At 65.2% G+C, this 56,636-nt stretch carries 51 protein-coding genes and 1 pseudogene (1 of these 52 running past the window's edge); 22 read left to right on the top strand and 30 right to left on the bottom strand.

Annotated elements, in window-relative coordinates; all coding sequences use genetic code 11:
• Positions 1–974: pseudogene (gene hmpA, locus V6M87_RS21285) on the top strand (NO-inducible flavohemoprotein) (it extends 210 nt beyond the left edge of the window).
• A gap of 8 nt (positions 975–982) precedes the next feature.
• Here hmpA and V6M87_RS21280 read toward each other — a convergent pair.
• Together V6M87_RS21280 and hpaR are read right to left on the bottom strand one after the other, a co-directional pair.
• Positions 983–1,441 (bottom strand): RrF2 family transcriptional regulator, encoded by a 459-nt coding sequence (locus tag V6M87_RS21280; protein ID WP_332878670.1) that lies wholly within the window; start codon positions 1,439–1,441, stop codon positions 983–985.
• 117 nt (positions 1,442–1,558) lie between these two features.
• Positions 1,559–2,023 (bottom strand): homoprotocatechuate degradation operon regulator HpaR, encoded by a 465-nt coding sequence (gene hpaR / locus V6M87_RS21275; protein ID WP_332878669.1) that lies wholly within the window; start codon positions 2,021–2,023, stop codon positions 1,559–1,561.
• Positions 2,024–2,173: 150 nt separating this feature from the next.
• On the opposite strand from hpaR, the gene V6M87_RS21270 reads away from it, so the two are divergent.
• Complete coding sequence (locus tag V6M87_RS21270; protein WP_332878668.1) at positions 2,174–3,115, top strand: bestrophin family protein; 942 nt, start codon at positions 2,174–2,176, stop codon at positions 3,113–3,115.
• A 41-nt stretch (positions 3,116–3,156) separates the two neighbouring features.
• A complete protein-coding gene (locus tag V6M87_RS21265; protein ID WP_332878667.1) occupies positions 3,157–4,689 on the top strand; it encodes a succinate CoA transferase in 1,533 nt (510 codons plus the stop codon).
• 32 nt (positions 4,690–4,721) lie between these two features.
• Here the strand turns inward: V6M87_RS21265 and V6M87_RS21260 are convergent, their stop codons facing one another.
• From V6M87_RS21260 to V6M87_RS21225, 8 genes are all read right to left on the bottom strand, one after another.
• Entirely contained in the window at positions 4,722–6,383 is a 1,662-nt protein-coding gene (locus V6M87_RS21260) for a methyl-accepting chemotaxis protein (RefSeq protein WP_332878666.1), read from the bottom strand.
• A gap of 408 nt (positions 6,384–6,791) precedes the next feature.
• Entirely contained in the window at positions 6,792–7,046 is a 255-nt protein-coding gene (locus V6M87_RS21255; RefSeq protein ID WP_332878665.1) for a hypothetical protein, read from the bottom strand.
• Between the two features lie 610 nt (positions 7,047–7,656).
• Positions 7,657–8,094: a Fur family transcriptional regulator gene (locus tag V6M87_RS21250; RefSeq protein WP_332878664.1), complete on the bottom strand. Its 438-nt coding sequence runs from the start codon at positions 8,092–8,094 to the stop codon at positions 7,657–7,659.
• A 74-nt stretch (positions 8,095–8,168) separates the two neighbouring features.
• Complete coding sequence (locus V6M87_RS21245) at positions 8,169–8,783, bottom strand: DUF3299 domain-containing protein (protein WP_332878663.1); 615 nt, start codon at positions 8,781–8,783, stop codon at positions 8,169–8,171.
• A 2-nt stretch (positions 8,784–8,785) separates the two neighbouring features.
• Positions 8,786–9,655: an ABC transporter permease gene (locus tag V6M87_RS21240; RefSeq protein WP_332878662.1), complete on the bottom strand. Its 870-nt coding sequence runs from the start codon at positions 9,653–9,655 to the stop codon at positions 8,786–8,788.
• Positions 9,656–9,658: 3 nt separating this feature from the next.
• Positions 9,659–10,048 (bottom strand): hypothetical protein, encoded by a 390-nt coding sequence (locus V6M87_RS21235; RefSeq protein ID WP_332878661.1) that lies wholly within the window; start codon positions 10,046–10,048, stop codon positions 9,659–9,661.
• On the bottom strand, positions 10,045–10,755 hold the full coding sequence (locus V6M87_RS21230) for an ABC transporter ATP-binding protein (protein ID WP_332878660.1): 711 nt from the start codon (positions 10,753–10,755) through the stop codon (positions 10,045–10,047). Before V6M87_RS21230 ends, V6M87_RS21235 begins: the two co-directional genes overlap by 4 nt.
• Before the next feature lie 17 nt (positions 10,756–10,772).
• Entirely contained in the window at positions 10,773–12,461 is a 1,689-nt protein-coding gene (locus tag V6M87_RS21225) for a TonB-dependent receptor (RefSeq protein ID WP_332878659.1), read from the bottom strand.
• A gap of 21 nt (positions 12,462–12,482) precedes the next feature.
• Here V6M87_RS21225 and V6M87_RS21220 point away from each other — a divergent pair, with 21 nt between their 5' ends.
• The 6 genes from V6M87_RS21220 to V6M87_RS21195 all read left to right on the top strand — a co-directional run bounded on the left by V6M87_RS21220 (position 12,483) and on the right by V6M87_RS21195 (position 17,885).
• Positions 12,483–12,824: a hypothetical protein gene (locus V6M87_RS21220; protein ID WP_332878658.1), complete on the top strand. Its 342-nt coding sequence runs from the start codon at positions 12,483–12,485 to the stop codon at positions 12,822–12,824.
• Positions 12,814–13,545, top strand: a complete 732-nt coding sequence (locus tag V6M87_RS21215) for an ABC transporter ATP-binding protein (RefSeq protein WP_332878657.1) — start codon at positions 12,814–12,816, stop codon at positions 13,543–13,545. Before V6M87_RS21220 ends, V6M87_RS21215 begins: the two co-directional genes overlap by 11 nt.
• Complete coding sequence (locus tag V6M87_RS21210) at positions 13,542–14,981, top strand: ABC transporter permease (protein ID WP_332878656.1); 1,440 nt, start codon at positions 13,542–13,544, stop codon at positions 14,979–14,981. Before V6M87_RS21215 ends, V6M87_RS21210 begins: the two co-directional genes overlap by 4 nt.
• Entirely contained in the window at positions 14,978–16,339 is a 1,362-nt protein-coding gene (locus tag V6M87_RS21205; protein WP_332878655.1) for a DUF3526 domain-containing protein, read from the top strand. The genes V6M87_RS21210 and V6M87_RS21205 overlap by 4 nt, the downstream gene beginning before the upstream one ends.
• 64 nt (positions 16,340–16,403) lie before the next feature.
• The gene (locus V6M87_RS21200; RefSeq protein ID WP_332878654.1) at positions 16,404–17,639 is read left to right on the top strand and encodes a GTP-binding protein; all 1,236 of its coding nucleotides are present in this window, start codon (positions 16,404–16,406) and stop codon (positions 17,637–17,639) included.
• A 57-nt stretch (positions 17,640–17,696) separates the two neighbouring features.
• Positions 17,697–17,885 carry a hypothetical protein gene (locus V6M87_RS21195; RefSeq protein WP_332878653.1) on the top strand — a complete coding sequence of 63 codons (189 nt, stop codon included), beginning with the start codon at positions 17,697–17,699 and terminating at the stop codon, positions 17,883–17,885.
• A 23-nt stretch (positions 17,886–17,908) separates the two neighbouring features.
• On the opposite strand, the gene V6M87_RS21190 is transcribed toward V6M87_RS21195, so the two are convergent.
• Positions 17,909–18,916 carry a CobW family GTP-binding protein gene (locus V6M87_RS21190; protein WP_332878652.1) on the bottom strand — a complete coding sequence of 336 codons (1,008 nt, stop codon included), beginning with the start codon at positions 18,914–18,916 and terminating at the stop codon, positions 17,909–17,911.
• Positions 18,913–19,731 (bottom strand): HoxN/HupN/NixA family nickel/cobalt transporter, encoded by an 819-nt coding sequence (locus tag V6M87_RS21185; RefSeq protein WP_332878651.1) that lies wholly within the window; start codon positions 19,729–19,731, stop codon positions 18,913–18,915. The genes V6M87_RS21190 and V6M87_RS21185 overlap by 4 nt, the downstream gene beginning before the upstream one ends.
• A gap of 347 nt (positions 19,732–20,078) precedes the next feature.
• Here V6M87_RS21185 and V6M87_RS21180 point away from each other — a divergent pair, with 347 nt between their 5' ends.
• From V6M87_RS21180 to V6M87_RS21160, 5 genes are read left to right on the top strand one after another with little or no spacing between them, the layout of a single operon-like run.
• Positions 20,079–20,633 (top strand): carboxymuconolactone decarboxylase family protein, encoded by a 555-nt coding sequence (locus V6M87_RS21180; protein ID WP_332878650.1) that lies wholly within the window; start codon positions 20,079–20,081, stop codon positions 20,631–20,633.
• Positions 20,633–21,709, top strand: a complete 1,077-nt coding sequence (locus V6M87_RS21175) for an acyl-CoA dehydrogenase family protein (protein WP_332878649.1) — start codon at positions 20,633–20,635, stop codon at positions 21,707–21,709. Before V6M87_RS21180 ends, V6M87_RS21175 begins: the two co-directional genes overlap by 1 nt.
• A complete protein-coding gene (locus tag V6M87_RS21170) occupies positions 21,706–22,482 on the top strand; it encodes an ABC transporter ATP-binding protein (RefSeq protein ID WP_332878648.1) in 777 nt (258 codons plus the stop codon). The genes V6M87_RS21175 and V6M87_RS21170 overlap by 4 nt, the downstream gene beginning before the upstream one ends.
• A gap of 20 nt (positions 22,483–22,502) precedes the next feature.
• Positions 22,503–23,729 (top strand): ABC transporter substrate-binding protein, encoded by a 1,227-nt coding sequence (locus V6M87_RS21165; protein WP_332878647.1) that lies wholly within the window; start codon positions 22,503–22,505, stop codon positions 23,727–23,729.
• Complete coding sequence (locus tag V6M87_RS21160; RefSeq protein WP_332878646.1) at positions 23,729–24,502, top strand: ABC transporter permease; 774 nt, start codon at positions 23,729–23,731, stop codon at positions 24,500–24,502. The genes V6M87_RS21165 and V6M87_RS21160 overlap by 1 nt, the downstream gene beginning before the upstream one ends.
• On the opposite strand, the gene V6M87_RS21155 is transcribed toward V6M87_RS21160, so the two are convergent.
• The 6 genes from V6M87_RS21155 to V6M87_RS21130 all read right to left on the bottom strand — a co-directional run bounded on the left by V6M87_RS21155 (position 24,499) and on the right by V6M87_RS21130 (position 27,800).
• Positions 24,499–24,990, bottom strand: a complete 492-nt coding sequence (locus tag V6M87_RS21155) for a GNAT family N-acetyltransferase (protein ID WP_332878645.1) — start codon at positions 24,988–24,990, stop codon at positions 24,499–24,501. The two genes, V6M87_RS21160 and V6M87_RS21155, sit on opposite strands and share 4 nt — an antisense overlap.
• A gap of 121 nt (positions 24,991–25,111) precedes the next feature.
• Entirely contained in the window at positions 25,112–25,546 is a 435-nt protein-coding gene (locus V6M87_RS21150) for a YeeE/YedE family protein (protein WP_332878644.1), read from the bottom strand.
• Positions 25,547–25,555: 9 nt separating this feature from the next.
• A complete protein-coding gene (locus V6M87_RS21145; RefSeq protein WP_332878643.1) occupies positions 25,556–25,987 on the bottom strand; it encodes a YeeE/YedE family protein in 432 nt (143 codons plus the stop codon).
• Complete coding sequence (locus tag V6M87_RS21140; RefSeq protein ID WP_332878642.1) at positions 25,984–26,319, bottom strand: ArsR/SmtB family transcription factor; 336 nt, start codon at positions 26,317–26,319, stop codon at positions 25,984–25,986. Before V6M87_RS21140 ends, V6M87_RS21145 begins: the two co-directional genes overlap by 4 nt.
• A 127-nt stretch (positions 26,320–26,446) precedes the next feature.
• Positions 26,447–27,259: a TlpA disulfide reductase family protein gene (locus tag V6M87_RS21135; RefSeq protein WP_332878641.1), complete on the bottom strand. Its 813-nt coding sequence runs from the start codon at positions 27,257–27,259 to the stop codon at positions 26,447–26,449.
• A 52-nt stretch (positions 27,260–27,311) separates the two neighbouring features.
• A complete protein-coding gene (locus tag V6M87_RS21130) occupies positions 27,312–27,800 on the bottom strand; it encodes a DUF6328 family protein (protein ID WP_332878640.1) in 489 nt (162 codons plus the stop codon).
• Between the two features lie 367 nt (positions 27,801–28,167).
• On the opposite strand from V6M87_RS21130, the gene V6M87_RS21125 reads away from it, so the two are divergent.
• The 3 genes from V6M87_RS21125 to V6M87_RS21115 are packed head-to-tail and all read left to right on the top strand — an operon-like array spanning position 28,168 to position 33,009.
• Entirely contained in the window at positions 28,168–30,432 is a 2,265-nt protein-coding gene (locus tag V6M87_RS21125) for an alpha,alpha-trehalose-phosphate synthase (UDP-forming) (protein WP_332878639.1), read from the top strand.
• Entirely contained in the window at positions 30,429–31,178 is a 750-nt protein-coding gene (otsB, locus tag V6M87_RS21120) for a trehalose-phosphatase (RefSeq protein WP_332878638.1), read from the top strand. The genes V6M87_RS21125 and otsB overlap by 4 nt, the downstream gene beginning before the upstream one ends.
• Positions 31,179–31,194: 16 nt before the next feature.
• Positions 31,195–33,009: a glycoside hydrolase family 15 protein gene (locus V6M87_RS21115; protein WP_332878637.1), complete on the top strand. Its 1,815-nt coding sequence runs from the start codon at positions 31,195–31,197 to the stop codon at positions 33,007–33,009.
• A gap of 15 nt (positions 33,010–33,024) precedes the next feature.
• Here V6M87_RS21115 and V6M87_RS21110 read toward each other — a convergent pair whose 3' ends face one another.
• The 5 genes from V6M87_RS21110 to V6M87_RS21090 form a co-directional block, all read right to left on the bottom strand.
• Complete coding sequence (locus V6M87_RS21110; RefSeq protein WP_332878636.1) at positions 33,025–33,897, bottom strand: ADP-polyphosphate phosphotransferase; 873 nt, start codon at positions 33,895–33,897, stop codon at positions 33,025–33,027.
• 163 nt (positions 33,898–34,060) lie between these two features.
• Positions 34,061–34,300 carry a hypothetical protein gene (locus V6M87_RS21105; protein WP_332878635.1) on the bottom strand — a complete coding sequence of 80 codons (240 nt, stop codon included), beginning with the start codon at positions 34,298–34,300 and terminating at the stop codon, positions 34,061–34,063.
• 137 nt (positions 34,301–34,437) lie between these two features.
• Positions 34,438–35,718: a hypothetical protein gene (locus V6M87_RS21100; RefSeq protein ID WP_332878634.1), complete on the bottom strand. Its 1,281-nt coding sequence runs from the start codon at positions 35,716–35,718 to the stop codon at positions 34,438–34,440.
• A gap of 113 nt (positions 35,719–35,831) precedes the next feature.
• Entirely contained in the window at positions 35,832–37,103 is a 1,272-nt protein-coding gene (locus tag V6M87_RS21095) for an MFS transporter (protein ID WP_332878633.1), read from the bottom strand.
• Positions 37,100–38,209: a LacI family DNA-binding transcriptional regulator gene (locus V6M87_RS21090; RefSeq protein ID WP_332878632.1), complete on the bottom strand. Its 1,110-nt coding sequence runs from the start codon at positions 38,207–38,209 to the stop codon at positions 37,100–37,102. The genes V6M87_RS21095 and V6M87_RS21090 overlap by 4 nt, the downstream gene beginning before the upstream one ends.
• 262 nt (positions 38,210–38,471) lie before the next feature.
• Between V6M87_RS21090 and V6M87_RS21085 the strand changes: the two genes are divergently transcribed.
• Positions 38,472–41,150 (top strand): TonB-dependent receptor, encoded by a 2,679-nt coding sequence (locus V6M87_RS21085; RefSeq protein WP_332878631.1) that lies wholly within the window; start codon positions 38,472–38,474, stop codon positions 41,148–41,150.
• An 89-nt stretch (positions 41,151–41,239) separates the two neighbouring features.
• The gene (locus tag V6M87_RS21080; protein ID WP_332878630.1) at positions 41,240–42,028 is read left to right on the top strand and encodes a DUF1868 domain-containing protein; all 789 of its coding nucleotides are present in this window, start codon (positions 41,240–41,242) and stop codon (positions 42,026–42,028) included.
• Between the two features lie 57 nt (positions 42,029–42,085).
• Here V6M87_RS21080 and V6M87_RS21075 read toward each other — a convergent pair whose 3' ends face one another.
• Both V6M87_RS21075 and V6M87_RS21070 read right to left on the bottom strand, forming a co-directional pair.
• On the bottom strand, positions 42,086–43,216 hold the full coding sequence (locus tag V6M87_RS21075) for an esterase-like activity of phytase family protein (protein ID WP_332878629.1): 1,131 nt from the start codon (positions 43,214–43,216) through the stop codon (positions 42,086–42,088).
• A complete protein-coding gene (locus V6M87_RS21070; protein WP_332878628.1) occupies positions 43,216–45,675 on the bottom strand; it encodes a TonB-dependent receptor domain-containing protein in 2,460 nt (819 codons plus the stop codon). Before V6M87_RS21070 ends, V6M87_RS21075 begins: the two co-directional genes overlap by 1 nt.
• Positions 45,676–45,965: 290 nt before the next feature.
• On the opposite strand from V6M87_RS21070, the gene V6M87_RS21065 reads away from it, so the two are divergent.
• On the top strand, positions 45,966–46,724 hold the full coding sequence (locus V6M87_RS21065) for a GntR family transcriptional regulator (RefSeq protein WP_332878627.1): 759 nt from the start codon (positions 45,966–45,968) through the stop codon (positions 46,722–46,724).
• Between the two features lie 6 nt (positions 46,725–46,730).
• Here the strand turns inward: V6M87_RS21065 and V6M87_RS21060 are convergent, their stop codons facing one another.
• Positions 46,731–48,098 (bottom strand): NCS2 family permease, encoded by a 1,368-nt coding sequence (locus tag V6M87_RS21060; protein ID WP_332878626.1) that lies wholly within the window; start codon positions 48,096–48,098, stop codon positions 46,731–46,733.
• The gene (locus V6M87_RS21055; RefSeq protein WP_332878625.1) at positions 48,091–49,026 is read right to left on the bottom strand and encodes a carbohydrate kinase family protein; all 936 of its coding nucleotides are present in this window, start codon (positions 49,024–49,026) and stop codon (positions 48,091–48,093) included. Before V6M87_RS21055 ends, V6M87_RS21060 begins: the two co-directional genes overlap by 8 nt.
• Positions 49,027–49,198: 172 nt before the next feature.
• Here V6M87_RS21055 and V6M87_RS21050 point away from each other — a divergent pair, with 172 nt between their 5' ends.
• Complete coding sequence (locus tag V6M87_RS21050; protein ID WP_332878624.1) at positions 49,199–49,852, top strand: hypothetical protein; 654 nt, start codon at positions 49,199–49,201, stop codon at positions 49,850–49,852.
• A 41-nt stretch (positions 49,853–49,893) separates the two neighbouring features.
• Positions 49,894–50,985, top strand: coding sequence for a nucleoside hydrolase (locus tag V6M87_RS21045; protein ID WP_332878709.1), 1,092 nt, complete (start codon positions 49,894–49,896; stop codon positions 50,983–50,985).
• Between the two features lie 46 nt (positions 50,986–51,031).
• Here V6M87_RS21045 and V6M87_RS21040 read toward each other — a convergent pair whose 3' ends face one another.
• The 3 genes from V6M87_RS21040 to V6M87_RS21030 form a co-directional block, all read right to left on the bottom strand.
• On the bottom strand, positions 51,032–54,322 hold the full coding sequence (locus V6M87_RS21040; protein ID WP_332878623.1) for a phage tail protein: 3,291 nt from the start codon (positions 54,320–54,322) through the stop codon (positions 51,032–51,034).
• Positions 54,323–54,326: 4 nt separating this feature from the next.
• Complete coding sequence (locus tag V6M87_RS21035) at positions 54,327–56,321, bottom strand: ATP-binding protein (protein ID WP_332878622.1); 1,995 nt, start codon at positions 56,319–56,321, stop codon at positions 54,327–54,329.
• Between the two features lie 10 nt (positions 56,322–56,331).
• Positions 56,332–56,636 (bottom strand): hypothetical protein (locus V6M87_RS21030; protein ID WP_332878621.1); only part of this gene is annotated, 305 nt, incomplete at its 5' end.

Raw genomic sequence — 56,636 nt, 5'->3', positions numbered from 1 at the left:
GCTGGAAGCGCTTGGTCCGCTGGTGACGACCATCATCAACAAGCACGTGTCGCTGCAGATTGAAGCGGCGCACTATCCCATGGTCGGGGCGTCGCTCCTGAAAGCCATTCGGGCCGTGCTGGGCGCGGAGATTGCCACCGACGAGGTCATCGCCGCGTGGGGTGCGGCCTATGGCCAGCTGGCCGATTTTCTGATGGGCGCCGAGCAGGCCATCTATGCGTCACAGATCGCTGCTGCGGGCGGCTGGAACGGTGCACGCCGCTTCGTCGTGCGCAGCAAAACGGCCGAGAGCGCCTAGATCACCTCGTTCGTGCTGGCGCCCGAGGACGGCGAGCCGGTGATGGCGCACATGCCGGGCCAGTACATCGGGCTGCATGTCATGGTCGACGGTGCGCCGGCGCGGCGCCAGTACTCGCTCTCGGCGGCCAGCAATGGCAGCACCTACCGCATCAGCGTCAAGCGTGAGACGTCGGGGCAGGTGTCGCGCTTCCCGCACGAGCGCGTGGCGGCAGGCGATGTCGTCGAACTGTTTGCGCCAGCCGGTGTGTTTGTGCTGTGCGAGGGCACGCGGCCGCTGGTCCTGATCAGTGGCGGGGTCGGCATTACGCCCACGCTGCCGATGCTCGATGCCGCGCTGGCGGCGGGGCGAGCGGTCCATTTCATCCACGCAGCGCGCAACAGCGCTGTGCATGCCTTCCGCAGCCATGTCGACGCGCTCGCAGACCAGCATCCGCAGCTGCGCCGCTTTTACTGCTACGGCGAGCCGGACGTGGCGGCGCCGGTTGCCGATGCGAGCGGCTATCTGAACACGGCGCTGCTTGCGCAATGGATGCCAGCGTCGCGCGACGTGGACGTGTATTTCCTCGGCCCGCTGCCGTTCATGCAATCGGTGAAACGCAGCCTGCAGGAACTGGGGGGGGCCGGAACAGCAGACGCACTGCGCGTTTTTCGGGCCGGCCAGCGCGCTGCAATAGCCGCCGCGCTAGTGCTCGATTTTCTGCGGCGGGGGATGAAACCGCCGCACCGCATGCGCCGGCACCGGCTCGGGCAACAGGTCCGCCAGCGTGGTCGCATCGAGCACGGCCAGGCAGGCGGCTGTCGCATCGATCGGGACGTGTTTCAGACCGCACGCGCCGTGCAGGCCGCACGGCACGCCGTCCGGATCGAAGCACGCAGCCATGTAGAAATCTGACTCCGTAAAGCGGACCACGGCGCCGATATTGATGGTGCCGGCAGGCTGCGCCAGACGCAGCCTGCCGCTGCGGCCCCGCACCGTTTCGACGACACCAAACATGCCCAGCTGATGGACCACCTTCATGATGTGATTTTTGGAGATGGCGTGCAGCGTGGCGATTTCTTCGACAGTCACCAGCCGGCCCTGGTTGGTGCCGACATGCAGCAGCGTGCGCAGGGCGTAGTCGGTATAGGTGGTCAGGCGCATGGGTCGATACAGGATACAGGCAATGCGCGAGCATACCGTAAAAGTCCGGCGCGCGCCGCCGTCACAGCCCGCTGGTCCCGGTCGTAACTGACGTGTAATTCGGTTGCGCGGTCGCGCTTATGGCAATGCTGGTAGTACCACGCGCCGCACCGGCTTGGCCTGGGCAACGATAAAGCCTTCGAGCGCAGCCGATAGCGTCTCCAGCGCCGCCTTGCCAAAGGCCTGCTCGAGATACTGGTACTGCAATTCGATCAGCGGCGCCATCTCATCGATGAGCGCGTCTCCCTGCGGCGCCAGGCGCACCAGCACGCGCCGCTGGTCGGACGCGACGCCGACGCGCTGTACCAGCCCGGTTTCTTCCATGCGCGCCAGGATCCCGGCCATGCTGCTGCTGAGAATTTGGCACTGCGCGCACAGTTCGCGCGGCTCGCGCTGGCCGTGTTCATCGAGCGCACGCAGGATGCGCCACTGCTGTTCACTGAGCGCGTAGTGATTGAGGATGGGCCGGAAATGCGCCATCAGCGCATCGCGCGCCTTGAGTAGCTGCTGTGGCAAGTTGCGATGTGTGAAGCGGTTGGGCACATGATCTCCAGATTGGTTTGGCGGTGGGCAAACGCCCTGTTGGCAGTGGACCTACGGCTTGACTTACTAGCATATGAGTGATTAAATCACTCGCATGCTAGTAAATTATACCCCTGTCTTGCGGCCCATTGGTCAACGGAACGACACACCATGATGGTACGCGAGCGGCCCTCCGGGCTCAAATTGTTCCTCGCCTTGCGCGGCTCGGTGTTGCCGCGCATTTTGCCGGCGTTGCTCGTCAATATCGGCATCGCCACCCTCGTGACCTGGTCGCACGGCGATCTGTTCGCACTGAAGATCACCTTGTCGACGATCCCGTTCACGCTGATCGGCTTGCCGTTGTCGATCTTCCTCGGGTTTCGCAATAACGCCGCCTACGACCGCTTCTGGGAAGGGCGCAAGCTGTGGGGTGAACTGGTGCTGCGCAGCCGCAATCTGGCGCGCCAGTGCCTCAGCCTGATTGACCATCCGGCGCCGGCCCAGGCCGCCGATGGCTTGACGGATGTGCGTGTGCGCATGATCTACCGGGCCATCGCCTTTAGCCATGCGCTGCGCGACCTGTTGCGCAGCCAGCCATCGCACGCCGGCATGCAGGCCTTGTTGCTGCCGGCCGAATGGGCGCAGATGCAGCAGGCGCTGCACAAGCCGGACTTCCTGATGCTCGCCATGGGCATGGATTTGCGCCTGTGCCTGCAACAGGGCCGCATCGACCCTTGCCTGGTCGTGGCGATCGACAGCACCCTGTCGGCGCTGACCGGCGCCGCCGCCGCTTGCGAACGGATCAGGAATACCCCGGTGCCGTTCTCCTACACGCTGTTATTGCACCGCACCGCCTACCTGTATTGTTTCCTGTTGCCGTTCGGACTGGTCGATTCGATCGGCTTCATGACGCCATTCGTGGTGGCCATCGTTGCCTATACCTTTTTCGGTCTCGATGCGCTTGGCGACGAGATCGAGGAGCCGTTCGGCCTCGAACCGAACGATTTGCCGCTCGACGCCATTTGCCGCGCGATCGAAATCGACCTGCGCTCGGCGTTGCGCGACCCGTACGTACCGGCGCCACTGGCGCCGGTGCACGATTGCCTGACTTAACTTTCCGCCGGGCCGTTTTTTTTCGTTCAAAAGGATACACAATGCATGACGAGTACCAGGATCGCATTCGCCACCCGTTGTTGCGCGCGCGCGTCACCAGCGCTGCCGCCGCCGCCGCCTTGATCGAGGATGGCATGACGATCGGCATGAGCGGTTTCACGCGCGCCGGCGATGCCAAGGCGGTGCCGCTGGCGCTGGCCGAGCGCGCGCGCCACACGCCACTGCAGGTCACCTTGATGACCGGCGCATCGCTGGGTGGCGACGTCGACAAAATCCTCACGCAAGCGGGCGTGCTGGCGCGTCGCATGCCGTTCCAGTCCGACCCCACGCTGCGCGCGGCGATCAATCGCGGCGAAGTGATGTTCATCGATCAGCACCTGTCGGAAACCGTTGAATTGCTGCGCACCGGACAGATCGCGCCGGTCGATGTCGCCATCATCGAAGCCATCGCCATCACCGACAGCGGCGCCATCATCCCGACCACCTCGGTGGGCAACAGCGCCAGTTTTGCGATTCTTGCGAAGAAGGTCATCGTCGAGATCAACCTGGCGCACTCGCTGGCGCTCGAAGGCCTGCACGATATCTTCATTCCCAAACATCGCCCGCAGCGCGAGCCGATTCCCTTGATGACGGCGAGCGACCGCATCGGCACCACCGCCATCATGATCGACCCGGAAAAAATCGCCGCCATCGTGATCACCGAGAAAGGCGACAGCTGCTCGACCAATCTGCCAGCCGACGCCGACACGGCGGCAATTGCGGCGCACCTGGTCGCCTTTTTCGAGCGCGAAGTGGCACTGGGGCGCCTGACCGAGCGCTTGATGCCGATCCAGGCGGGCATCGGCACGATTGCCAATGCCGTCATGGCCGGCTTCATCGACAGCCCGTTCGCGCACTTGACCATGTACTCGGAGGTGTTGCAGGATTCGACCTTCGACCTGTTCGACGCCGGCAAACTCGACTTCGCCTCCGGTTCATCGATTACGCTGTCGGCGCAGAAGGGCGCCCAGGTGTTCGGCGACATCGCCCGTTACAAGGACCGCCTGGTGCTGCGCCCGCAAGAGGTGAGCAACCACCCTGAGGTGGTACGCCGCCTGGGCATCATCGCGATCAACACGGCGCTCGAGGTCGATATTTACGGCAACGTCAATTCGACCCACGTGGGCGGCACGCACATCATGAACGGCATCGGCGGCTCGGGTGACTTTGCGCGCAATGCCTACCTGGCCGTGTTCGCCACCAAGTCGGTCGCCAAGGGCGGCCTGGTGTCGAGCATTGTGCCGATGGTGGCGCATGTCGACCACGATGAACACGACGTCGACATCATCGTGACCGAGATTGGCCTGGCCGACCTGCGCGCTCTGGCGCCGCGCGAGCGCGCTGCGGTGATCATCGAGAACTGCGTGGCGGAACCTTACCGCCAGATGCTGCGCGACTATGTGGCCGCGGCCAACCTGCGCGGCGGCCACACCCCGCATGTGCTGGAAGAGGCGCTGTCATGGCATGCCCGCTACGGCGCGACGGGCTCGATGTTGCCGCTATCGATCCCGGGAGAAATCGCAGCAGCGGCGTGAAGTTGCATGCCAGCGCCGTCAGTGACGGGCGGTTAGCGCTCGCTCTTGCGCCCGTTAGCCAGGCCCAGCTGTTTTACGTGCGCACCTGCACGCGCGGCAGAGGCGGGCGCTGGTGCATGGCGACCAGCCCCGGTTTCCTGGGCGCGCAGTTTGAACACGCCGACCACGTCGGCCAGCCCATGCGCCTGATTTTGCAGCGAATCGGCAGCCGCCGCCGCTTCTTCGACCAGCGCCGCATTTTGCTGGGTCACCTGGTCCATCTGGCTGATCGCCTGGTTGACCTGTTCGATACCATGGGTCTGCTCCTGACTGGCACTGGCGATTTCGCCGATGATGTCGGTCACCCGCTTGACGCTGGCGACCACTTCGCCCATCGTCGCGCCGGCCTGGTCGACCAGCCTGGTGCCGATGCCCACATTGCTGACCGAATCGTCGATCAAACCCTTGATTTCCCTGGCCGCGGCTGCCGAGCGTTGGGCCAGGTTGCGCACTTCGCTGGCAACCACGGCAAAACCGCGTCCCTGCTCACCGGCCCGGGCCGCTTCAACGGCGGCGTTCAACGCCAGGATATTGGTCTGGAACGCGATACCGTCGATGACGCTGATGATGTCGACGATCTTGCGTGACGACGCATTGATCGAACCCATCGTCGCAATCACCTCGGCCACCACCGAACCACCGCGGCTGGCAATCTCGGCTGCGGCGTGCGCCAGCTGGTTGGCCTGGCGCGCGTTGTCGGCGTTCTGTTTCACCGTCGACGTCAATTCTTCCATCGACGACGCGGTTTCTTCGAGCGAGCTGGCCTGCTGCTCGGTGCGGGACGACAAGTCCATATTGCCGGCCGCAATCTCGCTCGACGCCGTGGCAATGCTGTCCGTGCCGCTGCGGACCTGGGTGACGATGTTGACCAGGTTGTCGTTCATATCGCTCAGGGCATGCAGCAGTGCGCCGGTTTCATCCTGCGAGGACACATCGATGTTGAGTGTCAGGTCGCCGCCGGCCACTGTTTTGGCCGCCGCCAGCGCCTGGCGCAGCGGCCGGGTGATGCCCGTAGTCAGCAGCCACGAACAGAGTGCGCCAAACGCCAGCGCAAACCCGGTCAGCGCGATGATCAGGGTGACATCGTGGGTGGCGTCGGCATCGATGTCCTTGGCGGTGGCATCGATGCTTTCGCGCTGCAAGGTCACCAGGGCTTGCAGCAAATCCTGGTACACCTTGGCCGCCGGCGTAAATGCACTGTCGAGGATCCGGATGGCGCCTTCTTCATCGCCGGCTGCCTTGGCCTTGACGGCCCCGTCGCGCGAGGCGCTGTACACCTTGCGCTGCGCGAGAATTTTCTCGAACAGCACTTTTTCCTTGTCCCCGGCGATCAGTGGCTCGATCTGCTTGAGCAGTTCGGCAGCGCGCGCCACGGAGGCGGCTGCGTCCTCCTTGAAATACGGGCCAAGAGCAGGGTCGCTGCTCTTGACAATGGCGGCTGTGCGACGAATCGAGGCGAAATTGAGGCCATACCAGTCGGTGATCAGGCGTTCTTTGGTCAACGGCTCGGCCATCATGACACGGGTCGCGCTCGCCACGTTACTCAGGCGCGACGCGCCGACGATGGCGATCAGTACCGTCATGGCCAGGATCAACACAAAGCCGATACCCAGGCGCTTCCCGATCCGCATATTTGAAACAAAACTCTTCAACATTCTCATCTTCCAGTTTGGCGGGACCATCCCACGCATTAATTAGTTCTAAGATGCAATTATAAGTTTTATTGGGAAATTTTTTTTGGTTTGTGTGTGAATGCGACAGACAACAACCGGCGTGGCGAGCGCAAGCCTTGCAATCGTCGGGGAACTATGGCCGTCGCCGGCGGGCGCTGGTCCGATCGGCATTCTGGGCCAGACGTCGCGCAAACCAACGGCGCCTGACACGGGCGCACAGAATGTTCGGGGGGCTGACGGGCTTGATGCCGGCATCATCGCGAAGGTGGGCGCTCGATCTCACTGGCGCCGATAGCGCATTGACATGACGCGCAGCCTGGCTGCCAGGTCCTGTGCGTAGCGCCCGGATTCACCAGGCACAGCCCGGGAGGTCGCCCACGCGCAGACTTGTCAGCTACTCAGGATGCGTTTTTTTCCGCAGCAATACATGCCTTGGTCCAGCTTGGACGTTCTGTTGCAGACGACACAAACGTATGCCGTTATCTTGGTGGAACCGGGCTTGTAGGCCTTGGCCGGGTTCCCCGATGCGTCCCAGGTTGTGCCGACCAGCTCGAAGCCTGCTGCCTTGGCATCCGATTCAGAGATCGGTTTGTACGCAAGAAACAACATCGTGCCTTTTTCCCCCAAATCAGTCAGCTCCTTCATTCTCGACTGCCACAACTCGAAACTTTCCATCCTGCCTACCTGTCTTCATTGGATGTTCGTGCGGCGATTGTCGCCTCAAACGATCCGGTGTTTGCCTGCATTCGCAAGGGCGATCTGGTGCTGCGGGACGCACCTGTCAGCGTTGCCTGCACAGCGTGCCGATCGTTGTGACGAGGTTTCAAGCCATTCCACGCCGCCAGTGAGCCCGGCTGACTGCGCGTTCTCGCCGGAAAAGTCCAGTTGCTTTTATGATAAGGCCGCAAGGCGTCGCTTCTGGCTACCCTGGCACCACACTGTTTTAGTGTTAGCAATACATTATTGTAAACAAAAAATCGCCAGGAAAAATAGGTATTTCATTGTCGTAATGAAATCCCGGTGCCGATCTTTCCCCGGACTCGTCCGGACGGCCTGCGTCTCGGGGCGCTCGGTTGCGCCGGCATCGGGGTACTGTGCGCGGTGGCAGCAAATGACCGTTGCAAAGCTGAACCAACCGAATCTCGGCATTGCCAGCGACGCCGCAAGCTTGTTTTTAGCGGAAATACGTTCCCTGATGGCGCGTCTTTCGCCGCGTTGTCAGCATCGCAGCCCGAACGGTGGTCGCTTGCTGTGCTTATTGTTCGCCGCAGCGCGGGCAAATACCCTTGATGAGGAATTCGACTTCCTGGCTGGTGAACCCGTCTGGCATCTTTTGACGTTTTGGCAGCGGCATGTCGTTAAAGCACGTTACCGAATCGCAATTGGTGCACTGGAAATGCGCATGGTCATGGTTGTGGTCGCCTGGCCTGGCGCTGCTGCTGGCACTGAAATGCCAGACCTGGTCGGCGCCGGCAATGCGGTGGATCATGTTGTTGGCGGTCAGCCATTCGAGCACGCGATACAGCGTGACGGCGTCGATGACGTCGCCGGGCAGCTGTTCATGGATCTCGTGGTGGGTCAGGGGACGGGCTTGCTCGAGCAGGAAAATGAGCACGCGGCTGCGCGAGCGTGTCAGGCGGGCGCCGGTGGCCCTGATCAGTGTTTCCGCTTGTTGTGCCGCTGTGAATTGCATTGTTTATCCCTTGTAAGCACGATTTTAGCACGCAGGTCCCGGCGCCGCAGCGTCGCCTGCCTTGGGCGGCTGCCTCAATCCAGCTTGTACGGCGCCACTTTCTCGAGGTCCATCTCGTAGCCGATCGTGTCGATCAAACCGGCCGCGCTACCCGGCGTTTTGTCGCGTGCCACGCGCAGTGTGCCGCTCACATACACCGGGTGCATCATCGTCAGGTGCCGCAGCGGGCGGCGCGCGAACACGTGGATGACCTGGTTCGCCGGCGGGGGCGGCGCGTGGATGCAGGCGCCGAAATACGGCACCAGCAGGAATTCGGTGACGGCGCCATTGTCGGTGTCGAGCGGGATGACGAAGCCGCCGATCCGGATGCGTGCGCCGGCCATTGCCGGTTCGACCGGGGCATCGGCCCAGGCCGCGCGCAGTTTTTCCAGTGCGTCGATGGCGCGCGGGTCCTTGTCGCTCAAGCGCGCGATGTCTGCGCCGAAGGTCTTGCCGGGCTCCCAATCACGCGGCACCAGGGCGAACCAGTCGGTCTCTTCGAACGGCGCGTCCGGCACCAGGATCGGGGCGCGCGCCGGCGGCGCCGGTGCTGTGGGCGTCGCTGTCCGGGGCTGGTTGAGCCGCGCGAGCAACAGCGCGCCGGCCGCCAGTGCCGCCAATGCCAGGATGAGAAAGATCTTGCCACGCATCGTCATACTTTCGGGGACAGGCCGTCGGCCAGCGACAGGCGATAAGCGCGCCAGCCTGGTAGCAGGCTCACTGCCAGCCCGGCACCCATGATGGTGGCCAGCAGCAGCCATTCGTCAGGGCCGGGCGCCGCGATCTCGAGCACCAGTCCGAAGCGCGCCAGCAGCGCCGGCGCCAGGCCGGTTGCAGCGAGCTGCACAATGGCCCCGCCGGCCGCGCTGCCGGCCAGGCACAGGCCCAGGCCTTCGCACAGCATCAACATAAAAATGTGGCCGGGGCTGGCGCCGAGCGCGCGCAGGACCGCCATTTCACGGCGCCGCTCGTGCAGGCTGGTCAGCACGGCGGCGGCCAGGCCGGCCAGCGCCACCACCAGTACCAGCGCCGCGACGGCGCGCAGCGCGCTCTCGACGCCGGCGGTCAGGCGCCATAGCTGGTCGAGCGCGGCGCCGGGCATGACGGCGCTGACCGGTTCGGCCATCCTGGCCGGCAGCAGCCGCTGCATGCGCAGGACCGCCGCGCGCTGTTTCAGGCCCACCAGCACGGCGCTCACCTGGGTCGGGCGCAGGTCGAATTTGCGCAGGTCGGCCGGTTTGTTTGGCCCCCCGGGGATCTGGGCGCCGCCTTGCCAGTCGAGGTGCAGCGCCTGCATCGCTTCCAGGCCAATGTGCAGGGTGCGGTCGACCGGCGTACCGGTGGGCGCGAGGATGCCGGCCACAGTGAAGGGGCGATCGGCGTGCCCGGCGTGGCCGGTTTCTTCCAGGCCGTGCTCGAGGGTCAGGCGGTCGCCCACGCGGTAGCCCAGGCGGCTGGCCACTTCGGCCCCCAGCACCACATCGAACAGCTGGTTAAAGCGCGTGCCGGCGGCGAACTGCAACGGCTACCGGCTGCCATAGCGGAAATGCTCGAAATAGGCGATCGAGGTCGACAGCACCCGGAAGCCGTGGTGCGAGTCGCCCAGCGTCAGCGGAATCGTCCATGCCACGGCAGGGTCGGCGGCGATGCGTTCGACGCTGTCCCACGCCATGCCGGTGTCCACCGCGCCGATGTGGAACACGGCATGGAGCAACAACTGGACCGGATGGCTGCGCGGCCCGACGATCAGGTCGGTGCCCGATACCGATGCTGCAAAGCTGGCGTGGGCGCCGTGGCGCATCCGTTCCACCGCGACCAGCAGCGCCACCGACAGCGTGATCGACAGGAAGGTCAGGCTCAGTGCGAAGCGCCGGCTCCAGGCGCTTTTCCAGGCCAGCAGCAGGATGGTGGTCATGGCGCGACGGCGCCAGGTCGCGCCAGGTTCAGGTCCGCCAGCGCGACGCAGCGGTCGAACGGCGCCGCCAGGCGCAGGTCGTGGCTGACCATGATCAGGGCCGCCGGAAAGGTCGTTTCGGCCATGACCAGCTCGAGGAAACCCTGCTCGTTGGCGGCGTCCAGGGCGGCGCTGGGTTCGTCGGCAATCAGGATGTCGGGGCGCCCGATCAGGGCGCGCGCGGCAGCGACGCGCTGTTGCTGGCCGACGCTCAGTTGCGCGCTCGGGCGCAAGTACAGGTCCGGCGCGATGCCCAGGTTCGCCAGCAGGCGCTGCGCTTCGGCGCGCGCGCTGGCGCCGGACGCAGCCTCGGCGCGCAGGCGGCGGTGCAGGGAAAGGCGGCACGGCAGCAAAACATTGTCGAGCACCGACAGGTAGGGTAGCAGGTTCAATTGCTGGAACAGGAAGCCGACATGGTCGGCTCGGAACCGATCGCGCCGGCCGGCTGGCAGGGCCGCAATGTCGGTGGCGCCAATGCGCACGCTGCCGGCCTGCGGCACCAGCACGCCGGCCAGGATGGCCAGCAGCGTGCTCTTGCCACTGCCGCTGGGGCCATGGATGAACACGCGCTCGCCCTGCGCCACCGAAAAGTGCGGCAAGTCGAGGCAGGCGTCAGCCGGCCCGCGCCAGCCGAAGCGCACACCGTCGATGGCAATGGCAGCATTCATCGCAGATCCCGCCTTGCTCAGAAGAAGTGGCGCAGCGATGCGCCGGCCTGCGTGCGCGGCACGGTCGACACCAGCAGCCCGGCGGCGCTGCCGTAGGCGATGTCGCTGGCCGTTTCATGCGGCTGGAAGGTCGCGAACAGGGCCGCCTGCCAGGTGCCGACGTCGTAGGCTGCCTTCACGTCATAGCGCACGTAGGTCGGCATGGCGCGCTGCCGGGAGGGCGTGCCCATGTAGTACGGATTGGCGGCGGTGACGTACACGTCGCCATTGAGCGCCAGGTGGCCCGACCCGAGCGCGCGGCGCTGGCCGGCACCGGCTTTCCAGGTGTGGGCCGGGACCGAGAGCCGGGCGCCGGTGCCGGGCGTCGGATTGTCCAGTTGCGCACGCAGGATGCGGCCATAGCTGAGGTAAGCGTTGAAGTCGGGGCTGATCTGGTAGCGCAGGTCCAGTTCGACGCCACGGCGCGTGGTCTGTCCCGAGGCAAGGTAGACGTCCGGCGCGGTGTTGATGATCTCGTCGTCGTTCCTGATCGCATACACGGCGCCCGCGACAGTCCAGCCGGCGCCCGGGCGCGCCGTGATGCCGAGGTCGTGCGACGTCACCTTGCTTGGGGCGATGCCGGCATTGATCTTGCCGCCCGGCGCACCCAGCGGGCCGAGGCTGCCGCTGGCGCTGATCTGTTCCGCGGCAGGCGAACGGAAGCCCTGCGCGCTATTCAAAAACACTTCCAGGCCGGGCAGGGCTTGCCAGACGGCGCCGAACTTGGGCGTGAACGCCGACCCCTGGTAGCCGGTGGATGCGGCCGGCAGTTTGCGGTTGACCAGGTCGTAGTCGAAGCGGTCGTAGCGCGCGCCCAGGATGTTGCGCTTGTCGTAGCCATACGTGTGCTGGGTGGTGCTGGTGGTGATTGCCCGGCTGCGCTCGAAGTCTTCGGCGTAGGCAGTGGCGAACCAGCCGGCTTCCCCTTGCGCCGGGCGCCGGTTGAATACCAGCGTCTTGCGCGTGGCTTCGCCGAAGCCGGCCAGATTGTACTGGGTGGAACGGGGCGACAGGCCGGCGTCGATGGCCGGCAGCGACAGGTAGCCGGCCCCGGCGTAGTCCGCCGTGTAGTAACTGGCGCGCAGGCTATACAGGCCAGCGCCGAGCGTGGTCGACAGCTTCCAGAACGCGTTGCCGCGGTCCGTTTGCGCGCCGTTGCGAAAGCCGTCGAGGTGGAAGCGGTCGGCGACCAGCAGGGAGCGCACTGTGCCGTTGTCGCCGGACAGGGTCAGCGACGCGCGCCGTCCGCCGTAGCTTTCGAGCGTGACGGCAGCACTCGACGGTGTCGCGGCGCCGCCTTCGCGCGTGCTGATGGCGACCGAGCCGGCGCGGTTCTGGTCGCCGTACAGGGCCGATACGGGGCCCTTGACCACGTCGACCGTATCGATCATGTCGCCGGTCAGCCACTCGAGGAAGGCCGGGCCGTGGCCGGCGCCGCCCTGGCTGGACGGCATGTTCTGCGGCACGCCGTCGACATAAATGGCGGTGTCGGCGCCATGCGTGCCCTGTGTCGCGAAGCCACGCATGCGAAAACCGTTGCCGGTGTCGCCCTGGTCGATATTGTTGGCCACCACGCCCGGCACGCGCCGGAAGATAGTCGAGATGTCGCGGCCCACGTTCAGGGTGGCGATGTCTTGCGCGGTGATGCTCGTGACGCTACCCGGCAAGTCCCTGGCGGTGGCGCCGGGATGGATGCGCGCCTTGTCGGCCCTGGCGCCGGTGACCTCGACGACCTGCAGGGGGCGCTATCGGCCAATTCAGTGGCCAATTCAGTGGCCAGCGCGGCGCCGCTGGTCGAGCAGGCTAGCAACACGGCGCCGGCGACAGCGCGCAGGGGGAGGGGCAGGGCAGGACGGAATACGGAATGCAAAAGAGAGCTCCAGAGGTCAGGTTTAATGCAACAAGTTTGCAATAATAAAACGCTGCGTTTATTATTGCAAGTTGGTTGCATTTCAACTGGATTGCATTTTATCGGCGTGCCCATTCGCGGTAGCCATTCATCAATGAAGGAGAAGGCGTTTGACCATTGACACAAGCAGCACGGTGCTGGAAGCGAGCGGCGTCGTCGCCGGCTACGCCGGCAAGACCATCCTGCAGCAGCTCGACCTGCACGTTCGTGCCGGCGAGATTGTCGCCTTGCTGGGCGCGAACGGCGCCGGCAAGACCACGACACTGAATCTGTTCCTGGGCTTCCTGGCGCCCAGCGCCGGCCTGGTGCGCGTGGCCGGGATCGACCCGGCCCGCCAGAGCGATGCGGCGCGGCGCAAGCTGGCCTACATCCCGGAGAACGTGGCGCTGTACGAACACCTGAGCGCGCGCGAAAATGTCGCCTACCTGCTGCACCTGGCCGGGCAACCGGCCGCCGCCGGCGCGATCGACCAGGCCCTGGGCGCTGCCGGCCTGGCCGCGCCGGCGTTCGACCGCCGCGTGGCCGGTTTTTCGAAAGGGATGCGCCAGAAAGTGGCGATTGCCCTGGCGCTGGCGCGCAAGGTGCCGGCCTTGCTGCTCGACGAGCCGACCTCGGGCCTGGACCCGCAGGCCACCGCCGAATTCAATCGCCTGCTCGCTGCCCTGCGTGCGCAGGGCGTGGCAATATTGATGGTCACGCATGACCTGCTCAGCGCCGCCGATGTGGCTGACCGGATCGGCTTCCTGGACGCGGGACGCCTGCGCGAAGAAGTCGCCGCTGCCGGCGCCGAACGCTTCGACGTGCGCGCCCTGCATCGCCGCTATGGCGGGGTGGCCGCATGATGCATGTGCAAACGCTTGTGCGCCGGATCGCACGCGAGGAATGGCGCGCCCTGATGCGCGACCGCGCTGCCGTCTTCGGCCTGGGCCTGTTGACCGTGCTGATGCTGGTGGCGTCGTTGAACGCCTGGGAGCAGCAGCGCCATGCCAGCGCCGAACGCGCGCGCTATCAGGGCGCGGTCGATGCCCAGTTCAAGGCGCAACCGGACCGGCATCCCCATCGCGTGGTGCATTACGGGCAGTTCGTGTTCCGTCCCCTGAACCCGCTGGCGGCGTTCGATCCCGGCATCGACGGCTTCACGGGCAACACGCTGTTCCTGGAAGGTCACCGCCAGAACAGCGCCAACTTCGGCGACGTGCGCCAGACCTCGCTGCTGCTGCGCTTTGGCGCACTCACGCCGGCCTTCGTGCTGCAGGTGCTGGCGCCCTTGCTGCTGGTGTTCTTCGGCCACGCGGCGGTGGCGCGCGAGCGCGAATCGGGCACCTTGCGGGTGTTGCTGGCCCAGGGCGTGGCCAGCCGCCAGATTGTGCTGGGCAAACTGCTGGCGCTGTCCGGCTTCGCCGGGTTGATGCTGCTGCCGGCACTGGCCGGTCTGGCCCTGCTGGCCGCGCATGGCGAAGCGCGCTGGATCGGCGCCGCGATGCTGGCGGCAGGCTATTGCGGGTGGCTGCTGGCATGGTCGCTGGCGGTGGTGCTGGTGTCGCTCCTGTGCGCACGCGGGCGTGACGCGTTGCTGGTGCTGCTGGCGGTGTGGGCCGTCGTCGTGATCCTGCTGCCGCGCTGGGTGCCCGATCTTGCAAACAGTGCGGTCGAGGTGCCGACGCGGTTCGAAACGGCGATCGGGGTGCAGCGCGACTATCTGGCGCTGGGCGATGCGCACAATCCCGACGATCCGAAGTTCGTGGCGTTTCGCGCAGCGCTATTGAAGCAATACGGCGTGGCGCGGGTGGAAGACCTGCCGGTCAATTACAAGGGACTGGTCGGGATGGAGGGCGAGCGCGCCTCGACTGCCTTGTTCGGCCAGTATGCCGCTGACACGTTCGAGCGCCAGGCGCGCCAGAACGCCATCATCGACGGTTTTTCCTGGCTGGTTCCGACGCTGGCACTGCAGCGCCTGTCGATGGCGGCAAGCGGCACCGACCTGGGCAATTTCAGGCGCTTCACGGAGCAGGGCGAGCGCTATCGCTACAATCTGGTGCAGGGCTTGAACCGGCTGCAGGTGGACCAGGTGCGCTATACGGACGACACCACGCCCGGCAAGGAAAACCGCATTTCGCATGAACACTGGTCGACCTTTCCCGCGTTTCGGTTTGAGGAAGCACCATTGGCGGACACGGTGCGGCGGGTGGTGCCTGCCGGCGCCATCCTGCTGGCCTGGCTATGCAGCCTGGCGGCGCTGACCTGGCTGCTCGGTGCACGCCTCGGGAGAATCGCATGATGGAATCGATCATCCACGAACTGCGCCTGATACTGCGTGCCCGTGTGGCCAGTGGCGCGCTGGTGCTGTTGCTGTTACTGAGCGCGCTCGCGGTCTGGTCCGGGCTGCACGAGGCGGCGCGCCAGCGCCTGACCATCGACCGGCTCGCGCTGCTCAACGAGCGCGATGTCGCGGCGCTGGCAGCGCGTTCCGGGCCCAGTCCCGAAGGCGGGAGCCCGGCCTACTACACGTTCTTCCAGACCTGGGACGCGCCGTCCGATACGGCATTTCTCGCCCTCGGCCTGCGCGACGTGTCGCCCTGGGTGATGCGGATCCGGGCCCTGGGCTTGCACGCGCAGCTGTACGACGGCGAGAATTTCAATCCCGAGGTGGCATTGCCGGGGCGCTTCGATTTTGCCTTCGTCCTGATCTACCTTCTGCCCTTGTTTGCGATCGCGCTGCTGCACGACCTGGTGTCCGGCGAGCGTCAATCGGGCCGGCTGCACATGCTGGCGGCCATGCCGGGTGGCGCGAACATGTGGCGGCGCCGGGTGGCGCTGCGCTACGCCTTGCTGTTCGCATGCCTGGCCGTGCCGGTGCTGGCAGGGCTGGCGGCGGCCGGCAGCGGCGTCGGTGCCGCTTGCCTGGTCCTTGCCGTGAGCGCCGCCTATCTCGCGTTCTGGACCGGCGTGTGCCTGCTGGTCGGTACGCTGGGCTGGCGCACGGTCACCAACGCCACGGCGCTGATGGGGGCCTGGGCCGTGCTGACGCTGGTCGTGCCGGCGCTGGCGAACGTGGCCCTGAGCCGCGCCATTCCGGTGCACCAGGGCGTCGACCTGATGCTGGCGCAGCGCGAACTGGTCCATGGCGCCTGGGAAGTGCCACGGGCCGAGACCATGCGCAAATTCTATGCGGGCCATCCGGCATGGCAGGACAGCGCGCCGCTGCCGGCCACCTTCCACTGGAAATGGCTGTTTGCCTTCAACCAGCTGGGCGACGAAGGCGTGGCCGCCCAGGCGCGGGACTACCGGGCCGGCCTGGTGGCGCGCCAGGTCTGGACCGACCGCCTGGGCTGGCTGCTGCCCGGCGTCGGGGCGCAGGCCGTGCTGCACCGGCTGGCCAATACCGACCTGCTGGCCCAGTTGGCGTACCAGGATCGCACGACCGCGTTTCACCGCGAGATCCGCCATTTTTATTATGGCTATCTGTTCCGGGAGCGGCCGTTCGGGATGGCCGACTTTGCCAGGCGGCCGGCGTACACGCCGGGTGCGACCCAGTCGGCGCTGCCGTGGGCGGCGGCCTGCGTGTTCTTCCTGATGGCCGGCCTGGTGGGCCTGGCCGGATGGCGGCGGTTGCGGCGCTTCAGTAATGCAAGTTAATTGCATGTGTCGGGTCGATTCCTGTATTATTGCAACTAAATTGCAATAGAACAGGGTATTTCCAATGACTGAACCAGATCGCCGCCTGCCCGCCGTGATTCTTTCCGGGTTTCTCGGCGCCGGCAAGACCACGCTCCTCAATCACATCCTGGCCAACCGCGAAGGGCTGCGCGTTGCCATTATCGTCAACGACATGAGCGAGATAAATATCGATGCGGCGCTGATCGCCAGCGGCACGGTCAGCGCCGGTGCGGCCCTGTCGCGCACCGAAGAGCGCATGGTGGAGATGAGCAACGGCTGTATCTGCTGCACCTTGCGCGAGGACCTGCTGTTTGAAGTACGCAGGCTGGCCGCCGAAGGCCGCTTCGACTACCTGCTGATCGAGTCGACCGGCATCGCCGAGCCGATGCCGGTGGCCGCCACCTTCGATTTCCGTACCGAAGAGGGCTTTTCACTGAATGATGTGGCGCGCATCGACACGATGGTGACGGTGGTCGATGGCAATGCCTTCCTGGATGACTATCTCGGCATCGACTTTCTCGGCCAGCGTGGCGAGACGGCCGGGGAGGGCGACGAGCGCACCCTTGGGGCCCTGCTGGCCGAACAGGTGGAATTCGCCGACGTTATCGTCGTCAACAAGACCGATTTGATGGACGACGCCAGGCGCGCCGCGCTTGGCGCCAGCTTGACAGCGCTCAATCCCCTTGCGAAGATCATCTTCGCCGAGCGCGGACGGGTGCCGCTCGGCGAGGTGCTGGGAACCGGCAAGTTCGACCTGGAACGGGCCAGCCAGATGTCCGGTTGGGCCCGTGAACTGGCTGGCGAGCATACCCCTGAGACCGAGGAATATGGCATCGCCAGTTTCGTTGTCCGTGATCGACGCCCATTGCACCCGCAGCGTTTCGACGACTTCCTTTCACTCAATTTCCCTGGACTGTTGCGCGCCAAAGGCTATGTCTGGCTGGCCAGTCGCCCTGACTGGGCGGTGTCGTACGCGCTGGCCGGACGTGTTGCCAGTGTCGAGCCGGTGGGGCGCTGGTGGGCCGCGAGCGAGCGCAGCAACTGGCCGCCGCTGGGCGATCCGGACCGGGACGAGATCGAGGCCACCTGGGAAGAGCCGTATGGCGACCGGGTCAATGAAGTGGTGTTCATTGGACAGGCGCTCGACCGCACCCGCGTGGAACAGGCATTCGCACATTGTTTGCTCACCGACAGCGAGTTGCAAGGTGGTGTGCAGGCCTGGGGAACATTGCAGGATCCGTTTCCGGATTGGCAAGCCGAACAGTTCGAAGAGTCCTAAGCGTAAGCCGCACGCGCTGGTCGTGACGGCGCAACAATGCACCGAAGCCGGCGTTTCATGCTCACGATGACAGTGCGGCGGCTTGGGTCGCCGCGCTTGCCGCAGGCGGCCCGGCGTTTCATTCCTTACGCGCGCGTGAAAATCACACCACGGCTGAAACAGCTGTACCTGCAGACCTGGGACTCGCCGTATGCCGTGCCGCTCGACATCACCCGCCAGTATCCGCGACCGCGCAAGTCGGCATGATGCATGCCGGGCGGCGGCGCTTGTCAGTGCACGCTGCTCGCGTGCGTCAGGCATTGCCCGAGGCGCTGCATGAACAGGTCTTGCGGCAGGCCGCAGCCGATAAATTGCAACACGCTTGCGCGGCGCTCGGAGGCGCCCCACAGGCGCCCGCTGGTCGACACCATCTGTGTCTGCAGGCCCTGGAAGATCACCTGCGCCGGGATACCCGCCACCTCGATCACGCCTTTGTAACGCAGCATGGCCTCGCCGTGGTGCTGGAATAGTGCGGACATCAGCGCCTCCAGCTTGCCTGCCACGAACGGGCGCGTGGCCCGAAACACAAACGATGAAATCAGCGCGTCGTGGCGCTCGCCGCCATCGTGTGACCACGCCGGCACGCACGTGACGATGTCGTCATGGCCGCAGGCATCGATGTCATGCAAGTGCGACAGATCGGTATGTCCGAAGTGCGCGAGCATCACCGGCGCGCGCGCGTTGATCGCATGCAGGCGCTCAATCAGGCTGTGCAGGTGCGCCGGTGACACCAGGTCGGACTTCGCTACCAGTATGCGGTCGGCCAACCTGATCTGCTCGCGGACTACGCGGAATTGCTCGACATGCCGGGCGGCGTCGAAGGCGTCGACCATGGTGATGCGCGCGTCGAGCCGGTAGTGCGCGGCGATCTGCCGGTCGGCCAGAAAAGCCTGGGCAGTCGCAGCGGGCGCGTCGAGCCCGCTCGTTTCGAGCAGCAAACGCGCAAAGTGAATCCCGCCTGCGGCGCGGCGGCGCGCCAGTTGTAGCATGGCGTCCAGCGGGTCGCCGCACACCGTGCAGCAGAGATGGCCAGCGTCGCTCGCGCAGATAGCGTCCACGCTGTCGATGGCCAGGCCAGGCTGATCGCCTGCGTGCGTGAACGCCTGCACGACGACGGCAAAGCGCTTGCCACTGTCCGCGTCCAGGAGCCGGCGCAACAAGCTTGTCTTGCCCGATCCGAAGAATCCGGTTACCACCGTGACCGGCACCCGCTCTGCGATGGCGGCCGGGCCGGTCATGCTTGCTTGCTTGTTTGCACGGTCGCCTGACGCAGGCGCCAGCAGGTGAATGCATACGCCAGCGCCATGGTGAGGAACAGCCCACTGCCCAGCATGGTTATCGACAGATCGCCGAACGCGAGACCGGGTGCCAGTTGCATGGCGATCTCGTAGCTGGCCATCGCGTAAGAAATCACGACGACAATCCAGCCGATCCGGCGCCTGTAAGCGGCAGCGCCGCCGCGTCCTGCCGTCTGGTGCAGAAGGCGGACCACAAGACGCCCGTCGAGGGTGTCGGTCAGCACCATCCCCGCGGTGAAGGTCAATCCGGCCAGCAGGGCCGCCATGGCGCCTGAACTGGAAGCGGCGGCATAGCCCCAGGCTGCAGCTTGCGTCGCCGTGTCGAATACCAGTGCGAACAGTACGCCGATGAGCACGATGGCAAGCGGATGCGAACTATTGCGCAAGCGCCGTGGCAGGAATTGCGTCTTCCAGCCGCGCGGCTGAAATTGGCGGCTGCCAAGCAGCTCGCGCAGGTTGAGGGTGCCAACGACAAGGAGCAGCAGCGTCGGCAACCAGTCCAGCACGAGGTGAACTGCAGGCGAGAGCGTGATGCCACTGACCCAGGCGCCAAGCGCCACCGCGATGGCCGTCACTGCAAGTCCATGACCGAGCGCGAAAAAGGTGCCGATCCACGCCGCCAGGCGTGGCCGCTCGGGAAAGACGCGGTAGGTCATGCTGTCGATCATGGCGATGTGGTCCGGGTCGAAACCATGCCGCAATCCCAGCAGAAACATCAGCCACAGGCCCGGGTTTGGCAAAAGTGCTGCTTCCATATTTTTTTCCATCGCAGCTTGCTTGCGTCTGAGAGGTCGCGGTTTCGCGGATGGGCAGTGAACACTTGCGGAGACAGTGTTGCATCTGCAATCCGGTTGCACGCGACGCGAGGTGGTACAGGTGGCTGAAAGGCGGTCTTTCGTCCCGTCTGTATTCTAGGGAGATTTTCTATTAAATGCAAGTTAGTTGCAATTAGAATGCGGGCGAGCTGGCAAGTGAAAGTGCACTTGATCGTTCAGGCAAGTCGTTGCTGCATCACCGGCGCCGTGGTGCATGCGCAGGGCGAGTGGATCGCGCCGCCGCCACCCGGTAGAATTGCGGCCACAATCATTCAGAAAGCACTGCCATGTCCCGCCTGACCCTGCATACCCAAGACACCGCCCCCGAGGCCAGCGCTGCCTTCGTCGCCAAGGCAATTGCCAACAACGGCTTCCTGCCCAACCTGATCGGCGTGCTGGCCAATTCGCCGCAAGCGCTCCAGACCTACATGACGGTGTCAGGCATCAACGCCGAAACCAGCCTGACGCTGGCCGAGCGCGAGGTGGTGCAAATCACGGCCGCGCGCATCCATGGCTGCGACTTCTGCGTCGCCGGCCACACCGCCGTGGCGCTCAAAAAAGCCCAGTTGCCGGTGGAATTGGTGCGCGCGCTGCAGCAGGGTGTCGATTGCGGCGACGCCAGGCTCGATGCCGTGCGCCGCTTTGCCGAAGCCGTCATCGCCACCCGCGGCGCCGTGCCCGACGACGGTTTTCAATCCTTCATCGAGGCTGGCTACAACGAGCAGCAGGCGCTGGAAGTGGTGCTGGGGATTAGCCTGGCCACGCTGTGTAACTTTGCCAATACGCTGGCCGGCACTGCCATCAACCCGCAGCTGCAAGCCTACGCCAGCGGGGCCATCTGATGCCGGGCAGCGAGCTGCTCACGCCCGGCCTGCGCGACTGGCTGCAGGCCAACGCCGACCTGCTCGACACCACCGCCGAGCTGGCCGACGCCGTCGTGCCGCGCCTGGCCGATGCCGGTTTGCTGCGCGCTGGCGTGCCGGTCGAACTGGGCGGCAGCGGCGGCAGTATCGGCAGCGCGATTGCGGCCATCAGCGCTGTAGCCGAGCATTCGCTGGCGGCCGCCTTCGTGTTCTGGGGCCAGCGCACTTTCATCGAATACATCCTGCAAAGTCCGAACGCGGCCCTGCGCGCCCGCTGGCTGGCGCCACTGCTGGCCGGGACGGTGAACGGCGCGACCGGCCTGTCGAATGCGATGAAATTTTTATCCGGCATCGAGTCGCTGCAGATCAGCGCAACCCCGACCGACGACGGCTGGCAGCTCGATGGCGCACTGGCCTGGATCACGAATCTGCGCAAGGACGGTTTCATTGCCGCCGCTGCCGTGCAAGTGGCGGGCGATGCGCCGCCGGCCATCGTCGCGTTCACTAGCGGCAGCGCCGGGGTCACGCGCAGCGCCGATCTCGACCTGATGGCCCTGCGTGGCAGCAATACTGCCGCGGTCAAGCTCGAGGCGGTGCAGATCGATGCCGAACACGTGATCCATCTCGACGCGCGCGCCTATCTGCCAGGCGTGCGGCCGAGTTTCCTGGGCATGCAATGCGGGATGTCGATTGGCCTGGCGCGCGCCGCCTTGCGCTCGGCGCATGCGCTCTCAACCAGCATGCGCGGCCCGTTGTTGCCACGCATCGAAGCGGCGCAGGCCGCCCTGGCGCAGCAGGAGGCCACATTGATCGAAGGCGTCGAGGACGGCCGCTTTAAAACCGCCGCCGCGCCGCTGTTCCGCCTGCGCATTGCGCTGGCCGACAGTGTGCAGGAGGCCGTCATGCTGGAATTGCAGGCCAGCGGCGGCAAGGCGTATTTGCAGGACCGCGACACCAGTTTCGCGCGACGCTGGCGCGAAGCCGCGTTCGTGCCGATCATCACGCCGAGCCTGACGCAGTTGCAGGTGGAACTGCAGAAACACGCGGCGGCATGACGGCGCTGGCGGCGGTACCTGTCACTGCGCTGTACGCCAGTGACGTGCGCATCGGTTACGGTGCCAAAGCCGTGGTCGAGGACATCACGCTGGCCATCGACAAGCAGGAAATCGTCTGCCTGCTGGGCGGCAGCGGTTGCGGCAAGTCGACGCTGCTGCGCGGCCTGGCCGGCCTGTCGGGCTTGCAGCACGGCAGCGTCAGCTTTCTTGGTGAACCCTTGCTGGCGCCCCATCCGCGCGCCGCGCTGGTGTTCCAGCAACCGAGCCTGCTGCCCTGGCTGGACGTGACCGGCAACGTCGGTTTTGGCCTCGACTTCGCCCGCCAGCCAGCGCTGGAACGCAGCGCGCGCGCGGCCCGCGTGGCCGCCGCGATCGACGCGGTCGGCCTGAGCACGCACGCGAAAGCCTTCCCGGCGCAGCTGTCCGGCGGCCAGGCCCAGCGCGTGGCGCTGGCGCGCGCACTGGCGCGCCAGCCCGAACTGCTGTTTGCCGACGAACCATTTTCCGCGCTCGACGCCATCACGCGCGCCGAGATGCAGGCGCTGCTGGTCGAACTGGTGCATCGCTGGCACACGGCCGTGCTGCTGGTGACGCACGATATCGACGAAGCGATCCTGGTGGCCGACCGCATCGTGCTGATGGCAGGGCAGCCTGGTCGCCTGGTGCGCACATGGCATGTCGACATTCCCCGTCCGCGCCACGCGTACGCCGAACAGGTCATCGCGCTGCGCCTCGAAATCGTCGGCGCACTGCGCACCGGCGCCCCTTTATGAATCACCAACCCGAGAACACAATGCGTAATCCAATTCACATCTGCGCGGCTTCCGATTGCGACTGCGGCATGAGCCGGCGCGACTTTATGCGCATGGCGGCGTTGACCGGCGCCGGCGCCGCCTCCGGCATGCTGTTCGCCGGCGACGCCATGGCGCAGGGCTTCAAGGGCGACGACCAGCCCGTCAAAATTGGCTACCTGCCGATCACCGATGCGGCGCCGCTGCTGGTCGCGCATGGACGCAAGCTGTTCGAAGCCCAAGGCCTGAAAACCGAAACGCCGCGCCTGTTTCGCAGCTGGGCCCAGATCACCGAAGCGTTTGTTGCGGGCCAGGTAAACGTGATTCACATGCTGTCGCCGGCAACCTTGTGGGTGCGTTACGGGTCCAAATTTCCCGCCAAGGTGGTGGCCTGGAACCACATCAATGGCTCCGCGCTGACGGTGCAGAACGAGATCAACACAGTCGCCGAGCTGGGCGGCAAAACCGTGGCGATTCCGTTCTGGTACTCGATCCATAACATCCTGCTGCAAAAAATCCTGACTGCGAACAAGCTGACGGTGGTCACGCGCGGGCGCGGCGATGCCTTGAAACCGAACGAGGTCAACCTGATCGTGATGGCGCCGGCCGAAATGGTCTCGGCGCTGGCGTCGAAGGCGATTGCCGGCTTTATTGTCGCCGAACCGTTCAATGCGGCTGCCGAAATGGCGGGCGTCGGCAAGATCCTGCGGTTTTCCGGCGACGTCTGGAAAAATCACGCCTGCTGCGTCACCTTCCTTGCCGAGCGCGACCTGAACGACAAGCCGGAATGGTCGCAACGCGTCACGAATGCCATCGTCAATGCGCAGCTGTGGTCGCGCTCGAACCAGATCGAGACGGCCAAGCTGCTCTCCAACTCGGACGCACACCGCTACACGCCGCATCCGCTGCAAACGCTGACCAAGGTGCTGGCCGTGACTGATTATTCGGCCTATGAAAAGCGCCGCATCATCGCGCACCCGGCCTGGAACCAGCGCCGCATCGACTTCCAGCCGTTCCCGTTTGCGTCCTACACCGAAGAACTGGTGCGCGCGATCGGCCAGACCAAGGTCGAGGGCGACACCAAGTTCCTGGCCGCGCTCGATCCGAAGTTCGTCGCGCGCGACCTGATCGACGACCGCTTCGTGCGCAAAGCGATCACGCTGGCGGGCGGCCCGGCCGCCTTCGGTCTGCCGCTCGACCTGATGCGCACCGAGACGATCGCCGTCTGATGGCCGGTCGTGTTCTGTGGCCGCTGACCGGCTTCGCGCTGGCAATTTTGCTCTGGGCGCTGGGGGTGCATGGGCTGGAAGCGAGGACGCCGATTGCGGCGGCGTTCGCGCCCCTGCCGACCTTGCACGCACTGGTCGACCTCATCACCGGGCGCGACATCTGGGTGCACACTGCCCTGAGTCTGCAGCGGGTGGGTGTGGGTCTGGCCTGCGCCATCCTGTTCGGTGTGCCGCTCGGGCTGTTGATCGGCATGTCGGGCGCATTTGCGCGCGCCAGCACGCCGTTGTTCCAGCTGCTGCGCATGGTCTCGCCGCTGTCCTGGATGCCGCTGGCGGTGATGGTGCTGGGTGTGGGCGATGCGCCGGTGTATTTCCTGCTCGGTTTCGCGGCCGTGTGGCCGGTCATGCTCAGCACGGTGGCGGGCGTCATGCAGCTTGACCCCAACTGGATGCTGCTGGCGCGCAGCCTGTCGGCCACCAAGTGGGAAACGGTCTGGCGCCTGGTGCTTCCGGGTATCACGGCGCAAATCCTGACCGGTGTGCGCCTGGCAATCGGCATCATCTGGATCGTGCTGGTGCCGGCCGAAATGCTGGGGGTGTCGGCAGGGCTGGGCTATTTTATTCTCGATACCCGCGACCGGCTGGCGTATTCGGAACTGATGGCGGCCATCATCCTGATCGGCGTGCTCGGCTACGCGCTCGATTATGCCGCGCGGGCGGCACATGCGCGCTGGCTGCATGCGCGGCCGAGCGCACCCATGCGGCCCGATTAGCCGGCGGCGCGCACCATGAAGCGGGCCTCGGCGCCATACGAGGCAAGCTTGGTCCGCAGTGCCGCTGAATCCGTGACGACGAAACCATGGCGCGACCAAAACGGCATGGAGCCGTTCACGGCCACCAGGCACAATCGTTCGAGGCGCAAGGACGCTGCCTTGGCCAGCAGGATCGCGATGGCAGCCGTGCCGGCCCCTGCGCCCTGCGTTTCCGGCAACAAGGCCAGGTCGTGCAGGTACAGCGCATCGGCGCTGGCCGGAATCGCGCCGAGCAGGGTATTGAGCGGCGCCGGCTGGGTGCCATGCCAGGGATGGGCAAAACAATAGCCGGCCACGGCCGCGCCACTTTCCAGTACCAGCGCGCCGCCTGCGTGCAGGGATAGCTTGTCCGCGAAAATGTCGCGCTCTTCCGGAAAATCGGGATGGACCCGGCCGGCGATGGCGACGACTGCGTCAAGGTCCGCGGGGTGCATTTGCCGCCACTTCATGTCGTTCTCCAATTTAACGCGCCTGGTGCGCATTGTCAGTGCTGAACGCGGCAAGCTTCGCCTGACCTGCTGCTGCATGGACTGGACGGCCTGAAGTTGTATCGCGCCAGGAATTGAGGCGTCAGGCGGTCTGCTTGCGACGGCTCGGCACGCGTTCCAGCACTTCAAACACGAGCATGCCCGCGACCATGGCCGCGACAAACAGCCATGGCTTGGCGCCACCGCTGGCCAGCGACGCCAGTGCTGGTCCGGGACAATAGCCGGCCAGGCCCCAGCCGACGCCAAAGGTCAGGCTGCCCAGAACCAGGCGGCGATCAATCCCGGTTGCCGTGGGCATGCGCATGGCAGCGCCGGTCAGCGACTGTGTGCGTCCCCGCGCCCAGCGTGCTGCAAACAGCATGACCAGAATGGCGCCGACCATGACGAAACCGAGCGACGGATCCCAGCGACCTGCCAGGTCGAGAAAGCCGATGACCTTGGCAGGATTGGTCATGCCGGAGAGGATCAGGCCAATGCCAAAGATGAGCCCGGTAATAAGCGATGTGATGATGTGCATGGCGGTTTTTTATCCGAAAAGATGGCGCAGGGTGAACACGGTGACGAAGCCGGCGGTCATGAAGGCGGCGGTGGCGACCAGCGAGCGCATCGAACCACGCGACAGGCCGCACACGCCGTGGCCGCTCGTGCAACCCGAGCCGTAGCGGGTGCCGATGCCGACCAGCAAGCCCGCCACGACCAGCGTTGCGGTGCCGGCGTCCACTTGTACCGTGGGTAGCGGCGCGACGATGCCATACACGGGCGGTGCGCCAACCAGTCCGAGCAGGAATGCAATGCGCCAGGCCATGTCGCCGGCAGGCCGTTGCAGCAAGCCACCCAGGATGCCGCTGATGCCGGCAATTCTCCCGTTGAAAAGCAGGAAGAGTGCGGCCGCCAGGCCAATCAGGATGCCACCGGCCAGGGAGGCCCAGGGCGTGAAATTTGTCCAGTCAATCGTCATGACGCTGTGCCTTTCGGTTTTTCACAATAGTGCTGATACAGGACCTGCATGATGGCCTGCGCTTCGTTACTGGCAATGCTGTAGAAAATCTGCTTTCCTTCGCGCTGGGTGCGCACCAGATCCTCGTCGCGCAACACGCCAAGCTGTTGGGAAAGGGTAGGTTGCTGGATTCCCAGGATGGCCGCAAGTTCGCTCACACACTGAGGCCCTTGTGTGAGCTGGCATAGCAACAGCAGCCGGTCCGGGTTGGCGAGCACTTTCAACAAACCACACGCGGCACTCGCGGCAACGCGCATCTGGTTGATATCCAGTGAATTTTTAACATCGGGCATGGTTCATACAGGTGGAATGCGAAGACCTGATAATATACCAAACAATATAATATGAAAATATATATTGTAAGTGTGCAGATGTTGACGTCGCGTCGTTGGTGCATTGGCTTGCAAGCCTCAAAGCAACTTACGGAAGCTTTTGCAGACCTTCGATTTTGTCTTCCAGCGTTGCGCGCGACAGTTCACCCATGTGGCGCTGGACCAGCTGGCCCTTGGCGTCATAGAACAGCGTCGTCGGATAGCCTGACGAAGCAGTACGCGCGCTCAGTTGTTTGGCCCGGTCGATCAGCACATTCTGCGTCTGCAGCCCTTGCGCGGCGAGATATTGCTGGACGATTTCGGCCGATTCGCCCTGGTTCACGAAGACGAACGCCATCTCGGGGTGGGCCCGCTGGGTCATCTGCATTGCCGGCATCTCGCGCCGGCACGGCGGGCACCAGCTTGCCCACAGATTGACCACCATCGGGCGGCCGGTAAAATCGGTCAGCGTTACGGCTGACCCGTCCAGTCGGCGCAGGTCAACTGCCGGCACTGGCGCTCGCGCCGAAAAAAGTGCCTGATTGAGCGCCGTTGCGCCAATAAAAAGAGTGCAGCCAAGCAGCGCTGCAGCGAAAACGGGCTTGCGCAGCAGCGGGGTTCGTCTCGACAGTTCGGCGCCGATCACGCATGCGGTCACAAAACCGGCCACACTGTCGAAGCCGCCATCACGCATATCAAGCACCGCCAACGGCGTGCTCGCGTACAGATCGGCATGGCGCAGGACGAAGACGAGCCGGGCTGCCCCAAAGCCACCAAAGATCATTTTCCATAGAATCGGACCTGGATCGACACTACGTGACGCGCGAAACCATGCGCCCACCGCATGTGCAAGCAAGATACTGGTCAGCACCAGCGCGACCTGGATCGGAATCACGAGGGGGCCTAATTTGACTGCATCCAAAAGCGACTCCTGGTCCGATCCTGAAAATAGCGCCAGCATAGATCATCGGTTGTTAAAACCGCGACGAGCGCTGCAAATGCATCGGCAGCAGCCACCACAGTACCAGGATCAGCAATGCAATCGAGCCACTGGCGGCCAGGCCGGCGACCGTGCCGAACACCTCGGAGATCACCAGATTGGTCGCAAGGGTGAACGCGAACGCAAGGGCCAGGGCGCCGGCCACGATGAACTTGCTGGCCAGCTGCTTGAACGCGGCCCGGTCCGCCAGCGGCCGGATCACCCGGTGCTGGATGGCAGGGGCGCTGAGCAACAACAGGCTGGTCATCGAACAGATGAAGGTGCCCAGGAATACCAGCTTTTCGCTGTGCACAATATGCTGGAAACCGCCGTTGAAGGGCAGGATGATCAGAAAGGCGGTCAGCATTTGCGCGCCCGGCAACAGGATTCTCTGCTCGCTGAGCATGTCGGAGAAATCGCCGTCGTCATGGATGTCAGCCGTGAGGGACGCTTGCAGGGGGGCTGCTGATGGTGTGTTTGGCATGGGGCGCAAAAAAGTCAGCAATTTAGCATGGCGCCGCTGCGGCGCGTAAAAAGTGGTGTGTACGATAACAAAATTGGCAAAAATACATTCTCTGCTACACTTAATCCGTATGCCGGTCGTGCGGAATCGTTCATGGCGCAACTGGCAAACGACGGCGGCGTGGCGCGTCTTGCGTGCGTCCTCTGCGTCCCCGGCGTGCATTGCCCTCGCTTGCCATTCATCGCCCTCTGCTTGTTCTTCCTGCCGGCACCGTTCCAAGCTGCGCGCCGTTGTCGCTCCGCATCCAGCGGAGCCACGCCGCCCTGTCGAATGAAAGGATACCTGTGACGCTGAACTTTGCCATGCCCTGCTGTGAATGGGCTCTCTCATGACTACCCCGACCCGCTTTCGCCCCGTGCTGCTGGTGTTGCGCTTCATCGTGCCGCTGGCGGTGGTACTTGGCCTGGTCGGCTACCTGGTGGTGCCGCTGATGGACAAGGCCACCACGCGCTGGTTTGTGCGCGACCTCGACATCCGCTCGAAATCGCTGGCGAATGCCTTGCAGGACCCGCTGCTCGACTACATTCCGCAAAAGTCGGGCAAGCGGATCGACCAGTTATTCAACCGGGCGATCCAGGACGAGCGCCTGTATGCCCTGGGTTTTTGCGACCCGGCCGGCAAGCTGCTGTACGCGACGGCGACTTATCCGGCCTCGCTCGGCTGCTGGCAGCCGGCCGCTGGCGCCGACGCGGCACTCGTGCAATTGGCGCAGGGATCGGTGCATGTCGCCGAAAGTGCACTGGTCAAAGATGGCATCGGGCTCGGACGCCTGGTGCTGGTGCACGACATGAGTTTCATCGAGCGGCGCAGCGCCGACACGCGCAAATACATCGTCGGCTTCTTCGGCTTGCTGGCGCTGGTGATTTCGCTGGTCAGCCTGCTGATCGCGTACCTGAGCTGGCGCGGCTGGATCAGCGGCGTCAAGGAACTGCTGCGCGGCGAACTGCGACCGCGCGCCAGCGGTGTGACCGACGAGGCCGTGGATCATCCCCTGGCCGACGACTTGCGCGCCATGCTGCACGAGTATCGCCAGGAGCAGCAGGACGAGAGCGGACCGGCCGGCGAGTGGACTGCGGACACGCTGAAACAGCTCCTGCAAAACGATCTGGCGGGTGACCAGGTGCTGGTGGTGTCGAATCGCGAACCGTACATCCACAGCCGCACGCCCGACGGTATCGAAATCAAGCGCCCGGCGAGCGGCCTCGTCACCGCCGTCGAAGCGGTCATGCGCGCCTGCTCGGGCACCTGGATTGCGCACGGCGCCGGCAGCGCCGACCGCGACACCGTCGACCGCAACGACCACGTGGCCGTACCGCCCGATCATCCGAGCTACACCTTGCGCCGGGTCTGGCTGACGCAGGAAGAGGAACAGGGGTACTATTACGGCTTCGCCAACGAGGGCCTCTGGCCGCTGTGCCACATCGCCCACGTGCGCCCGGTGTTCCGCTCGTCCGACTGGGAACAATATGTGAAGGTCAACCAGCGCTTCGCCGATGCGGTCATTGCCGAGGCAAAGAGCGACAATCCGGTGGTGCTGGTGCAGGATTATCACTTCGCACTGCTGCCGCGCATGGTGCGAGCCGTGCTGCCGAAGGCCACCATCATCACCTTCTGGCACATTCCGTGGCCAAACTCGGAATCGTTCGGCATTTGCCCGTGGCGCGAGGAAATCCTCGACGGCATGCTCGGCAGCACCATCGTCGGTTTTCATACGCCGTTTCACCGCAAGAATTTCCTCGATACCGTCGACCGCTATCTGGAAACGCGCATCGAAACGGAAGCATCGACCGTCAGCTACGGCGGCGAACTGACCCAGGTGCAGCGCTATCCGATTTCGATCGCCTGGCCGGAGCCGCACGAAGGCGAAGCCAGCGTTGCCGATTGTCGTGCCGCGGTGCGCCAGGCGCTCGGTCTGCCCGCTGACCACCTGCTCGGCATCGGGGTCGACCGCCTCGATTACACCAAGGGCATCGTCGAACGGTTTCAGGCGGTCGAACGCCTGCTCGAACTCGAGCCGGCGCTGGTCGGAAAATTCACCTTCGTGCAGATTGCGGCGCCGACCCGTTCCGCGCTGGAGGAATACCAGAACTTCGAGGCGCGCGTGCGCACCCTGGCGCAGCGCATCAACCACAAGTATGGCGACGGCAATTACATGCCGATCATCCTCAAGGCCGAGCACCATGGGCAGGCGCAAATCGCCGAATACTTCCGCGCGTCGGAAGTGTGCATGGTGACCAGCCTGCACGACGGCATGAACCTGGTGGCCAAGGAATACATTGCGGCGCGCGACGATGAGCAGGGCGTCCTGATCCTGAGCCAGTTCACCGGCGCAGCGCGCGAACTGCACGAAGCGCTGATCATCAACCCCTACCATATTGAACAGGGCGCCGAGGCCTTGCAACAAGCCTTGAGCATGCCCCCGGGCGAGCAGGCCGAGCGCATGCGCAGCATGCGCCGGCGCGTCAAGGACTTCAATGTCTATCGCTGGGCCGGCAAGATGCTGCAGGACGCGGCGCGCTTGCGTCAGCGTGCGCGCGTGATGTCCAAAATCGACAAAATCAATGCGCGCAGCAAGCCGCGCCGCGCGGCATGACGCGCATACCACCTACCGGCGAGACGATGCAAAACCTGAAAATTGACCCTGACGACGCCTTGTTCCTCGACCTGGACGGCACCCTGATCGACCTTGCCGACACGCCCTCTGCGGTGCGCGTCGCGCCCGGCCTGGTCGGCGTGCTGGCAGCGCTCTCGCGCCAGCTGGAGGGGAGGCTGGCCATTGTGTCCGGCCGCCCCATCGAGCAGATCGATGCCTTGCTGGCGCCGCTGGTGCTGCCGGCGGCCGGTGTGCACGGCATGCAGCGCCGCGGCGCCGACGGCACCCTGTTCTACGCGCCCTTGCCGTCATTGGCGGCGGCGCGCACCTGCGCGGACGCGCTGGCAGCAAGCTATCCCGACGTCTGGGTGGAAGAAAAGTATGGCGCGCTGGCAGTGCATTTTCGCCAGGCGCCAGAAGCCGGTCCGCTTTGCAAGGCGGCGCTGGCGCAGGTGGTGCGCGGTACGCCGGACTTGCTGCTGATGGAAGGCAAGATGATCGTCGAGGTCAAGGTTGCCGGGGTCGACAAGGGCACCGCGATTGCCGCCTTCATGGCCGCCGCGCCGTTTGCCGGGCATCGCCCGGTGTTTTTCGGCGATGACACCACTGACGAGGCCGGTTTTGCACTGGTGCAGGGCAGTGGCGGCATCGCCATCAAGGTTGGCGCCGGGCCCAGCGTGGCACAGCACCGGATCGGTTCGGCGCCCGCGTTGCGCGCGGCCCTGGCCCAACTGCTTGATCAATGAATGCAAAGGAACTGATATGACCGATTCCACTACCTTTCCGACGGCCTTGCCGCCAGCCTCGCTCGATTGCGGCGTGGTTGGCAATTGCGCCTTCAGCGCGCTGATCGACCAGGCTGGCCAGATGGTCTGGTGCTGCCTGCCGCGCTTCGACGGCGACCCGGTGTTCAACGGACTGCTCGATGCCAGCGAGAAGGGGGGCATCTGGGCCATCGAGATCGAAGACTTCGCGCGCAGCGAGCAGGTCTACGAGCCGAACACGGCCGTACTGCGCACGCGCCTCTATGACAGCATCGGGCGCGGCATTGAAATCACCGACTTCGCGCCGCGCTTCGAGAGCCGTGACCGGATGTTCCGCCCCCTGATGCTGGTGCGCCGGGTGCGCCTGCTGGGCAGCCCGTTGCGCATCCGGGTCCGGCTGCGCCCCCGCTACGACTGGGGCCGCCTGGCGCCGCAGACCACGCAGGGCAGCCACCACGTGCGCTATGTCGGGCCGGAGCAGACGCTGCGCCTGAACACGGATATCTCGCTCAACTACCTGCTCGAAGAATCATATTTCCTGCTCGACCAGACCACCAATTTCATGCTCGGTCCCGACGAAACCCTGGAGGGCGGCATCGGCGACACGGCCGCTGGTTTCGAGAAGGAGACGATCAGCTACTGGCGCACCTGGAGCCGGCGCCTGGCGGTGCCGCTCGAATGGCAGGACGTGGTGATCCGCGCCGCCATCACGCTCAAGCTGTCGCTGTACGAGGACACCGGCGCGATCATCGCGGCAATGACGACGAGTATTCCCGAGGCGCCTGGCAGCAGCCGCAACTGGGATTATCGTTACTGCTGGCTGCGCGATGCGTTCTTCGTGGTGCGCGCGCTCAACAGCCTGTCGGAAGTGGGCACCATGGAAGACTACCTGCGCTGGCTCTCGAACGTGGTGGCGCGCGCCAAGGGCGGCCATATCCAGCCGCTGTATGGCATCGGGCTCGAGGAACAGCTACCCGAATCACTGGTGGAACACCTGCCCGGTTACCGCGGCAACGGTCCGGTGCGGGTGGGCAACCAGGCCCAGGAGCATTTCCAGCACGATGTGTATGGCAACATCATTCTTGGCGCCAGCCAGGCGTTTTTCGACAAGCGCCTGTTCCGCCAGGCCGGTGCTGCCGAATTCGCGGCGCTCGAGGCGGTGGGCGAGCAGGCGTTCCGGGTCTACGACCAGCCTGACGCCGGCATGTGGGAGTTGCGCACCCGCGCGCGCGTGCACACCTCGTCCGTCCTGATGAGCTGGGCCGCGTGCGACCGGCTCGCCAAGATCGCCGCCGCACTGGCGCTCGATGCGCGCGCCGCCATGTGGGCCGCACGTGCCGACCTGATCCGCGAACGCCTGCTGCACGAAGCGTGGAGCGAGGAACGCCAGGCCTTCGCCGAAAGCCTGGGCGGGCGCGACCTCGACGCCAGCGTGCTGTTAATGGCGGAAATCAATTTTATCGATCCCATGGACCCACGCTTCATTGCCACCGTCGATGCGCTCGAGCTGTCGCTGTGCGATGGCCCGTACATGCGCCGCTACGAGGCGCCGGACGATTTTGGCAAACCGGAGACGGCCTTCAACATTTGCACGTTCTGGCGCATCGATGCGCTGGCGCGGATTGGCAGGGTGGAGCAGGCGCGCGAAATTTTCAACGCCATGCTGGCGGCGCGTAACCACGTGGGGCTGCTGTCGGAAGACACCCATCCGGTCACCGGAGAGATGTGGGGCAATTTCCCGCAGACCTATTCGATGGTGGGGCTGATCAATTGCGCGGTGCGCTTGTCGGCGCCGTGGCACAGCGTCGTGTAGTGCGCGGCGGGCGCCTCAGCCCGCTGTCGAGAGCAGTTTGCGCACGGCCTGCAGTTCGTGGCGGCGCGCTTCGCTGACCGTCGGATAGCTTAGCTGCAGGCCGGTCAGGGCATCGAGCACGATCTGCGACACGATCAGGCGGGCATTGTGCTTGTTGTCGGCCGGCACGATGAACCAGGGTGAATCGGTGGTGCTGGTCGCAGCCAGTGCTTCGCCGTAGGCATGCATGTAGTCGTCCCAGCAGGCGCGCTCGGTCATGTCCGCTGCGCTGAATTTCCAGTTTTTGTCGGGCTCATCGATACGGGCCAGCAGTCGCGTGCGCTGCTCTTCCTTCGACAGGTGCAGAAACACCTTCACGATGCGGGTGCCGTTGGCATGCAAGTGGCGCTCCATGTCGACAATCGAGCGGAAGCGCCCTTGCCAGATGGCGTCGTCAGCGGCGGCGTCCGGCACCGCTTCAGCCTGCAACAGGCTGTCATGCACGCGCACGATCAGCACCTCCTCATAATAAGAGCGATTGAAGATGCCGATGCGCCCGCGCTCGGGCAGGTCGCGCGTGGTGCGCCAAAGAAAATCGTGCTGCAGCTCGCGTGGACTAGGATGCTGAAAGCTGCATACCTGGCAACCTTGTGGATTGATTCCCGACATCACGTGCCGGATCGCGCCGTCCTTGCCGGCGGTATCCATGGCCTGAAACACCAGCAGCAAGGCGTGTTGATTTGAGGCATACAGCATGCGTTGCAGCGCGCTCAACTGCTTCACGTGATCCTTCAGGCGCTTGTGGTATTGCTTCCCGGAGATGCACAGCGGGTCGGTACGGGTGTGCCACAGACCGAGGTCGACGGTGTTGCCTTCTTGCACCCGAAACACATCGGCGTCTATTTTCATGCGGCGTTGATTCCTTTGCTACGGCGTGCGCGATCGCCAGTCATGTGAGCGTCACATAGCGCTTGTACAGTGTGGCTGTCTGCAGTTGCAACACGCAACGGCAACAGCCACAGTCCGGTTCGGCTCAAGCACCGGCACCAATTCCCATCATCGCCTGACCTGGTCAGTGCCGGTGAATGAAGGTCGCGATGGCCAGCTTGTCATCGTCGCGCATCTGCAAACCCGACAGGACGCGCTGGATGATGGCCGGGGAAATACCACGGTTCTTCATGTACTCGATGGCACTGACGGTGTTGACTTGAAGCTTGAGCAACATACCCTGCCTGACCACAGCCGCGTCAAACGTTTCACCCTGGGTATTTTTATACAAATTCGTGCGCCGGTTCACTCTGCTGGTATGCATGATGTCCTCACTGTCGGGTTGGAATACCCATTGAGTGTAGTGCATCCCGGGACGGCGTGCCGTAACCCGGTCATCATCGCCCTTGACGCAACAGGGACGATCGGGCCACATTTACTCCACACCGAAAACGCACACCGTCACGCTGATCTGCCGACGATCTCGCCGATCAGGTCTGCCTGTAACAGCACGCTCGACTGGCCGCCATGGCCCAGCAGGAACATCGCGCGGCCGTTGGAATAAATGATGCTGCCGTCAGCCAGTAAATCATAGCTGGCGACGTTGGTGGCCAATACAGTCTCCTGGCCCTGGCGGGTCCTGCTGACCAGTTCCCATGAGCGTGGCACGAGCGATGCAACACCATTGATTGCGTTCTCCTTGCGCAGCGCCTTTTCGGCATCAATGTGGCGCCCTTTCAGGATGATGTGCTTGATGTCGGCGTGCACTTTCGGTCCAGCCGCACCAGTGAGCGGCTTACGGCTGTACATGAGCGAAAAAAAATTCAGGTAGTGGAACACTGCGCGCAATAGACGGAAAGGAAACAGCAGGGTGTCGATGAATATGTTGCCGGCAGAGTAATTCGTGCCGACGTACGGACGCCGGATGAAGTGCAATACACCATCAGCCGAGACACGCGGATGCAGGAAGTCGTGCTCGCTGGACTCGAGCACCGTCTGAATCCTGCCACTGCGCATATCAAGCTTCTGGATCGTCGTGTGACCGGTTGCCGCTACATACCCCTGCGGGCTGCGCGCCAGCCCGGCTGACTGGTACACGATCGTGTCGGGTTCGTTGTGCACCCAGGCGGGTGCAGCGTCGACGGTGTCGCCAGCGGTCATTTCCCGGAACTGGTTGCCTTCGATGTCGAGCGTGGCGATATTGCTGATGCCATCCGGAGCGACGGCGCTGGCAATGATGCGGCTGCCGCCTGCATCGAGCTGCAGATCAGACAGGTCGAGCCTTTGCTTGTGCAGCAGACGCAGTTCCACGCCCGTATCGAGGTCGAACGTGAATAGTCCGCCAATTGTATTGTCACTAAGAAAATACAGCAGACCCCGGTCCTTGTGGAATATTGCCGAGCTGAACCGGATGCCCGCCCCGGCCCCTTCAAAGTCGCGCACCCCGCCGTGCGCCGCGACCTGGAAGCTGGTGCCTTGCTTCCAGGCGTTGCGCTCCTTGCTGCGCTCGAGGCGGTCAACCACCTGCTGAATATAGGGGCTGCCAATTTCGCGTGCCGGGCCGTTATCGGTCTTGCAAAAAAGCTTGCCGCCAGAAATATAGGCAACGGACATTCCCTGCAGGGATGCGCTGCGGGCACTTTCGGCAATGCCAGGGGCAGGGCGCGTTGCATGATAAAACCACGCCACCAGTGCGACGATCAAAACCAGGCCAATCAGAATGTGCACCGCGCGCTCCTTCAAAGATCAGAACTCACTATAAAGTAAGTTTTAGTCGAGAAATAGTTTTACTTCGTTTTCGACCCGACATCGGCAGGAAACGCCGGTCCGGTCTTCAGGAATGTGGCACGCTGGAATTACCCCAGCGGTTTGAGGTGGCGGGCAAACACCAGGCCGACGAGCGCGCAGGCAAGCGGCACTGCGCCCATCGCCAGCACGACCGGCGCCAATCGGCCTGTGTTCGCGGCACCGGCCTGGTGCGCGCCGAGGATCGCCCCGATGGCCAGCGTGCCCAGCGCCGATGCGCACTTCTGGCTGAAGGTGAGCAGGCCGAACACCACGGTTGGCGCCAGCGGCGCAGGGGTACGTGCCGAGGCGGACGTCAGGTTGGCCACTGCGGTCCACAGCAGCATGCCGAGTCCCTGCAGGCCAAAGCCGACCAGAAAGCCGGTCGCCGGCAGCCATGCGACGGCGCCGGTGCCAGGCAGGAGAAACGCGCCGGCGCCGGCAATGGCGGACATGGCACAAACCCTGCAGGCCACCGGCACGTTCCAGCGGCTGGCGACCCAGAACGTGACCGGCTGGCTGGCGATGCCGCCACACGCCACGGCGGCTAGCAGCGTGCCGCGCGCCGCCTGCGTGGTTAATATATACGCGGCAAAGTAGGGTTCCAGTTTGGTGAACACGACGGCGCAGGCGCTCACACCAAAAGCCAGTCCCAGCAACCGGACCAGGCCCCGGCGGGTGCGTGCGGCGCTGACATCCTGACTGCTGGCCGGCGCGGCCGAAGCAGCCGCCAGCGGCCAGCCTGCAGTCGCGCTGCGCGCCACCCAGAGGAAGCCGAGCGCCGTGGACACTGCCGTGATGCCGACGATGGCGCCCAGTGCGGCGAAGGCGGCGCTGGGGCGCGCGTGCGCCAGCAGCAGCGCCGCCGCCCCCGCGATTGCCAGCGATGCCAGCCCCGAGCACACGAAGCGCAACGATGCGAGGCCGGCGCGCAGGCGGTCGCCACCTGGCGCCAGGCTCAGGATGGCGTTCTGTGGCACGTCGTAGAAGGCGTAGGCCAGGCGGAACACCAGGCCGATCGCCATGGCCGCGATCACATGCTGGCCGCCAAACAACAGCTCCATGCCGAGGAACAGGAAAAAGGCCAGCCCGGCGCCGCAGGCGCCCCAGGCCTGGACGCCGGCGGCGCTGCGCACGGAGCGTGCGTGCGTGCGCAGCAGATGGCCGACCGCGATGTCCATCAAGCCGCTCGCGAACAGCGCGCTGGCGAGCACGGCACCCATGACCTGCGGCGCCATCCGGCACACTTCGGTGAGATAGAACGCGAACAGTAATTCGCTGCTATGCCACATCAGGCTCTTGCCGAAATGGCCCACACCGTAGGCGCGCCACAGCGCAGTCATTCCGGTCCGGGCAAGGGCGATGGCGGCGCTCCTGCCGGTGCTGGCCGAGTGCCAACAGCGCTGCTTTCGCGCAGCACCAAGCTGGTTGCGAACATGTGCTGCGGCAAGAGATCGTCCGTGCGCCCTTCGATCCGGTCGACCAGGATCTGCACCGCCATGGTCGCCATGTCGTACACGGGCGAGTGGACGCTGGTCAGCGGCGGCACGCTGAAATCGTCGTATTGCATATTGTCGAAGCCGACCACCCGGACCTCGGACGGGACGCGGCGCCCGATGTCATGCAGGCCCTTGAGCGCGCCCAGCGCCATGCGGTCGCTGGCGAAGATCAGGGCGTCCGGGCCGGCACTACTGCCACACAGCTGCTGCGCGATCCGGTGGCCGCTGGCGAGCGACCAGTCGCCGGCCAGCGCCCAGGCCGGGTCGACCGGCAGACCGTGTTGCTGCATGGCTGTACGGTAACCGTGCAAGCGTTCATTGACGTCTTCGTTGGCGCGCCCATCGCGTTCGCCGGAAATGAAGGCGATGCGGCGGCACCCCTGTGCATGCAAATGGTCGACCACTTGCGCGCTGGCCACGGCATTGGTCTGGGCCACATAGGGCAGGGCGGGGTCGCGCGTGCCGAAGACGACGAGCGGAAAATGTTCGCGCTGCAATTCGAGCAGGACCGGGTTGGCCACCGTTTCGACGATGGCAATCACGCCGTCGATGCGGCCGGCCTGGAACAGCTGGCGCACCTCGGCCAGCGCGTTGGCATCCTGGTCGTTCTGGTGGCGCTGCAGCAAGGCGTAACCTTGCGCGTCGGATGCCCGGCCGAGCATCTGCAGCACATTGTTCCAGTAGGTATCCTGGATCTGGAACGAACGGTTATCGTAGGTTGCGCGCGCGCCAAAGGAAATGCACGCCAGGGTCTTGGTCCGGATCTGGCGCATCGAGCGGGCCGCCATGCTCGGCACGAAATGGAGTGCATCGATCACCGCGCGGATGTGCGCCAGGGTTTTTTCGGCCACCTTTTCAGGGTGATTCAGGACCAGCGACACGGTCTGGAAACTGACTCCGGCCTGGACGGCCACGTCGCGGATCGTCGCGCGTTTTGGTCTATCTGACATGGTGCACCGCGCTGGTTTTACATGCAATTATTGTCATTGAGTATCCTTCCGGCGCCGAGCTTACCTGAACTCCAGCGGCAGCGCGAGGGTCGCGCTAAAAATACTATCGGTCACACGGCTGTCAAAAACAACAAGTACTCTCAGTTTCATTAGAACGTTCTAATTTGTTTGCCTCAAGCAGTAATTAGAACGTTCTAATCCTTATATTCGGCGCCGTCATGCCCTTCCGTGCAGGCCGGTCAGTCACAACAGAGAGGATCCAATGAAGATGAAGCTAACCGCGCGGCGGACTATAGGGTGGTCGATCATCGCCCTGGCCGTGAATAGTGTCTTGACCACGATGGCGGCGGCAGCGCCTGGCAATGGCTTCCAGGATGGGCAGGCCAGTGTGGCCCCCGGGCCTGCCGATACGGATGCGGCAGGCGTGATGCCATCCGTGCTGGTCACTGGCATGCGCTCCATCAATGCGCGCAGCATTGCCGCGAAACAGGACGCCGACGTGGTGGTCGATACGGTGGCCGCGGACCAGGTGGGCAGATTGCCCGACTTCAATATGGGCGACGCCCTGAAACGTGTCACCGGCGTCAACGTCATGTTGTACCAGGGCGAACCGCGCTACATCGTGGTGCGCGGCCTCAATGGCGGCTACAACACCACGCAGATTGATGGCTTCGCGCTCGCCGGCGGCGACATCGGCAGCCGCCAGCAACTGATGGAAATGCTGCCATCGAACTTCGCCAGCCGCATCGATGTGATCAAGAGCTTCTTGCCGCAGCATGACGGCGCGGCCGTCGGCGCCGTGGTCAACATCCTGACCGCCAGTGGCTACAGCCTGCCGGACAATACGCTGACCCTGAGCGCCAAGGGCGGCAAAAACCTGATGAGCAGCCAGTACGGCGGCAACACGCCGACCGGCGAAGCGTCGGCCAAGTGGGCCAAGCGCTTTGGTGCCAACGACGAATTCGCGTTCCTGGCCAGCGCCAGCTACTGGACGCGCGAGATCTACGTGCCGCAGACCGAGAGCGGCGGCACGATGTACTTTTTTAACCCGAACGGCACGCGCAACACCAGCGCGTATGCCGGCAACGGGTTTGCCGTGCCGGCGCAACGCTTGTGGTACGACTACGACGATTTGCGCCAGCGCCGTGGCCTGACCACGCGCCTGGACTGGCGCCCGTCGGACGCGCTCAGCGGTCACGTGAGCGCGTTCTATTTCAGGCAGATGGAAAGCGCCGACCGGAACACCCAGAACGCCTCGGTCAATTCCACCACAACGGTGTCCAACCAGAGCGCGACCACCGGCACCCTCAGTTCGGTGAACCAGTTGATCCAACTGGGGCGCTTGCGCTGGCAGCGCTCGCTCGGCGGCGTCAACGGCGAGCTCAATTTCCAGCTCGACCGCGACTGGAAAACCGACCTGCGCGCCAGTGTCTCGCGCGGTACCGTCGACAACCCGCAGATGTTCGACAACTACACGCAGTCGAACATGGCGTTCAACTACGACTGGACCGGCGCCGGCGCGCCCGTCTTCACGCCGGTCAATGGCGCGAATGCGGCCAACCCGGCAAAGTATGGCTTCACCCAGCATGAGTCCACCGAGCAGAACTATACGTCGAAGGTGCGCGACCTGCAGTGGAACGTGAAGCGAAATATGGGCGACGATGCGCGCGGCGTCGGCCTGGCCTTCGGCCTGCGCGCGGTGCGCTCCGACATCGATTCCACCTACCGCAGCGTGTTCGACAACGGCAAACCGTTCACGCTGGCGGACGTCGCAGGCAGCGGCACGCTGTGCGGCCTCAGTTGCACCAAAATGCTGCTGATCGATCCCGCGCGCGTCGATGCCATGTTGAAGACGTATGCGGCGGCCGGGACCTCGGTCGTGAATATCGCGACCCAGTACGGCTCCACCTATGCCGTGGCGGAACAGGTCAATGCCGCCTACCTGCAAGGCCGCTTCAAGGCCGAGCACTGGATGGTGGCGGGCGGCGTGCGCACCGAGGAAACCGAGGACGCTATGCGCGGCTGGACCCAGGCCCGCAATGTATGGGCGCCGGTCGAGCGCGAGCACACCTACCGCAAGTGGCTGCCGTCCGTGACCGGCGTCTACCAGACCAGCGACAGCAGCAAGCTGCGCGTCGGCCTGTCGCAATCCATGGGGCGGCCGCGCTGGAATCAGCTGGCCACCACCGGCGGCGTGCTCTCGAGCGGCGTGAATCCCACGCTCAGCCTGGGCAATACCGATCTCAAGCCGCGCTCGTCGAACAACGTCGATGTGGGCCACGACTGGTACCTGGACGGCGGGCGCGGCATCGTTTCGGTCGGCCTGTTTCACAAGACGATCAGGGACGAGATCTTCACTTGGGGCGAAAGCACCAGCATGGACATCAATGGTGTGCCGACCATGGTCGTGGTGACGCAGCCGCGCAATGCGGCCGGCAAGGTCCAGCTGTCGGGCCTAGAACTGGGCTTGACCAAGGACCTCGACTTCATCGCCCCGGCCTTGCGCGGTTTTGGCATCAGTGCGAATGCGACGTTCACCCGGGCCCGGTATCCGGTCATCCTGCAGAACGGCGCGACGACGTCCACCCAGACGCTGTCGACCATGCCGCAGCGGCCGAGCCAGCAATGGAATATGACCTTGTACTACGAGCGCGCGCGGCTGCGCGGGCGCCTGGCCTGGAACCACGTCGGCACGCTGTGGGATGACCGCTATCCGAACTACACGGTGGCCGGGTTCTATGCCAACCGCTTCCAGCAGAAGACCAACAATATCGACTTCCAGCTGGGCTATGACGTGACGAAAAAACTTGCCGTGTCGCTCGACGTGATCAACGCAACCGGGCAAAGCATGCAATACAACTACGGCCGCAACCAGGAAAACCAGCAATCGGCCTGGAAACTGGCGCCGTCGGTGCTGGTCGGGCTGAACTACAAGATGTAAGCGCGCCGGCCATCCGCAGCGTGCATGCGACGCGGATGGCCCTGGTCCGACCGGTCAATTTTTATGTTTTGAACCACACGCGGAGCACCATGAATACATTATCGCGACGTCACTTCCTTACCGCCGGCGCACTGGCAGCGGCCGTCCCCGGCTTGTCTGCGGGCACGGCGACAGCGTCCGTTTTGCCCACTTCCCGCCCGCCCCGGGATGTGGGCAGAAAATTCCGCGCGGACGGCACCGTCATGCCGTTCGGCGGGAATACCTTCATCGGCCACGTGGAGCAGCAGGGGGCCGGCTACGAGAGTTTCGACGGCCTGCTCGATATCTACCGCGAGGCGCCTGGCCACGCGTTCGCCGCGAAGATCGCCTGGACGCCACCGAGCAGCTACCACATCACGATATTCGGCGGCCTGAACGATGAAGACCAGGGCACGCGCCGCTGGCCACAGGGAGTGGCGCCGGCCATGCCGGTTGCCGCGGTCACCGCGCAGTGGCTGCGCCAGCTGCAGGATCATGCGCGCCTGGCCGAGCCGCGCTTCGAGTTCGCCTTCGACGCGCCCAGGTTCATGACCGAAGGCGCGCCCCACGTGCCACTGCAACCGGCCAACGAGCGCACCGCCAGAAGGCTGGCGGCGTTGCGCGATGCGCTGGCGCAGTTCACCGGCATCCGCGACCGCAACCACGATAGCTATCGCTACCACCTGACCTTCGGCTACATTTTCCAGATGTTAAACGAACAGGAAGCCCGGGCCTTGCAGGCGGCCACCGGGCGCTGGGTGCAACGGCTGGCTGCACGCAGCGGCACGATCGCCATACCCGCCGTGCAGTTTTGCAGCCTGGCCGACATGTACGCTTTCCGCGTGCTGCACGCGCTGTAACAGGCGCCTGCTCCGCCAGCGGGGGCGCCGGCCCGTGATGGGGTCGACGAACAGGGCCTAATCCTGCCGCACCTCGTATGCCAGCAGCTGGGTGACCTGGCTGGCGCTGAAATTGTCGTCCGATACCAGCACCAGGCTGCGCCGGCCATGCGCCAGCAGCGGTCCCCATGCCATGCCCTCGATGTTGTCGACCCGTTCCAGGCCGCTGGCGTTGAGGTTGAGCAGGAGGCGCTTGCGCATCGGCCGCACCCCAGCGCCGGCCAGCGCGGCGCGCCCACGAATGTCGTCCGCACCCGCCAGATCCGCGATATACAGCCGTATATAAAAGCGGAACACGCCGGTGCTATCCTGCACGCCGGAGCGTTCCAGCACCAGCATCGTGTGCGCATCGATCATCAATAGATCGGCCACGCCGTTGTCGCTGAAACGCCCCGGTGCCGCCAGAGCTTGCACTGCGTCGAGCGGATACGCGTATTGGGCCAGCATCTGGCCGGTGCGGTCGAACTGGCTGAGGCGGGTCAGGGCGCCGTGGGTGGTGTCGGCCAGCGCGCCATCCTGCAATAGGGGGGCTTCCATGGCCAGCCACAGCGAGCGGCCGTCCGGGGCGAAGGCCAGGCCCTCGAAGCTAAGGTTGCTGCGCGGCCCCGTCGCCTGGCTGGCGTCGAGGCAGAACCGGGCCGGCATCGGCAGGCTGGTGCGCCAGGCGCCGTCCGGGTGCGCCTGGCGCACAAAAGGCGCCATACCGTATGGTCCGTTTCCTTCGCTGGTGTACCAGATGCTGCCATCGTCCGGATCGACCCGGATCGCTTCGATGTCGGGCACCGCATCGCCCGGTTTCCTGGCGCTGGCGGGCGACGGATAGGCGCTGCCATCCGGTTGCATGAATGCATGCACGGCGTCAAATGTGACGGCCCGGAACGCAGTTGCGTCGAGATCGAAGTGGGCGCTATAAAAGCGCGCCGCGCCGTGTTCGGCGCGGTCGTCGCTGGCCATCACCCAGCTGCCGCGCCGCGCATCGTAGTCGATGCCCGACAAGCCGCCCACCAGCGTACCCTGGAACGGCTGCTGGTGGGCGATGCGCTGCTCGCCGATGAAGCGCAGGCGCGCGCCGGCGCCCAGGCCGGGTGGTGCCGCGCAGGCCGCCAGCAGACTGGCTGCCAGCAGCAGGCCGGCTGGCCGCAGACGCATCAGAACTTCACGCGCATCGACGCGTACAGCGTGCGCGGGCTGCCGAGGAAATAGCGGCCCGTGGTCAGCGCGTTGGAGCTGGTCAGTTCGGTGCCGACGCCGCCCAGGTAGCGCCGGTCGAACAGGTTGTCGACGTTGAAAGCGAACTCGGTGCGGCTGCCAAATCCGAACAGGCTGCCACTCGGTTTGTACGTCACATTCAATCCCGTCAGCGTGTACGCGGGCATGTACTGGCGCGGATAGACCGCCGGACCGCCCGTGATGACCGTGTTGGGCACGTCGCCGTAGGTGCCGGCCGCTTCACCCACATAATGCAGGTTGGCGCTGACACGCCAGCTGGCGGCCGGCTTCCAGGTGGCTTCGGCAAAAGCGCTGCGGCGCGGTGCGCCCAGCACCGGGTCGCCCGACTTGATGCCTTCGGCCGGGGTATTGCCGACGTAATGGGCGTCGTTGTACGAGAAGTTTGCATACAGCTCGTACAGGCTGGCGCTGGCACGCAGGCTGGCCTCGACGCCACGCGAGCTGATCCCGCCCTGGTTGGCAAACGTGGTGGTGGCGTCACGCGAAAAAATGTCGCCGTTCGGGTTGCCGTTCTGGATCGAGATGCGGTCGCGGTAATCGATTTTATAGGCGGACAGCGATGCGCCATAACCGTTGCTGCCGGTCCAGCGCACGCCGACATCCTTGTTGACCGAGGTCTCCGGCTTGATGCCGGCCTTGGCGTCGACCGCGGCGGTGCCTTCGAAGACGGTATCGGGAATGGCGCTGAAGTTTTTCGCGCCGCTGGCAAACACTTCCCAGTCGTCGTCGATGCGGTACAGGGCGGCCAGTTTTGGCAGCAGTTTCGAGCTCACCTGCAGGGCGCGCGTGCCGGAAAATTCGACCGGCGAAGCGTAGTCTTCGCGGAAGCGCTGGTAAGTCGCGCCGAGGTCGAGTTGCAGGCGGCCGTCCAGCAGGCTGACCTTGTCCTGCACATAGGCCATGGCCGTGTTCGACGAATAATGGCGGTCCTGGGTGACTGAATACAGCGCGCTTTCGTCGAACGCGCCGCCCACACCTGGGTCAGTGGCGGCGAACCAGTTGCGCACCTTGTTGCGCGTGGTGCGCTCGAACCAGCCGCCGACGCGGATGCGCTGGAATTCGCCCAACGCCGCGGAGACTTCGCCCACGGTGCCCTGGCGGTCGATGCTGTTGTCGCTGCGCCGCGTGCTTGCCTCGCGCGCGCCCCATTGGGTCACCGGATTCATTGCATAGCGCGCCGCTGCCGGGCAACCCGCCGCGGCCAGCGCGGCGCTGCTCGATCCGGTTGGAATGGCGACCGCGGTGGTCGGGAGCAGGGCGCCGTTAGCGCCGCGCTGGTACTGGTTGCGGTAGCACTCCTGCACCGTGGCGACTGGTTTACCGCCCGGCGCGACCGTGCTGTAGGCCAGGCCGTTGGCCGGCAGCTGGACGTAGGGCACATAAAACCAGCCATTGCCTTCCTGGTTGTGCCAGTAGGGCTTGAGCGTCAGCTTGCCGGTTTCGCCGAAGCGCTGGGTCCAGTCGACGTGGACCAGGATGTCTTCGCTGTTGATGCCGCGCGTGCCGCGGTAATTCTGGTCGACGGCGGGATTGCCGGTCCAGGTGTCGGTCAGGCCGTCGGTATTCGGGTTGCCGTAAAACGTCGCCTTGTACAGTTTGGCCGACTCCGCCAGCAGGGCGACCGCGTCATAGTCGTTGTCGCTGAACTTGTTGTAGCTGACGGTGCCGCGCAGGCTGGAGCCGCCACCCAGGTCCTGCAGCACGCGCACGTCGGCGTGGCGGCGCGTATTGCGGCCCGCTTCGTCGCCGGGCCAGGTGCGCACGTATTCGCTCGAGTAATCGAGGTAGGCGCTGGTGCCGGCGGCCGACTTGCCGGTATCGACGCGCAGAAACGCGCGGCGGTAGCCGAAGCTGCCGCCGGCCACTTCGAGTTCGCCACCGCGTTCTTTGGCCGGGTCGCGCGTCTTGAAGTCGATGTAGCCGCCCAGCGCCTGGTTCGACGGCGTGCCCAGGTCGCCCGCGGTTTGCGACACGTCCACGCGCACCAGGTTGGCCGGATCGAGCAGGCGGTTCGGCATCGTGCCGCCATTCGACAGGGTCGAACCGTTCGGGATGCCGTCGATGGACACGCCGATCTGCTCCTTGTTAAACCCGCGCATCGACAGGCGCATCGAAAAGCTGCCGGTCAGTGCATCGCTCGACGTGGCCTGCATGCCAGGCACGCGCGCCAGCAGTTTCAGCGGGTCGAGGCCAGCCGGTTGCTCGGCAATGGTGGCCTGGTCGATCACGCTGTTGGCGCGCGCCTCGCCTTTGCCCAGAATCTGCCCGGTGATCTGTACCACGGTCGGCGCCGCGTCCGCTGTTTGCTGCGCCTGCGCCGTGCCCCATTGCAGCATGGCCATGGACCCGGCTGCCAACATTCCCAATTTCGCTTGCATAGTGCTCTCCTGTGAAGTAAGTCGGTCAATCGCAAGGACCGCTGCGCGCTGCAACGCGAGTCGTCCTTCAGTGAGCTGGATGTTATATTGGTTCGTACCAGTTGACAATGTAAACAATGAGAAATAAATTGTGTGCTATGAAAGAACATATTTTTATCCATAAGAAAGTACGCGCAATGCGAAAAATTGGTGCGTACCATTGTCACAATGGTGTCATAATCAGCAGCTTGCCGGCGTTTCGCTAAAATAAAGTCCCGATTTCCTTCCAGCTTTCATCACCAGGTAACAGAATGCGACCACGAATCAACGACCAAGAAGCGCCCAAGGCTGCGCTGCCGCTGTACCAGCAACTGGCGGAGACGCTGAAACACCTGATGGAGGCCGGCAAAATCGGCGCGGGCGAGCCGATGCCGGGCGAGCGCGAGCTGGCGCTGACGCACCATGTCAGCCGCGACACGGTGCGCAAGGCCATTCGCCTGCTCGAGGAGCAGGGCTTGCTGTACAGCGACCACGGGCGCGGCACCTTCGCCGCGCCCGCCGCGGTGCGCCAGATGTCGCGCTTCCTGGACAGTTTTACAGCGGACACCATCAAGCGCGGCAGCGTGCCGGGCCAGACCATTCTGCTGATGGAGACGGTGGCGGCGAACATGGCGCTGGCCAGCCTGCTGCACATGCAGCCGGACGAGCCGCTGCTGCGCATCAAGCGCGTGCGCCTGACCGATGGCAAGCCGATCGGCTTGCAGGAGTCATTCCTGCGCCTGCCGGCCGGCGCCCACCTGGAACAGGAAGAGCTTGAGCGCGGTGGCTCGCTGTACCGCATCCTGATCGAGAAGTTCGGCATCACGCCATCCGAGAGTCTCGAGAGCGTGGGCGCCGTGGCGGCGCAGGCCGACGATGCGGCGCTGCTGGGCGTGGCGCCCGGCACGCCGCTGCTGTTGTGCGAGCGGGTGATGCTGTCGGACCGGCGCGAACCGGTCGAGTACTGCGAAATGAAGTACGCGCCGCCGTACCGCTACAAGTCGCGCATCAGCAAGGGCAGCGCGTCCTGACTGCGCTTACCCAAGCGCGCCGCGCAAGGCCAGGTACAGCACGAAGACGGCGTCCAGGCCCATTACCATGCTGCCCGGCCAGCGCTGGCGCGCCGCCAGCATGACGGTGTAGGCAAAGCAGCCGAGCGCCAGCGCCACCATCAGGTCGGCACAGCAGGCCGTTACCAGCAACATCAGCAGCGGCGGGACATAGTGTTCCGGCGCGGACGTATCGAGTTCGCGCAGGCCGTCCAGCATGCACAGCCCCACCATCACCAGCACCGGCGCCGTGGCGCACGCAGGGATGGCAGTGAGCAGCGGCGCGCAGAACAGCGCCAGGCCGAACAGGGCGACCACGGCCAGGCCAGACAGGCCGGTGCGCGCGCCCGCTTCCACGCCCGCCACCGATTCGACGTAGGCGGTCACGGTGGAGGTGCCGGCCACGGCGCCGATCACGCTGCCCAGTGCGTCCGCCGCGAACGCCGCCCGTGCCTGCGGCAGGTCGCCCTCGGGCGTGAGCAGGCCGGCGCTGCGGATCACCCCGAACATGGTCGCGGTGCCGGAAAAGAATTCGATCAGCAAGAAGTACAGCGTGACCGGCAACAGCAGCATGAAATGCACAAGGAAACCGCGCAGGTCGAGCGCGAACAGCAGTTCGCCGGACAGCACCGGCGCGCCGAACCAGGCGCCGGGCAGCACGGTCAGTGGCGCGCCGTCCGCGCCGCGGCAAAATAGTCCCAGCGTCGTCACGCTCAAGATCGTCAGCAGGAAAGCGCCGGGCACGCGCCGCACCAGCAGCATGGCGGTGAGCAGGATTCCGCCCAGGGTCAGCCAGGACGCGCTGTCGTGCAGCCTGGAGAACGCCACCAGGCTGGCGCCATCGGCCACCAGCAGGCCGCCGCTGCGCAGCCCAAGCCACGCGATGAACACGCCGATCGAACACTGCATGCCGATTTTGACCGGTTCCGGAAAGGCGGCGACGATGCGCGCGCGCCAGCGCGTCAGCGACAGCGCCAGGAACACCAGCGCGTTGAGCAGCACCATCGCCAGGCCGGTCTGCCACGGCACGCCCATCTGGCCGACCACCACCTGGGCGAACACGATGTTGGTGCCCATACCGGGCGCCAGCGCAATCGGCAGGTTGGCCCACAAGGCCATCACCAGCGTGGCGGCCATGGCAGACACGATGGTGGCCAGGAACAGGCCATGGCGGTCCATGCCGGCGCCGGCCAGGATGGCGGGATTGACGACGACGATATAGCTCATGGCCGCGAAGGTGGTGCAGCCGGCCAGCACCTCGCGCGCCGGCGTGGTGCCGCGCGCGCTGAGCTGGAAGAACTTGTCCAGGCGCGCGCTCCAGCGTGCGCCGTCCTGTGCGTGGGTCAGGTCACGCATGCGCCAGTACCGCCGCAATTCTGACCCGGGTCGGCAGCGCCGCGCGCGCGCCCATGGCGCTGACCGCGATGCTGCCGGCGGCACAGGCGAAGCGCAGCGCGGCGGCGCTATCCTGACCTTCGAGCAGGGCGGCCAGGAAGGCACCATTGAAGCTGTCGCCGGCGCCGGTGCTGTCGACCACCTCGGCGGCGAAGGCCGCTTGCGCCAGGGCCAGGCCGGGAGCCGCCAGCATGGCGCCGCGCGCGCCGCAGCTCACCACCAGCATGCGCGCACCATGCGCCAGCAAGGCGGCCTGCTGGCCGGCCTCGGGCGGCGCGCCCATGATGGCGCGGTAGGTGGTGTCGTTCATGAAGGCCAGGTCGCACCTGGCCAGCAGATATTGCAGCTGGTCCGGGCCGGACACCATCGCCGCTTCGATATCGATGGCCAGCGCGCAGCCGGCGGCGCGCGCGAGCGCGTGCACCTCATCGAATTCAGCCAGGTCATACGGCATGGCGTACACCATGCGGCATTGCGCCGCAGCGGCGGCAAAGCTCGCGCGCTCCAGCAGCGGGCCCGGCATGGGGGCATACACCAGGGCTTTCTCGCCGGATGCTTCGATCATCACCAGCGCGGTGGGCGAGACGGCACCGTCGACGTCGCGCAGGCAGGCGGTGTCGACGCCGAAACGCTGGTATGCGCGGCGCAGGAATTGGCCGTCGCCGTCAGCGGCCACGCGGCCATACGCCAGCGTCGGCCGGTCCAGCAGGGCCGCGGCGCAGGCGACATTGGCGACCGTGCCGCCGGCCGCCGGCGGCAGGCGCCGCCCCAGCACTTTCTGGTCGGCCGCCGGCGCGCGCGTCACTGTAAACAGCAAGTCGAGGGTGGGGTCGCCAAACGCCAGCAGGTCGTAGCGGCGCTGGGCCGGGAAGTTCAATGCTGCGTCCATCGACTTGCTCCTGCATTAAGTGAGTAGGGATTGATGAGAGCTGGTATGTACCAAAGTGACGTGCCTGACATCCTGCCAGGCCAGGTAAAAGCGTATTGATACAAAAATAAAAATTGGCTATTCCGGCTTTTTCAGGTAGTGTTGGTACGTACCAATAAATATAACACTGATCATGACCAATTTCTATACGGCACCACAATATATTACGTTCACCGGCATCGACCGTGCCGACCTGCTGCCTGGCATGCTCGATCTGTCGGCCCGCTATCCGATCGAATGGGGCGTGCTGGTCGACCAGGCGCAGGAAGGCGCGCCCCTGTTTCCCGGCGCGCAGGTGCGGCGCGTGCTGCAGGCCGCGCCGCTGCGTCTGTCCGCCCACTTGTGCGGCCAGGCCGCCCGGGCCGTGGTCGAAGGGGCGGCGGTCACAGTCGACCTGGCCGGTTTTGCGCGGGTGCAGGTCAACCACGGACGGGCCGGCAGCAGCGCGCGTGACATTGCGCACGGCGCGCGTTTCGGCGCCAGCCATGGCGTGCGCGTGGCGCTGCAGTGCCAGGGCGACTTTCCGCGTGACGGCCGCGTCGACTGGCTGTACGACGTCTCGTTCGGCACCGGTGTGCGGCCTGCCGCGTGGCCGGCCATCGATGCGGAACAGCTGTTTTGCGGTTACTCCGGCGGCCTCAATCCCGCCACGGTGCGCGCGACGCTCGCTGCGCTGCCGGTGGCGCCGGGTGCGGCCTACTGGATCGACATGGAGTCCGGCGTGCGCACCGACAACCGCTTCGACCTGGCCAAGTGCGAGGCAGTCTGCCGCGCCGTATTCGACTGAACTGATTCGATGGTTGGGAGACAGTGATGCGCAATCTTTTCATGGCCGTGACGTGCGCGATCGCGCTGATCGGGACCGGCCAGGCCGCAACGCCCAGGGTGATCATCGACAGCGACTTCGGCACGCTCAACGACGACGGCCAGCTGCTGGCCATCGCCGCGCAGCTGCATGCGCGCGGCCGCATCGAACTGCTGGGCTTGACCGTGGTATCGGGCAACCAGTGGCTGCGCCAGGAAGTGGCGGAGGCCTTGAAAGCGGTGGAGCGGCTCGGTATCGAGCGCGACGTGGGTGTGTATGCGGGCGCCAACCGCCCCCTGTCGCACGACCTGGCGACCGTCCTGGAAGAGCAGCGCCTGTATCCGGGCGGCGACGGCTACCTGGGCGCCTGGCGCCGCCCGGAACCGCTGGTCGACGCGGACCTGGTGGCGCCGCCGGACGGGTTTGCAACCCGCACCTCGGTGCGCCCGCAAAGCGCGCCCGACTTCCTCGCCGCCACGGTGCGCCGCCATCCGGGTGAGGTCACCATCCTCGCCATCGGGCCGCTGACGAACATCGCCTTGGCCGTGCGGCGCCATCCGGACATCGTCCCCCTGATCAAGGAAATCATCTACATGGGCGGCGCCTTCGAGGTGCCGGGCAACACCTCGGCGCGCGCCGAATTTAACTGGTGGTTCGATCCCGAGGCGGCCCGTACCGTGTTGCGGCTGCCGCTGCGGCACGTGATTTTCCCGCTCGACGTGACCGATACCGTCAAGCTCGACAAGGCCGTCTACGACCGCGTCGTGTACGGTGAGGCGAAGGAGGGCATCATCGCTCGCCTGTTCGGGCAACTCAACGGTTATGGCTATGACGGCAAAAACGGCTTCGAAACCAACCCGGCCTACAGCACCGACGTGTGGGACACCCTGACGCTCGCTTACCTGCTCGACCCGGCCTACGCCACCCGCGCGGTGCGCCGGTGGGTCGACGTCGAGACGGCGGTGGGGCCGGAGAATGGCCGCGCGCGCGCGTGGGCGAGCGCGCGCCCCGGCCTGCAGCCGGCATGGATCGTCGAGCGCTTCGACAATCGCCGCTTCTTCGATTTTTACGTTGACGGGCTGACGCAGCCGGTACCGGTGCGGCTGCGGCGCTAGCGTGCTTCTGGCCCGGCACGCTGCGTGCATTGCCAGGCATGCTCTGTCACCCTCTTGTGCTTCTGACCAGCAAATAAATGGGTTTCTTGGCTTCTTCCCGCACCTGGTGTACTTTTTTTTCTTCTTCGCCGATTTTTACCTTCAGGCTCTTCACTTTCGCGCCGCTGCTGCGGTTTTCTCCACTTGCCAAGGGCCAGAGATTATCCAGGCGGTCTGGTCCGCCAAGCTGGCGTTCCAGGACATGGTCGCCGTCGAGTTTGTCACCCGTTGGCGAGAAGCCGTACCGTGCGAACTTTTTGTTGATCAGGCCGCCACCACCGGTACTCTCCTTTCCGTCGTAGGTGAGCAACACGCCAGTGGCCAGCGACGCGAACTGGCTCGACAGTCCAACCTTTTCGCCATCGAGCGTTTTCCTGCTGGTTGGAGGATAGACCTTGACCTCACCGTTCCAGTCGCCAACCACTTCTTTTCCCAACTTGGCGGTCAGCTCCTCCTTGGCAACTTCATGCTTTTTGGCAGCAAGCGCTGCCAGGACTGTCTGCTGGATCGTGACGCCATCGGGAACAGGTGGGCCGATGTACAACGTTACATAGCTGGAAGCTTTGCGTTTCGGATAGTCGATCAACACCGGGTTATCCTTGCTGCCGACCTCAGCGCCAGTGACGAGCAGGCTCGTCAGAATAGCTGTCATCTGGTCGAGCTTGGGGTTGAGTTCCTTTGACAAGTCCGCCACCCGCTGCTTGTCTTTCTTGTTATCGAACAGCGCCTTCTGGATCGCGCTGATTTCAGCCTCGAGTTCTCGGACCCTGGTGATGTTGGCCGCGGTACCTTTCATCGACACGAAGCGCTGGACAAAGCGACCTGGCTTTTGCGGCGTGCCGCTGTGAACGGCCAGGCGCGCGCTATCTTCGCTGCCGTCGAATTGCAGCGTGTGGCTTTCACCGCCACCTTTGAAGGGCAGCTTCTTCTTCCACCATTCGACGAGCTTTTCCGCCCCAGCCTTGAGCTTGCCAAACAGCTTCTTGACCATCGCGACCACCTTCGCGATGGCCTTGTCGATCGCCTTGTCGACCCTGGCCTGCACCTTCTCGATGAATTTTTTGATCTTGTCGCTGATGCCGCCCAGGCCGATCAGCCGGGCCAGGAAGCCGATCACGACGGGAATTGCGCTGGCCAGCGCCTTCTCGATCCAGCTGATGGCGCCGCCGATCGCGCCGGTGGCAATCGCATGCACGGAATTGACCACCGCCTCGACCAGCGTCATGATCTGCTGCGCTTTTTCGATGACGAACATCACCACGTTGTAGATCGCGATGACCGCCTGCACGATGGCGCCGGCCGGATTGAACATCGAGACCACCTTCGCCACCGCCTGCTTGATGACGGTTTCGATCAGCCAGTCCTGGATGGCGCCGATGACCATGTCCTTCAGGTTGGCCAGGTCTTCCTTGACCAGTTCCCACAGTTTGGCCACACCGCCTTCGATCAGGGCCTTGACGTATTCCGCCACCTTCTCGATCACACCTACCGCGCGCTCGCCGATCAGCTTGACGGCCTTGGCGCGCATTTTCTCGTACGTGATCCCCAGCACCCCCAGCACGAGTTTCAGAATGCTCGGCAGGGTCAGGTCGGCCGGCAGGGCGATGCCGGCCGATGCCAGCGAGGCGAACAGCCATTTGATGAAGCCGGCCTGCAGGTGCGTCCAGATATTGCCCACAAACGCGTTGAAGCCGCCCTTGACCGCAGCGAGCAGGTTGCCCAGGAAGCCGATCGGATCGTCGAGGATGAGCTGGATGGTTTCCTGCCCCTTTTTGATGAGTCCGAGCAGTTGCGCCTTGAACGCCATCATCGCCTTGACGATTTCGCCCAGCTTCTCGGCAAACTGCTGGAGCAGGCTCTTGTTTTCGTCCTGCATCTGCTTGAGCGATTCGTCGGCCTTGTCGAACGCATCCTTGTATTGCGAGGCCAGCGCCGACGCCAGCGCGTCCTTTTTTTCGTCGATGCTCGCTGCCAGCTCGGCAAACCGATCGGCCACGGCGCTTTCGGCCGCCTCGCCGGCCGCCTTCAGGCCGGCCGGCAGCTGCGCGACGTAGGCGCTGATCCGTTTCTGGCCGCCGGCGATATCGGCCTTGGCCTGCGCCAGCCGCGTCTCGACCAGGTCGGCGACACGGTCGATGAGCCGGTCCATCGCGGCCTGGAACACCAGCCGTCCCTGCACATAAAAGGCATTCACCTCGGGCGGCAGGCCAAGCACCTGGTCGGCAACCCAGCGCGCCAGACCGACCAGTGGAATCGACAGGTAGCGTTCCAGCTTGTAGTTAAAGAGTTTGTCGTCGACCCACGTTTTCATCGCCGCCAGGGCCGCCGCGATGCCGGGATCGAACAGTGCCGATACCTCCGCGTCGAGCTTGCCAAGGTTGCCTTCCACTTTGGCCCTGGTGTCGCTGTAGATGGCTTCGATGTCGGCGGCGACCTTTTTGCGCTCGGCTTCTTCCCTGGCGGCCTGCTGCTGCTGGCGCGTCATTACTTTGGCATTGCCGGCGCCGCGCGTCCCGGCCAGCAGCAAGGTGCCTTGTTTGCTACTCGATCCTGCCTTTGCGCGCGCGCCGGCCAGTAGCGCCGCCTCGTTGGCCCGAAAGCCGGGCGGCCCCTTGTCGGCCTGGGCCGCGACCTGCGCCTGCGCGCCCGCCACCGCCGAGAAACGTGGATCGTTGGCCTTTTGCAGCGTGTCGGGCTTGATTTTTTCGTCGTCCAGCGCCTGCGCCGTGTCTTTTTTCGATTGGTCGAGCGTCACGTCGGCGGCGCTTGCCGGCGCCGGCATGGCGCTGGCGCCAGCGACCGGGGGCGCCAGTGGCGTGGGTTCGGCGGGCAGGGTGGTCGAGGGCTGGGCCGGCACGGCACCGCTGTCGGGTGCTTTTTTTGTCGCCGTCTCCAGGGGACCGCTGGCGTCATGCGTTTGCTGGTCGACGCCGCCGCCGAGCGCGCGTTTCATCGTGCTGGCAACGCCGCCATCCATGAATTTTTCGGTGTCGCCGAGGGTCTTCGGCATCGCCTTGTCGATCTCGGCGCGCAACTGGGCCTTGAATGATTGCGGCTGCGGCCTGGGCGTCGGCGCCGCTTTCACCTCATCGACTGCTTTGGCCTTGGCCGCGGCGACGCGCTCGTTGGCCGGCGCTTTGGCCGAGTGCGACGCTTCGCGCGCCTTTTTGGCTGGCGGCGCGTGCTGTTTCAGTCTGGTCGCGCCGGCCTTGACCTGGTCGGTGACGGCCAGATAGCGTGGATCGGACTTGGGCCTGGCGACCCGGCGCGGCGTGGCGCGAACGGCGAGGGCGCACATGGCCTCAGCGCCCCAGCGGGAACAGGGCGTCGCCGCGCCGGTACTCGCGCCGCAGCGCGGCCATCAGCAGCGCTTCGGTCACGTGGCCTGACTGCACCAGCGCCGCCGACGCCGTATCGAGGACCACGTTGCGTACCTGCCCGCCGGTCAGCAGGCAGGATTCGGCGATCCGTGCGAGCGCGGCGTCGGGCACCGTGTGATCAGGCGGCAGGTGGGCGCGCCAGAGTGCCAGCCGCTGCTGCAGTTCGGGCGCATGGAAATGCACCAGCAGGTCGAAGCGGCGCAGGAAAGCGGGGTCGATGCGTTCGAGGGCGTTGGTGGTCACCAGCACCAGGCCACGGTGGGTTTCCAGGCGTTGCAGCAGGAAGTTGGTTTCCAGGTTGGCATAGCGGTCGTGTGCGTTGCCCACGTCGGTGCGGCGCGCGAGCAGGGCGTCGCCCTCATCGAGCAGCAACATGGTATCGAGCGCCTCGGCGGCGGCCAGCACGCGATCGAGGTTGCGCTCGGTTTCGCCGATGTATTTGCTCACCACCGACGCCAGGTCGAGCCGGTACAGCGGCACGCCCAGGCGTGCGGCAAGCACCTGGGCGGCCAGCGTCTTGCCGGTGCCGGATGGCCCGGCGAACAGCGCGCGCACGCCTGCGTTCAGGCGCGCTGCGAACGGGCCGGGCAGGGTTGCGCGCAGGTGGTCGCGCTGGGCGCAGCGCGCTGCCAGCGTGTCGAGGTCGCGCGCCAGTTCGGCGTCCTGCACCAGCCCCTCGCGCTCGGCGCCGCCGGTGCCCAGCCGGCGCGCCAGGTTGTCCAGTTCACCGGCGCCGCCGGCCAGCGCCACCTCGCGCAGGCCGGCCGCCAGTGCGCCACAGCCGGCATCGGCTGGCACCACCATGGTGCGCAGCGCGCTCACCAGGAAACCGGTCGACAGGTGCAGCCGCGCCGCCACGTCAGCGGCGTGCATGGCCAGCGCCGGCCCGCCATGGCGCGCGATCAGGGCCGCGCGCAAGGTGGCATCGGGCAGCGGCAGGCGTAGCACCAGGCTTGGTGCCGGCAGGTCGTCGATCGCATCGTCGCTGCCACAGACAATGCCGATCCAGCCCTCGTAGCCGGCCAGCCTTGGGAGGCGCAGGCGCTCGCCCGGGCTGGCGCGCAGGCGCAGGATCGGGCGCGCCCAGGCCAGCGTAGCGAACGCGCCCAGCCACGGCGGCTCGGCAGCGGCATTAATCGGCGGCCAGTCGATGATCAACGCGCGCCGCCCTTCGGCTCTGGCCAGCGCGGCCAGCACACTGGTGCGGCCATTGTGTTCGGCGCCGCGCGCCATGACAGTGGCGTAGTGCAGCGGCGCCAGCGGGGCATCGGCGTCCAGGCGTCCCAAGGCAGCGAGCGTCGCGCGCGTTGCATCGTCGAGCGTGAGATCCGCCAGTGCGGGCATGGCATCGAGCTCGCGCAGAACCACGCCGGGAACCGGCTGCGCCGGGGCCTCGCCGCGCACGGCAGACCAGCAATTGTCTTCCACTTCGTAGCTGCTGTCGGCGCGCGTGGCGCCGGGCTGGCAAGGCCGCAGCAGGCCGCATGCGAGCAGTGCGCGCAGGGCCGGACGCAGTCCTTCGCGCGGCAGCGTGCCCCACCAGGACTGCATCAGCGCCATGCCGGGACGGCGCGCGCCATCCTCCGGATCGAGCGCCTGGTAGACCGGACCGAAGCGGGCGTCTTCTTCGATCAAGCCATTGAGCATCCAGATTTCGACTGCGCTGGCCGACAGTTCGGCCGCTTGCGCCAGGCGCTGCAATGGCAGGTGCAGCACCTGTTCGGCCGATTCCAGCGCGCTGGCGTAGTCGAGCAAAAACGGGAAGCGCTCGGCGACGAGGTCTTCGCCCAGGCGCCCGGTCAGCGTTGCCGTCACCCGCCAGGCGGCGGCCAGCAGCAGCGCCCGAAAGGCGTCACCGCTTGGCGCCGGCAGGGTGGCCGTGCTGGCCTGGTCGGGGTCGACGTATTCGCGTTTCATGATGCGCCTGTCAATCGAACACCAGGCGCAGGCTGCGCCCCGTGCCGGGCAGCGGCCCCGGATCGCGGTCCAGTCCGGCGAGCCGCCACACGAGCGGATGCCCGTCGAGCGGCGTCACCAGCACCATCTCGCCTTCCGACACCCACAGCTGCGCGGCGGCGCCGGTGAACGCGCGCCCGACCAGCGCCGGCGTGGTGGCGAGCGCCGGCGCCAGGCGCGCACGCAGCGAGTACACATAGCGCGCCAGCCAGCGTGGCAGCGAGCCGGCCGGGGCATGGCGCAGCCGGCGCGGATGGGGGGCATGCACCCAGGCCG

The organism is Massilia sp. S19_KUP03_FR1, assembly GCF_036688685.1.
GTDB lineage: Bacteria > Pseudomonadota > Gammaproteobacteria > Burkholderiales > Burkholderiaceae_D > JALYUM01.
The sequence above is the reverse complement of the archived record's forward strand: the minus strand, read 5'-3'. Positions and strand labels throughout refer to the sequence as shown.

What these genes read in the sequence shown, in the direction of transcription:
- V6M87_RS21125 (WP_332878639.1), top strand. Translation starts at nt 28,168, where the DNA reads ATGACTACCCCGACCCGCTTTCGCCCCGTGCTGCTGGTGTTGCGCTTC.
- V6M87_RS21220 (WP_332878658.1), top strand. Translation starts at nt 12,483, where the DNA reads ATGGATGCGCGCCTTGTCGGCCCTGGCGCCGGTGACCTCGACGACCTG.
- V6M87_RS21160 (WP_332878646.1), top strand. Translation starts at nt 23,729, where the DNA reads ATGGCCGGTCGTGTTCTGTGGCCGCTGACCGGCTTCGCGCTGGCAATT.
- V6M87_RS21200 (WP_332878654.1), top strand. Translation starts at nt 16,404, where the DNA reads ATGACTGAACCAGATCGCCGCCTGCCCGCCGTGATTCTTTCCGGGTTT.
- V6M87_RS21090 (WP_332878632.1), bottom strand. Translation starts at nt 38,209, where the DNA reads ATGTCAGATAGACCAAAACGCGCGACGATCCGCGACGTGGCCGTCCAG.
- V6M87_RS21065 (WP_332878627.1), top strand. Translation starts at nt 45,966, where the DNA reads ATGCGACCACGAATCAACGACCAAGAAGCGCCCAAGGCTGCGCTGCCG.
- V6M87_RS21155 (WP_332878645.1), bottom strand. Translation starts at nt 24,990, where the DNA reads ATGAAGTGGCGGCAAATGCACCCCGCGGACCTTGACGCAGTCGTCGCC.
- V6M87_RS21205 (WP_332878655.1), top strand. Translation starts at nt 14,978, where the DNA reads ATGATGGAATCGATCATCCACGAACTGCGCCTGATACTGCGTGCCCGT.
- V6M87_RS21110 (WP_332878636.1), bottom strand. Translation starts at nt 33,897, where the DNA reads ATGAAAATAGACGCCGATGTGTTTCGGGTGCAAGAAGGCAACACCGTC.
- V6M87_RS21250 (WP_332878664.1), bottom strand. Translation starts at nt 8,094, where the DNA reads ATGCAATTCACAGCGGCACAACAAGCGGAAACACTGATCAGGGCCACC.
- V6M87_RS21170 (WP_332878648.1), top strand. Translation starts at nt 21,706, where the DNA reads ATGACGGCGCTGGCGGCGGTACCTGTCACTGCGCTGTACGCCAGTGAC.
- V6M87_RS21050 (WP_332878624.1), top strand. Translation starts at nt 49,199, where the DNA reads ATGACCAATTTCTATACGGCACCACAATATATTACGTTCACCGGCATC.
- V6M87_RS21075 (WP_332878629.1), bottom strand. Translation starts at nt 43,216, where the DNA reads ATGCGTCTGCGGCCAGCCGGCCTGCTGCTGGCAGCCAGTCTGCTGGCG.
- V6M87_RS21260 (WP_332878666.1), bottom strand. Translation starts at nt 6,383, where the DNA reads ATGTTGAAGAGTTTTGTTTCAAATATGCGGATCGGGAAGCGCCTGGGT.
- V6M87_RS21150 (WP_332878644.1), bottom strand. Translation starts at nt 25,546, where the DNA reads ATGCACATCATCACATCGCTTATTACCGGGCTCATCTTTGGCATTGGC.
- V6M87_RS21210 (WP_332878656.1), top strand. Translation starts at nt 13,542, where the DNA reads ATGATGCATGTGCAAACGCTTGTGCGCCGGATCGCACGCGAGGAATGG.
- V6M87_RS21185 (WP_332878651.1), bottom strand. Translation starts at nt 19,731, where the DNA reads ATGGAAGCAGCACTTTTGCCAAACCCGGGCCTGTGGCTGATGTTTCTG.
- V6M87_RS21145 (WP_332878643.1), bottom strand. Translation starts at nt 25,987, where the DNA reads ATGACGATTGACTGGACAAATTTCACGCCCTGGGCCTCCCTGGCCGGT.
- V6M87_RS21270 (WP_332878668.1), top strand. Translation starts at nt 2,174, where the DNA reads ATGATGGTACGCGAGCGGCCCTCCGGGCTCAAATTGTTCCTCGCCTTG.
- V6M87_RS21195 (WP_332878653.1), top strand. Translation starts at nt 17,697, where the DNA reads ATGCTCACGATGACAGTGCGGCGGCTTGGGTCGCCGCGCTTGCCGCAG.
- V6M87_RS21280 (WP_332878670.1), bottom strand. Translation starts at nt 1,441, where the DNA reads ATGCGCCTGACCACCTATACCGACTACGCCCTGCGCACGCTGCTGCAT.
- V6M87_RS21085 (WP_332878631.1), top strand. Translation starts at nt 38,472, where the DNA reads ATGAAGATGAAGCTAACCGCGCGGCGGACTATAGGGTGGTCGATCATC.
- V6M87_RS21055 (WP_332878625.1), bottom strand. Translation starts at nt 49,026, where the DNA reads ATGGACGCAGCATTGAACTTCCCGGCCCAGCGCCGCTACGACCTGCTG.
- V6M87_RS21045 (WP_332878709.1), top strand. Translation starts at nt 49,894, where the DNA reads ATGGCCGTGACGTGCGCGATCGCGCTGATCGGGACCGGCCAGGCCGCA.
- V6M87_RS21190 (WP_332878652.1), bottom strand. Translation starts at nt 18,916, where the DNA reads ATGACCGGCCCGGCCGCCATCGCAGAGCGGGTGCCGGTCACGGTGGTA.
- V6M87_RS21165 (WP_332878647.1), top strand. Translation starts at nt 22,503, where the DNA reads ATGCGTAATCCAATTCACATCTGCGCGGCTTCCGATTGCGACTGCGGC.
- V6M87_RS21040 (WP_332878623.1), bottom strand. Translation starts at nt 54,322, where the DNA reads ATGTGCGCCCTCGCCGTTCGCGCCACGCCGCGCCGGGTCGCCAGGCCC.
- V6M87_RS21035 (WP_332878622.1), bottom strand. Translation starts at nt 56,321, where the DNA reads ATGAAACGCGAATACGTCGACCCCGACCAGGCCAGCACGGCCACCCTG.
- V6M87_RS21265 (WP_332878667.1), top strand. Translation starts at nt 3,157, where the DNA reads ATGCATGACGAGTACCAGGATCGCATTCGCCACCCGTTGTTGCGCGCG.
- V6M87_RS21235 (WP_332878661.1), bottom strand. Translation starts at nt 10,048, where the DNA reads ATGACCACCATCCTGCTGCTGGCCTGGAAAAGCGCCTGGAGCCGGCGC.
- V6M87_RS21140 (WP_332878642.1), bottom strand. Translation starts at nt 26,319, where the DNA reads ATGCCCGATGTTAAAAATTCACTGGATATCAACCAGATGCGCGTTGCC.
- V6M87_RS21175 (WP_332878649.1), top strand. Translation starts at nt 20,633, where the DNA reads ATGCCGGGCAGCGAGCTGCTCACGCCCGGCCTGCGCGACTGGCTGCAG.
- V6M87_RS21080 (WP_332878630.1), top strand. Translation starts at nt 41,240, where the DNA reads ATGAATACATTATCGCGACGTCACTTCCTTACCGCCGGCGCACTGGCA.
- V6M87_RS21245 (WP_332878663.1), bottom strand. Translation starts at nt 8,783, where the DNA reads ATGCGTGGCAAGATCTTTCTCATCCTGGCATTGGCGGCACTGGCGGCC.
- otsB (WP_332878638.1), top strand. Translation starts at nt 30,429, where the DNA reads ATGACGCGCATACCACCTACCGGCGAGACGATGCAAAACCTGAAAATT.
- V6M87_RS21230 (WP_332878660.1), bottom strand. Translation starts at nt 10,755, where the DNA reads ATGAATGCTGCCATTGCCATCGACGGTGTGCGCTTCGGCTGGCGCGGG.
- V6M87_RS21115 (WP_332878637.1), top strand. Translation starts at nt 31,195, where the DNA reads ATGACCGATTCCACTACCTTTCCGACGGCCTTGCCGCCAGCCTCGCTC.
- V6M87_RS21095 (WP_332878633.1), bottom strand. Translation starts at nt 37,103, where the DNA reads ATGACTGCGCTGTGGCGCGCCTACGGTGTGGGCCATTTCGGCAAGAGC.
- V6M87_RS21070 (WP_332878628.1), bottom strand. Translation starts at nt 45,675, where the DNA reads ATGCAAGCGAAATTGGGAATGTTGGCAGCCGGGTCCATGGCCATGCTG.
- V6M87_RS21060 (WP_332878626.1), bottom strand. Translation starts at nt 48,098, where the DNA reads ATGCGTGACCTGACCCACGCACAGGACGGCGCACGCTGGAGCGCGCGC.
- V6M87_RS21105 (WP_332878635.1), bottom strand. Translation starts at nt 34,300, where the DNA reads ATGCATACCAGCAGAGTGAACCGGCGCACGAATTTGTATAAAAATACC.
- V6M87_RS21180 (WP_332878650.1), top strand. Translation starts at nt 20,079, where the DNA reads ATGTCCCGCCTGACCCTGCATACCCAAGACACCGCCCCCGAGGCCAGC.
- V6M87_RS21130 (WP_332878640.1), bottom strand. Translation starts at nt 27,800, where the DNA reads ATGCCAAACACACCATCAGCAGCCCCCCTGCAAGCGTCCCTCACGGCT.
- V6M87_RS21255 (WP_332878665.1), bottom strand. Translation starts at nt 7,046, where the DNA reads ATGAAGGAGCTGACTGATTTGGGGGAAAAAGGCACGATGTTGTTTCTT.